This window comes from Streptomyces herbicida, assembly GCF_032656585.1.
Lineage (GTDB): Bacteria > Actinomycetota > Actinomycetes > Streptomycetales > Streptomycetaceae > Streptomyces > Streptomyces herbicida.
The window spans coordinates 56,446-97,426 of sequence record NZ_JAUYWJ010000031.1; the positions used below are offsets into that span (position 1 = coordinate 56,446).

The window sequence follows — 40,981 nt, forward strand, 5'->3', positions numbered from 1 at the left end:
GCCGAGGCGCTGGAGGAATCGACGGCGGGCGCGCTGGCGCCTCGGAACGGGGAGGTGCGTACGGTGGGTCATGACGGTCTCCAATCCGGGGACGAGGTCCGCCGCCCCCGCACCGCTTGTTCCTGGCCGGGATACGGTGCGGGGCACGGCTGTTGATGGCCACCACACTCCCGGCTGAGAGCCGTCGAACGCAGATCGTCATCACCGCGAAGTCCGCCGGGCGCAAGGTCTTCGGCCTTGCCACCGCAGGCGTTCGTCTCGCTTGACCTCTTGCGCGTCAGTCCGGCAGCCAGTGCAGCTCGTGCGCCAGGGTTTTGGCGACGGCACGGATGCGGCGGTGTAGTGGCGACTGCTCGCGTGGGAGGACCAGGTGGATCGTCAGGCTGGGCGCGCCCCGCAGCGGTCGCCAGGTGAGACCGGCCGGTTGTGCCGTGGCCGCGGCTTCTCCGGCCGGGGCGAGGGTGACCCCGTCGCGCAGGTCGCGCTGAGACATGTCGAAAGAGACTGCGGGCGTGTGGAATCGGGGGTGTGGTCGGGTGTCTCGGAACAGTGCGGACAGCTGATCGTGGATCACGGGGTTGGCCGCACGGTCCGGGAGTCGCAGCGGATACGCGGCCGCGTCGGCGATCTCGATCTCCGGGTGTTCGGCCAGCGGATGGTGCTGCGCCAGCTGGACCCCGATGCGCGCACGCCGCAGCAGGAACCGGCGCACGCCACGGCCCGGTTGTTCACCGCGGGTGATCCCGGCATCGATGCGGCCGTCGGCGACCGCGGGGGAGATCTCCGGTGTCGCCATCGGGACCGCGCCGACCTCGAGTCCGCTGTTGCCGCGAATCAGCCTGTCCACCAGGGCCGGTGCCGTCTCGGCCCCGGCGCTGAGGCTGTATCCGATGCGCAGCGTGCCCAGTTCACCGGCCGCCGCGCTCCGGGCGGTGTCCCACGCCCGGTCCAGCGCCGCCAGCGCGGGCGGCGCGGACTCCGCCAAAGCCGCACCGGCCGTGGTCAATACGACCCTACGCGTGTTGCGGACCAGCAGGGCCGTACCGAGTTCCGCCTCCAATCGGCGCATCCGGGCGCTGAGTGCGGGCTGTGCGATACCGATCCGTGCGGCCGCGCGGGTGAAGTTCAACTCCTGCGCCAGCACCAGGAAGTACCGCAGGCTCACCGTATCCGGCGCCACGTGCCCTCCTTGCCGATTGATAACGAGCCGTTCTGAGTCTATCTCGTACCGGTCTTTCCCTCGGCCGCACATCAAGCCCTAACCTGCACATATGACGATTCCACTGACCGCAGTACCCATCGCCGGGATCGATCGATCTGAGTGTCAATTCGGAGTCGGACCTGTCCGGCCGAACACAGGAGGTTTCCATGGCTAAGGGCTACTGGGTCAGTGTCTACCCCGCCATTTCCCACCCTGAGAGGCTGACTGCCTACGGCAAGCTGGCCCGTCCGGCTGTCCAGGCTGGGGGTGGGCGCACCCTGTCCCGTGGCGGTCGAGTCGTCGCCCACGAGGCCGGAATCACGCAACGCGTCGTTCTGATCGAGTTCGACAGCTTTGAACAGGCCGTCGCGGCATACGAGAGCGAGGCGTACCAGAAGGCGCTGGTGGCCCTCCCCGACGGCGTCGAGCGCGACTTCCGCATCATCGAAGGCATCGACTGACCGGCGGGCCCAGCCATCGCTGAGCATCCGTCACCTGAAACGCGCACGGTGCTGAACGACGGCTCACGAGACGAGTTCGAAGCGATGCCCCGCGTCCCAGTTCGTCGTCGACGTCCTCGACGGCCTGATCCCTGTCGGCGGCTCGCCGCGCTACCCAACGTCGAGCAACTTGCCTGACTTGCCTGATACGGCGATCAAGCTCTGACCTACCACAACGGCGATTCACCCTAGATAACGGTCGCGGCCTGGTCGCACACCGGAAGCTGCTGGAGCTGGCCACCGCGCCGACCGAGCGTGCGGGCGTTTGGGGGCATCCAGATTCCGGCAGCCTGGGCGGGATCACTCCTCGCTGTCGTCGTCCTCGGCCTCGGCAGGGTCGCGCAGGGGCCGCAGGCCGCCGCCGGCCGGGACGGAGAGACGGAGGGTTGCCCTAGCCGAAAACTCATCCGTCCTGGTGGTAGCCGGTGTGTGGGATGTCGACCGCGGTTGCTCGCGTCGGCATCCTCACGTGGCTGTCGATCACCGCGGCATGATGATCGACCGTGCTGCTACGACTTGCCTACCTGAGCGTGACGAACGGATTCGGCCTGCTGCGCCTGCTGTCGATGAGCGCCCGTGACAAGGACGCGGAGATCCTCGCCCTGCGTCATCAGATCACGGTGCTGGAACGCCGACTCGGCAAGCAGAGGGTGCGATTCACCCCGACCGGCCGGGCGTTCCTGGCGGCGCTGCTGCACCGGCTGCCACGGCATGTGCTGCGCAGGACGCGGCTGCTCGTGCGCCCGGACACGGTGCTGCGATGGCACCGCGACGTTCTCGCACGCCGCCACGCGGCCCGTTTGCGACCCAAGCGCCCGGGACGACCGCGCACCGTGCACTCGATCAGAGCCCTGGTGCTGCGCCTGGCACGCGAAAATCCCAGTTGGGGCTACAGGAGTGTGCACGGTGAGTTGCTCGTGCTGGGGGTGAAGGTGGCCGCCTCCACGGTCTGGGAGATCCTGAGGGAGACCGGGATCGACCCGGGCGCCCGAGCGGAGTTCCAGTACCTGGGGCGACTTCCTGCGATCCCAAGCCGATGCCCTGTTGGCCTGTGACTTCTTCGAGACCGTCACCCTGACCGGGGTGCGGCTGTACGTGTTTGCCGCCATCGAGCACGCCAACCGCCGGGTCCGCATCCTGGGCGCCACTGCTCACCCCTCCGCATCCTGGGTGGTCCAGGCCGCGAAGAACCTCGTCATGGACTTGGAGGACGCGGGCTGTCGGGCAAGGTTCATGTTTCGGGACAGGGACGGGAAGTTCCCCGCCTTGTTCGACGCAGTCGTCAAGGACGCGGCCATCGAGGTGGTGCTCAGCGGCGTTCGGATGCCGAAGTTGGACTCCATCATGGAGAGGTGGGTGCAGACCTGTCGACGGGAACTGCTGGACCGCACGCTGATCTGGGACCAGCGCCACCTGCTACACGCCCTCCGCGAGTTCGAGTCCTTCTACAACGAGCACAGGCCGCACCAGGGCATAGCGAACGCCCGCCCCCTCCATCCGCTACCCGCTCCGATCGAGGATCCGGGCACGATCGGGCGCCTTGACATACGCAGACGCACGCGACTCGGCGGTGCCCTCCACGAGTACACCCATGCGGCCTGACCAGCCTGGATGAGGTATTCGGCAAGCGCAATGCTCCAGCCGGTCCTCTCGGTCGGAGTGCGTTGCTAGCTCAGCAGCTCCACGGTCGTCAGGAGGAGTAGTCGAAGCGGCGGCCGCACGTTCAAGTGCCCTGCTGGACGCGCCTTCGTCGGGAGATGTCGCTGTTCAGCGCTGTTCAGATGCTCGCGTCCTGTGAGTAGTAGCGTCTCAAGGTCATTCCTCCTCGAAGACCAGGTCTGGCAACTGCCCGCCCGCGTCAGCCAAGGAGTCCTGGTATGCCGTGTCAATCAGGGCGGAGGGTTCGTCCGGGACGCTGTCCGCGTCCAGAACGGGGTGGGGGAGCCCGACATCGAAGGGCTGGAGCAGGTCCTCGGCGGCGCCGGTGAGGGCTGTGAGGATGGATTGCAGCGCGGCGGACGGAGCATTGGCGGGGTTGTCCGCCGGGTCGCCCCAGTTGTCCAGGAATTGCTGCTTCATGTCGTCGAGCGTCAGCGAGGTGTGGTCCGGAGGGGTGTTTGCTGTGATGGTTGCCCATGAATCGTTGATCTGCGCGGCCAGATCTTGGACGGCCTGCTGCGCAGCGATGACGGCGTCGCCGTTCTGCTGCACGGCGTCGGCTTGTGTGTCGGCGGCGTCGTCCTCTCCCGCTTCCACTGCACCGTCGTAGCGCTCCAACGCGCGCAACAACGCGTAGTAGTTGTCCGTGAGGACTGCTGTCTGGGCGCCGACGCGCACGGCGGTGCGCAGGGGTTCTTCTTCTGGAAGGGCGTCTTCGTCGATGGCCGCCGCGCTGACCCAGACCTCGTCGAAGTCGTCGCGAGGAGGGTCGTTGGCCAGTTTCTGCACGACGGTGGAGAACACTGCCAGGATGCCGGCCACGGCCATTACCGCGCCGGCGACGGCCGAGACCTCGGGTGCTCCCACCTGCGCGGCCGTGGCCGCCGTGGCTGCGGCCGTCGCGGCTACCGCCGCTGACGTGTTTCGGACGTCCTCAGCGGTCTTGGCCACCTTTTGCTTGAGCGTCTGCTTCTTCTGCGGTGAGACCTTCTTCCGTGGAGGCATGGCTACTCCTTCCTGGCGGTGGTGTTCGGTCCGGCAGTGGGTCCCACGTCCGGGCAGGCACACCATGGGTGCTCGGTCGTGTGGCGAGTGGCGATGCCGACAAGGGCTGATCGGTGCGAGCTCGTTCGGTCTTCGGCGTGGGGTGTGGTCAGTTCGGCCGCCAGTCGGCAGGAAGAGGGACGGTGTCGACGAACACCGTCCGGTCACGGAGTTCAGTGGGAGACGTCGAGGTCACGGGCGCGTCGAGGTGTTCGATTTCGCGGACTCGGAGCCGGAGAGGGGAGGAGTCGGAAGGCAGCCGCAGTGTGCAGGGGGTTTCAGGCTGCTCGCTGGTCAGGGTGTGTGACGGCAGCGGATGCCACGCGGGGATGTCGGCGGAGGGCGGGGTGGTGAGGTCGACCAGGTCGATGGAACGCGGGTCCACTCCAGAGGCGGGATGCGCTGTCTCCAGGCTGAGTTCCAGGCGGTTGGGAGGATTCGGACCTGCTCCGAGCAGTGACACGTGTATGTCGACGCCGTTGCGTTCGATGATCAGATGACGGTCCGGAAGGAGCCGTACCGGATCGGACACGCTGATGGGAGACAGGGACAGGCCGGCCAGGCTGTCGGGCTGGTAGCGGGCGAGGGCGAGCCTGACGAAAGGCGCGTAGGAGAGCGGCGGCGGGGTGATCTCGACGTCGGCGTACCAGTTGTCGCCTGCGCGGGTGACAGCGTAGGGAACGAGCCAGATGGACGGGCCCAGGTCCGGCTGGGCGGAGGGGGTGGGAGTTGCACTGAATCCGGCGAACCAGTCCTTGGTGGCAAGAGGCGGAAGTGGCGCCGCGGCGAAGATGGGATCCCTGCCGAGCTGGGTCACGGGGACGGCCGGCACAGAGCCGACGGCGGCCACGAGGACGGCGAGTTGTTCGCCTTCGCCGGTCTCGTACCACGGGCCGGCAAGTTCCAGCCGTAGTCGCCGTGAGGAACGGAGACGTTCGATCCGGGTGGAGGTGGCCTGGCTCTGCCACCGGAAGGAAGGCGTCGTCGACAACAGGGCCAGGTCCGGGGGACGGGCGCTGGAACGAATGGTGACGGGTTGCTGAGCACGAGTCAGCCGGAAGGCGTCATCGGGGTCGTCGGCGTCGAAGTAGGTGCGGAAGCGGCTGATCGCCTTCAGCGTGTAAGTGACTCTGCGGTGTTTGGTGTCGCCGAATTCGTGGCGGATTTGCAGGGCCGGCGGATCGCCTCGGGGAATCGTTTCCCCGTGCAGGTAGTCGACGGCCTTCGGGCGGCCGCCGTCGTTTGTCCATTCCTGCCAGGCCGCGGAGACCTCCAGCCGTCCGGTGCTGTCCGTGTTCAATCCGGTGGGCGAGAAGGCGGGCCGCAGAACGGCGTGGGTCTCGTGTGGGGCTCGGTCGATGCCCTCAGGTGGGAGCTGCCACAGGGGTTCCGCCAGTGGGCGTCTGACGGCGTGAACCAGATGAATTCTGCGGACAGGCGAGAGCAACGGGTGCCGTCCGTTTTGGGCGATTGCCTGCCATTGGTCTGCCGGTGGGCTGGGAATGCCCGGTGTGTCGACCGGTCGGCTGAGCCACAGGCCGACAGCGAAGTGATCGAGGAAGTCGTGACGGACGGTGGAGGACAGTTCGAGGACCGCCTCCTCGGCCTTGGCCAGCCGGATGTCCAGCGTGTCGCCCCGCCAGTCGAGGCGGATGGGAGGGTTCGCAGTGAGCTGGTCGGTGAGTTGGATGTGCTTGGGATCGCCCGAGGGCCAGGGCGGCCACTCGGCGCGTTCGTGGAGCGGCTCGTCCAGTCCGCCGGGGGCAGGGGGAACGTAGGCGCTGATACCGCTGGTAGCAGGGTCGGGAAGCGCGTCGGCCGGGGCGTCGGCGGCTTCGGCGCGAAGCGCGCGCTGGGCCAGTTGCCAAGTGTGTTCCATGAACTGCTGGCCGGAGTCACCAGGTCCTCGTGGATCGAACACGCCGTGTTGCTCGGCCAGGGCGAAACTCGTGGCCGGCGGGTGCAGTACGCGTCGATCGACCGGAGAGTACTGGGGGTGGGCGGCGTGGAATTCGTCGATGCTCATGTCGAAGTCGCTGCGGATGACCATACGGTCGATGGCCGCGCCGGTGCTGAAGGCGCCGTCGTGGCTCAGCCGCGGCGGCTGGATGGGGTCACTTCGGGTATAGACGATCGTTTCGGTGGCACCGGTGCTGCCCAGCAGGTCCTCCATGGCCGGTCCGCCGCCGGTGAGGTCGGCGATCCTGATGCGGATTTCGTAGCGGGTCGCGAACCGCAGCCGGGGCAGGCTGCCGTCCGGCACACGAAAGGACCAGCGGAACTCGTACGGTGGTGACTGAGCCGGCTTCGGTCCGGCCTGGTCATCACCGCCGAGCAGGTTGATGAGCGGCACCGCCCGGCTCCATCCGTCCCAGCGGACCACGACCTCGTCCGCGTGCATGCGTCCGTCCGGGGTCTTCACCGCCGTGTGTGGTTTGACGTGGCCTTCTTCCTTGTGAGCACCTTGGCTCAGCGCAATGGTCCGCCCGTCTGAGGCCTTGACGGTGTAGGTGGCCTCGCGCTCGCACAAGGACTGCCAGGGACCGTCCTCGACCCGGATGTCGACCCGATAGCCGAGCACCAGGTCCGCGGTGGTCAATTCGGCGCCCTCCAAGGAGGCCCCGGCTCGCCTCGAGGCGACGTCGACACGGGTGGTGAAGTCTGACTGGCGGTCAGGACGGATCAAGGTCAGGCCGCCCGTGCGCAGGCTGGGGAGTACGGGCGGGCGTTGGGCATCGGCATTCAGTGCCCTGGCTTCCGCCTGCAGGGCGCCGACGGCCGCGTCGACGTCGAGGGTGGTAAGCGCCCATGGCGGGGTCTCGGAGCCGGCCCAATCCAGCAGGCCGACACCGCTCAGATCCAGGAGTCCCCGGCGAATCCCGTTGGAGCCGGCGGCGGGGGCGGCCCAGAAGGTGTCCTCCGAGAGGTCGTACTTGGTCCAGGGGGCGGTGATCAGGTCGCCCAGCGGGAGGTCTGGGCAGCGGATTCGCAGGAACCGCGGGCCCGTTCCGACCCGCAGGTCCGCCACCTTGACACTCAGCTCGAAGACCAGTCCGAGGGCCCGTAGGACAGTGGGATGTTCGCGCAGTGTCGCCACGGCCTGGTGGAAGTCGATGGGCGGCGACAGCGGTGGCAGCGGTTCCTCGACGGGGACGGATGGCGACAGAGCGGAGTGCCAGCGTTCGATGCGCTGTCGCACGGACTCGGAGTCCGGTTGCGGGACAGCCAAGATGCTGGTGCACTCCCGGTAGGACCTCACGACGGCCCTGGCGTCCGAGTAGGTCGGGCGGACTTGTGGTACCGGCTGCTCCTTCGGGCTCCACGCGTCGATCGACCCGGCGTCCCCGTCGAAGAACGCGTGCCAGGCGTCGCTGTCGGCGGCCAGGTCGTAGACGGGAGCGGTGTCCGCGTCGCGGATACCGGCATCGGTTTTCACCTGCAGCTCGAAGGATGTGTCAGCCAGCAGCGACGGCCAGTCCTGCAGGCCGAAGTCGGCGAGGGAGCCTGCGCCGAGTTGGGGGACAACCAAGACGCGGATGCGGGCGGTCGACGGCGAGGACAGGCCGCCGGGAACCGCCACCCACAGCAGTCTGCTCATGCTTCTCGCCTCCCAGGGTAGACGCGGACCAGTGTGTCCTCGCAGGCGGTGGCGAGCAGTTTGCCGTCCGGGCTGTAGGCCAGGTCGTGTATCGCCGCCGGGTGGTTGAGACGGCTCAGCTCGGTGCCGTCCGCGCAATCCATGATCGTCACCTTGGGCGACGGCAGGTCGCTGACGAGCGCCAGCTGCTCCACGGCCGGGTGGAAGGCAAGGCCGGTGATCGTCTGTGGGAAGTTCATCCCCCGGGCCAGTGCGGGAGGGGTGGACCCCACATTGAACAGGTGGACAGCCTGGTCCTTGCCCGCGGTCGCCAGCAAGGTCTCGTCATGGCTGAACGCGACGGCGGTCACCTCCCTGGTGTGAACGGACCGTCCCAGCACATGTCCGGTGAGGGGGTCGATGATCAGCACGGTCCCGTCGTCTCCGCCAGCGGCCAGCATCGAGCCGTGCGGACTGAAGGCGATCGCGCGGATCTTCGCGTCGTGACGGAAGCGAAACAGTTCCGCGCCTGTGCCCGGGTTCACGATCCGGGTCGAGCGGTCTGCACAGGCGGTGGCGATCCAGCGGCCGTCTGGGCTCGCCGCCACCAGGGTCACCCCCTGCGGGTGGGTCAGTCGCCACCGTTCCTGGCCGCTGTCGCCGGTGATGAGACGCGCGGACTTGTCGCCACTGGCGGTGACCACGTTGTGCCCGCCAGGGGGAAGGAACGCGAGCGCGTTCACGGGAGCGTTATGGGCGACCAGCCACTGTCTGTCACCCGTGGAAGAATCGAAAAGGCGGGCGCCGCCTTCGGTACTGCCGGTGGCGAAGTGGCTGCCGTCCGGACTGAATTCGAGCGCCGTGATCAGCCCAGGGTGGATTCTTTCCAGTACCAGCTCGCCGGTGTCGGCGTGAAAGACCGTTGCCTTCGACTCGGCGTCCTGGCTCGCGGCGGCGGCCAGCGGACCTGGGGACGAGGTGAGGGCGACCCGGGTGACCGGGCCATCGAACACCCGGTGAGACACGCCTGTGGGGTTCATGTCGCGTATCTGGAGGAATGCAGTGACCTGCCCATCAGGGCCCGTCTCTCCGCTGAGCGCGACGCGCCGGCCGTCACGGGCGAACGCGAGGTTCTTGAGACGGTCTGTGCTTTCCTGCCAGACCGTGGTGCCGAGCCTGGAGTTCACTATCTTCATTCCGCTGCCGGACGCGATGGCGACTTCGGGAAGAGCGGGGTTGAACCGGGCTTGGGCATCGTTGCCCACCGGTGTTTCGAAGCCTCGGCTGCCGTCGGCCACCTCCCACAGCACCATCGCATCCGGCCCGCACCTGACCAGGAGCCGGCCGTCGGCGCTGAGCACGGTCGGCAGACCGATGAGGGGGTCCTTGAGGTCGGCAGACGCCCTGATCCCACCGTCGTCGGTGGCGAGAAGGTAGGTGTGACGCTCTGTCGCGGCGACGATGCTGCTGTCTGCTTCGACAAAGGTGAACTGCGCGAGGGGTTCGGGCAGGGAGGTGACCCATCGTGTCGTCGAACTCGTGACGTCGATCAGGACCAGGCGCTCTTCGTCGGCCGTCACGAGCCACCGGGAGTCCTTGCTGAAAACAGGGGGCATCAGTGCCGGGGAGAACGAGGCGACCTCATGAGTGAGTTCGCCGTTGGCCGCATCGAGCAGGAGGATGCTCTGACCCGCGGCCGCCAACCGTGTGCCATCGGGACTGTAGCTGAGGTGCTTGGTCGCAGAGGCGGCGTCGTCCCGGACCCAGCGCACCGTGGAGGAGTCGGCGGCCAGCACACCGATCCGATCAGGAGGCACTTCGACTCCCGTGACGTGCCAGCCCGAGTGTTCGCGGTTCCACTTTTCACACGCCGCTCGCTTCGGGAAGGGCAGCTCGCTGCAGTCGATGGGCTCCACCCACTCTCTGATCGTTCGTCTATGCCCCAGCCGGCCCGCGAAAGCCAACGATTGTCCGTCAGCGCTGACCGCAAGGGATCGGACGTCCGTGACGTCTAGGGTCCAAAGTGTTTCACCCGTGGAGGTATTCAGTGTCCTGATCGACTCGTCCGAGGAGCCGAAGCCGACAACAGTCAGGCGCTGCCCGTCGGCACTCCAGAGAATTTCGGACGGCCACGAGCTGAGGTGTGCCGTGGCCAGGACCTCACCGATCTCACTCATCACTGGTCTCCTGTCGGAACGGGAACGAACGCGGCCTGATAGGCCCGCCAGCGTTCCAGTCCCCCCGCGGGGGCGCGTGCCGAGAGGACCGCTTCACGCATCCGCGCCCCGCCGCCGGCCAGCACCCATGTGCCGCTGTCGAGTTCGACGCTGTCCGACCACAGGGTGAGATCGATCTCGATGACCAGCGTCGCCCGGCCGACCAGAGCCTTGGTGGCGGACTGGTAGGCGAGCTCGATGCACAACTCGACCGACACCGACACCAGTCCGAGAACCTCCACACACCCGCCGATCCGCAGATAGCCGGAGAGAGCGACGTTGCTTCCGGCCAGTTCGAACCGGACGCCGCCGAGCGCGTGGACCTCCCCGCGGGCGACTACGAAGTCGACGGCGAGCATCGCGCCGAACTCGAGCGCTCCCTCCAGCCGCCGCAGCCCGGTATGGTCGAGTTCCAGCTCCAGAAAGCCGCCGCCCCCGAACATCAGCACGGTCACAGTGAACGGGTTCCTCCGACTTGCGAAGCCGAAGGCCACCGACACCGGCCGCCCGTCGAATGGGACGGAGACCTGGGTGTTCACCGCGAAGTCACGCAGCACGAACGCGCCTGCGGTGACGGAGGGCAACGGCAAGGAGTAGTGCGCGAGCAGACCGGCCGGTGTCACGTCGATGTACGGTTCAACGTCACTGAGATCGACGGCGTCTCCCAACGCCTCGAGTAGTTGCAGTTCGCCGAGGAACTTCACATCCACTCCGCCGACCTCAGTTTTTGGCATTCCGCCGCTGTGGTGGGTGTAGCTCAAGGACGCGAACTGCAGTTGCAGCAGCGGATTTGCGGGGGACGGCAACACCAGGGCGAAGTCACGTACCGTGCAGACGGTGTCGGATCCGGTGTCCGTAACCGTCACGCTCAGGTCCAACGTGCTTCGACCAGTTGGCTGGAACCCACCGCTCGGCCTGAGCCTGACACCTTCCCATGCCATCTTCACCGCGGGCTGTTCGCCGGGCAGGAGCACAGAGGTGATCTGCGGTGGCGCCTTCAGGTCGGTGACGAGATCCTTCAGCGCGAACCCCAACAACGTGGCATCGTCGGGGAAGAGGCGGCCTGGATCGATAAGCCCTGTCCTCGGGTCGGGCAACGCTCCAAGATCAATCGGTCCTTGGGAGCGTGAGATCCCGTTCGCGACGTAGTGGGGCGCTATGAGACCACCTGATCGGGCGGTCCGGCCGACGAAGCTGATAGGGAGGGGGGAGGCCGTTTCCAGGTGTACGTCCTGGGCCGCGCCCTCGCGCAGGTATGCCTCCGTGAAGTGGACTTCATGGGGCACGTCGTCGTCCAGCAGGGCCCTGAGCGCGGGCAGCTTCACCTCCAGGGCGCACAGCTGCGGACGGTAGCCGGTCTTACTGCCTTCGATGGTGAGACCGTGTACCTCCTGGACGTCACCGGCTCGGTGTTCGTCCGTCCGGACAAGGTCGACAGGAACTCCTGGGAGTGGGACGGCGTGCTGCCCGTAGACGTCTGCCAGTTTCCCTGTGAGGCCAGGATCGTGGAGCGAGCCGAAGTCGGGGGACAGATCGGCGACGAACAACAGCTCCAGGTCGAAGCGGACGTCACCGTGCGAAGTTGCGCACCGGACAGGGAATTTGACGTGATGGCCATCGGGCGTGGTCGGCCAGAAATAGGTGGGCAGAGGCTGACCCGTTCCCGGTTTCGGGTAGTTCTGCCACTGGGCCTCCGTGAGGTCGGGGTAGGAGACGGTGGTGATCTCGACCTCCCCGAACGGGAAGGCGCGCCGGGCCCGGGCCTCGGCGGGCGGCTGGTGCACCGGTTCGGTGACGGTCAGCACGAATATGCTGCGGAGCAGGGCGGCGTTCCCGGCCAACGGGTCGAAGACACGTTCACTGAGTTCCAGGTATTCGGCCCGATGACCCAGCGGATAAAGCACACCGGAAGTCAGCGTGCGGACTCGGATGTCGCGGCCGAGCACCGCCTGATGCTCCCACTGGAAGTTCTCCCACCAGCCCTTGGCCGAGAGGGTGCCCCCCAGGGAGCTCAATTCGAGCCTGCTGGCCTGCGCGGGACTCACGCGGGCGGCGGACGTGAGCCGCACCCGCTCCGCCTGGCCCAGCGGCACCGAGAAACCGGGGTCAGCCGTCCCGGCGGCACCAGGGTCGACGGCGCGCAGTCCGAGGGACCCCTCCTCGACGGGGGCATCCGGCCCCGGCCGGGCGGACATGAGACGGGCCCGCCACAGGCCGGAGACTCCGGCAAGTGTCACGGGCAATAAGGGATGGACGGACACCACTTCGTGACCGGGCTGACCGTTCTCCAAGGAGAAGATCACTCGCCAGGGCAGTTCGAGGGACGTGTCCATGGCACCTGGAGGGATCGGCGCAGGGACCGGACGACCTCGACTCAGCGCCTCCAGAATGCCGTCCACGGTGGGCACGAGTGAAGTGCCACGCGGCACAGCAAAGGCCAGCCTGCTCGGCCCGGAGAGAACCGCTCGCCAAACGGGCACAGAGGACCCCGAGCCTGAAGGCAGCATCAGCGGCGCCGGGTCTCCGAGTCGCGATGTCTCCTCGGCCAGATGCTGAGGCGGAAAGGTGAGCAACACTCGGGCGTCGTCGGTGATCGCTTTGAGTACCGGCATACCGTCGTGGCGCGTCTCAACCACGGCCAGACCGGACCAGCTCACTCCGAGCAGGATGTGATCTGCGGATCTGATCAGTAGAAAGTTCGGCATGGCAACCACCAGCCGCAGCAGCCGTGTCTGTCTTCTGCATTTCTCAGCGGACCGGGGCGTCTCAACCCGATACAGGCCGTCCTGGTCCCAGGCCCGATCCATGAGATCGCTGGCGCCGTCGGGCCCGGTCCGGCGACAATCACTTGATCAGCCTTTGAAGCTCAACTCCATGATTGCCCACATCCAGGAAGAACGCATACGCAACATATCGTTGCCGGGTGGCTTCCGCTTGCTCCTACGTCAAGCAGCTGCTGCGAGGTGGTTTTGTGGCTCCTCGGCAGGGTGAGGGTGGCGGCGCAGGCCATCGTGGCCGCCCTCACGCGATTCCGGACGCTTTTATGCCGAGGACCAGTTGAAGGCGTGGGCGCCCCGGAGTGTGTCCTGATTGCTCAGGACGTCCCGCAGGCCGCCGTCGGGCGCTGTCACGTTGTTGAGTGCGTGGTGGCATGAGGGTGTGTCAGGGTATGGCGGCCCGGCTTCCGGGCCTGTTTTCAGGCCGTGGCGGGTCGGCCGACAGCGCCGGTGACCTGGTCCCAGATGACGAAGAGCACGGTCATCTCGAACCGGTGGTCCGGCGCGGTCATCAGGTGCCGGCGGGGCCGAACGTGGGGTGAGATGCTGCTGAACGCGGACAGGAAGCGTTGCGCTCCGCCGACGCTGCGGAAGCCCTTCATCGCGCGTTCGCGCTGCCGGGTGGGCTGGTGGGAGTTCTCCGCCCGGTTGTTCAGTCCCTTGTGCGAGCGGTGCTCCACCGAGGGCATGACCTCGCGGTGGGCAGCGCCGTAGGAACGGAGCTTGTCGGTGACGACCACCCGCGGCACCGCACGCGTCTTCTTCAGCAGCCTGCGGAAGAACCGCCTGGCCGCGGCCTTGTCCCGGCGGCCCTGCACGAGGATGTCCAGGACGTTGCCCTCCTGGTCGACAGCCGCCACAGGTACTTCAGCTCCCCGTTGATCCTGATGAACACCTCGTCCAGGTGCCACTTGTCACCGGGCCCAGGACGCCTGCGGCGCAGCCCGTCGGCATAGGCCTGCCCGAACTTCCGGCACCACCGCCGGACGGTCTCGTAGGAGACGATGACGCCTCGCTGGAGCATCAGCTCCTCGACCTCGCGGTAGGACAGCGGGAAGCGGGAGTATAGCCACACGCAGTGCGAGATCACTTCGACCGGGTACCGGTGACCCCTGTACGACGGTGACATACCCTCCATGGACAAGATCATCTCACCCTGTCAGCCAACGTGACAGCGCCTGGTCGACGCGGGGCGCGGCCATGACCGGGACAGCGGGAGCAGCCTCCTCGAGGGTGAAGCCGCCGAGCAGGGGACGGGAGAGCCGGTCCCGGGCGGCCCTGCCGCCGATGCGGCCGCCTTGCGGCTGCCAGGCGAGCAACAGCCAGCCCAGCGCAGCCTGCAACGGGCCGCGACCCTTGATCTTCGGCCGGCGTACGGCCCAGACCGTCAGGACCCAGGCCACGATCGGCAGGGGCCCCATCCACGACCACCAGCTGATCGTCTTGATCAGCAGGAAGCCGCCGCCGACTGCGACCGCGCACGGCGGGAGCGCCCTTGGACGGGTTCTTCACCTCGTCGGTGAACATGTCTGCGAGGTCGTTGCGGCTGGCGTACAGCCCCAACGCGATGATCATCAGAAGCAGGGCGCCGATCCCGGCCTTCAGACTGAACTTCTGGATCATGATGACGACGACGAGTACGACCAGACCGGCTTGCAGGCCCTTGGTCGCCCACTCCTTGAACATGTTGATCCAGGAGTCGCCGAGGTCGTTGAGCTGCCCGGCGAGCATCAGGCGGTGCACCGTGTTCACCGGGCACCCCCGTCCTGGACGGTTCCGGACTGAAGCGCTGCGACTTCCCACCGGCCGGAGCGGGCCTTGAGGCCGATGTCGTACGCCAGCGGCCAGCGCCCGGCCTCATCCCGGGCCTCGACCTGGACGCGGACGCGGACCTTCGTGCCATCGGCCGGCACCTGCTCGGCGCCCGCGGCCTCCTCAGCGCCCCACACCTCCTGGACGGTGACCGCCGTGTACGGGGCGGGGGAGACCGGCGACAGCTTCACCCCGGGTGCGAGGTAGCGGTCAACCTCCCCGGCCCCCGTCAGGTACGCGCCGAAGAACTCGCCCACTGCCAAGGAGAGATCGCCGTCGGACGGCACGCTCACGCCGTACGGCGACTTGGCCACCGCGGCGCGCGCCGGGCCGGCCACTACGCCGGGGGCGCCGGTCACGGCGAACGAGGCGCCGCCCGCATCGGCGGCCACGGAAACGACGAAGTAACGCAGCCGTCCGTCGGCGTACTGCGCAGCCACGGTCACCGCCCACTCGCCGTCCTCGCGCTGCGCACTGCGCACGGCGGTCACCGAAGCCAACTTCGGCTGCGCACTGGCGACCGGGTCCGGCAGATCGACGTCCGGCGCGAGGGACTGCGCAAGCCGCGCCTGCGCACTGGTTGCGTCGTCGACGCTGCTGCGCAGCCACGCGTCGACGAACACCTGCGCATAGCCCGCCGGGTCGGCCGCAGTGGCCGTGCTGCGCACAGCGGCCGGCTTGCCCGAGGGGGCGGCCGCGACGGTGGTCGGGCCGGACAGCAGGACGCGCCGCCTCATCTTCTCCAGGCGGGCGCCTGCGGCCATCGGGGGAGCAGCGTCGCTCTCCGAGGCCTGCGTGCCAGGGGACATGGTCAAACTCCCGGGTCAGAACGTGTACTTGCTGACCTTGAGAAAACCCGCATACCCCGACCAGACCACCGACCATGAGTCCCCGACCACGGTCACGATGGGGACACAAAGCCCGTGGTCGGCCCGACCATAGGCCCGACCACGGCCCAAGGGCGGCGACCGGGCACGCCTGAACCGATCACCGCCAGGAGGGTGGTGGGGACGGGGAACTGGCCTAACGAGCCCAGGGATACGGAGGCAGAGGTCGCCGACGGATCGGGGGCGCGCCGCCTCCAGGGCGGAGGCCGTGGATGCCCGGTTGCGCACGACGCTGCCGAGTGCGCAGACCAACATCGACGGCATCTCCCCTCTGTGCGCAGTCGGCTGCACATGCCGAGTGCGCAGGACCGGGAGTCGTTGCGCAGCCGTCTGCGCAATGAGCGCAACCGCGACTGCGCAACTGCGACTGCGCAACTTTCCCGAGCACGGAGAAGACCCGTGGTCGGCCCGACCATGAGCCCGACCACGCCAGCCGTGTGCGCATGTTGCCGGATCGTGACCCGTGGTCGGGGTCTATGGTCGTCAGCCTGGTCGGGGGCGCGCGGTCAGCTGACGGTATGGATCTCACGCACGGCACGTCACTCAACGGGCCCGGCAATCTCGCCCCCGCAGGCCCGCTCCAGGGCATCGGCGGCCGCACGCACAGGGCGCGCGAGGACGCATGATGAGCCGCTTCGGGGCGGGGATCCGCCGTGGGGTGATGGCGGCGGACCAGTTCACCCAGATCGCCAACGGCCTGTTCCGTGACCCCAGGATCTCCTTCAAGGCGAAGGGAATCTTCGGCTTCATCAGCACCCACCGTGCTGGCTGGCACGTGACGGTCGCCGACCTCGTGCGCGCCGGACCCGACGGACGCGACGCCGTGCGCGGCGGCCTGGGCGAACTGCAGCGGCACGGCTACCTCATCCGCGAACAGCTCAGGCACGACGACGGGACGCTCGGCGAGATCGTGTACTCGATCACGGACCGCCCCGCCCCCGCCGACGCCGACCCTGACCTGGCGGCTGGCTCGGCGTTCGCCTCCGCGACAGCTGGCGAGGCGCCGCCCGGCTTCGGGGCGGGGATCCGCCGTGGGGTGATGGCGGCGGACCAGTTCACCCAGATCGCAAACGGCCTGTTTCGCGACTCAAGGCTCTCCTTCAAGGCGAAGGGAATCTTCGGGCTCATCAGCACGCACCGGGACGGCTGGCGGATGAGTGTGACGGACCTGGCGCGCCGCAGCGGCGACGGCGAGGCGGCCGTCAAGAGCGGCCTGAGGGAGCTGGAGAAGCACGGCTTCCTGCTCCGGGAACGCGAGCGCAGCCCCGACGGCACCCTCGGCGCGGCCGTGTACTTCATCACCGACCTGCCCAGCCTGCAAAACACAAGGTCGCAACCGATGTCGGGTTTTCCACCGGTGGATAACCCGACGTCGGTTAATCGCCCCACTAAGAACACCAACAGAAAGAAGACCAACAAGCAGAACACCAGCCCCGTCCCTCCGTGCGACCGCAGCGACGTCGCGCGCACACCTGAAGGGACGGACCAGCCGGACGCACCAGCGTCCCCGCCGGCTGTGCTCCCGGCGGACGAGATGCATCCAGGGATCCGGCTGCTGCTCGAGATCGGAGCAAGCCGCCCGGAACTCCTGCTGACCGGGAAGGTGCTGACCGATCAGGGCCGCGTGGTCACCGTGATGCTGGAGGCCGGCTGGAGCAGCGAGCAGCTGCGTCACGTCATCACCGACCGGCCCCTGCCGCAGCCGGTGCGCACCACGGTCGGTGCGATCATCGCCGCCCGCCTGCGGGCTGCCCAGGCCTACCTGCCCCCCGCCACGCTGGACAGCCGTCACCATCGCGGCGACGTCCTGGAAGACGAGCCACAGGGGTGGCCGTCGGCCGAGCGTTCGTCCACGGCGTCTGCCGCACGCACCGTGACCGCCGCTCTGACCTACCGGGCGCTCGTCGAATGCGCCGGCTGCGGCCTGCCCGGAACCGCCCCCGGCGAAGACCTCTGCCCGGCCTGCCTCGGATGGCCGCTGTGCCGAACCTGCCCCGGTCCGACCCGCAAGCGTGCCCACCCCGACGGCGATGGCCGCTGCACGACGTGCGCCTCTGCCTGACCGACCAACGGAAGGAAGCCTCCCGTGACTGATACCGGCAACACCCCAGCGTCACGTCACCCGGCTTCGCAGCACCGCCGCCCCTTCGCCGCCGACCCGGGCCGGTGGGAGGCGGAACATGCACGCGCCCTGCGAACCGGCCATGTCCGCGACCGTATGTGCACAGCCGCGTGCGAACCTGTGCTCGTCTACGAGCGCACCCGGTGGGGCTGGCTCGCCTGGACCGTCCCAGGCGACGGCTCGAGGCCCGACCTCCCCCACCAGATCGGAGTTCTCACCCCTCGGCCACACGGTGGCAGCGCCTGGTTCTGCGCCGGCTGACCAGGCGCCCCGCCCGGCGCATCGGCCTGGCCCCCGGCATCCCCGGCTCGCTGCGCCTGTTCACCGTCGTGGTCGCGTTCTTCAGCCTGGCTGCAGGCCTGTTCGCCATGGCCGATGGCATCCCCGCCGACGTCGCGCTGCCAGCGATCCTGCTTGCGCCGCTGCTCGCCGAACACCTGCCGGGCACGTGGGACACCAAGGCCCGCGAACACGTCCGCAGCGTCGAAGACGCCAGCGCCTGCCGCTACCTCCAGCGCCTTGCCGCCCTGCATACCTGCCTCGTCCAGGCCGCCGCCGGCAGCGCCCGCTGCGAGCCGCGCCGGTCGGCCGAGATCGGCCAGCAACTGCTCTGGGACGCCGCCGGCCTGCTCCAGACCCACGACACCCGCTCGACCTCAGGTGAACTCATGGCCCAACGGCTCATGCTCCAGCTCGCCGACCAGGTCGTCCAGATCCTCAAGCACGCATCCGCCCAGGCCAGAGCGGCTGACGCGGACTAGGCCCGCAAGCCGGGGCGGCCGCCTGGCACCCGGCGGACCGCAAGGCCAGCACCTCAGCACACGTCCGGCACGCCACCACTAGAGGGATCACTCGTCATGCCCGAGCCCCACACCGCTGCCCCCACCTCTGACGTCTACCTGCTGTTCGCTCACGAGCCCTACTACCCAGGCCCTGGAACCCAGGAGATCAACACCACGCTGGTGGCCGCCGACACCCTGCTGCACCCGCGGGTGCTCCAGCCCGACGGCACCCGGATTCACGACTTCCTCACCCGAGGACGGCAGCAGGGCGAGATCCCCCTGGCCACCCTCACCCACGAACTGAACGGAGGCGCCGACTGGCCCGCGGTCGGAGACTGGGAGCGCGTCACCGTCGACCTGGTGCACCTCGTGCAGACACAAAGGTGCGACGCCCTCAGCCTCGAAGGCCAGACCGAGTAGCCGTGCGGTGCTGCGGGCCAACTGCGGCCGAGTGTTGTGCTTTTGCGTGGCCCCCACGGCTGGGCGCCGTAAGCACTACGGTATCTGTGTGCGGCGCGTCACAGTGCGTCGCGTGTCAGGCAGCCGGGGCGGGGGATGCCTCTGTGCCCGGCCGCGATAGGTGGGGGCATTGTGCAGGAAATGATCAAGGGTTCGAATGTGACGCTCGCGGCCCTGAGCGAGAACGTCGGTTCAGTGATCGTCAGTTTAGGCTGGGGGAGCCCGACCGGCGAGGGGGACGCGGACGTGTCCGTCCTGTTGCTGGACGCCAGCGGCAAGGTCCGCAGCGACTCCGACTTCTACTTCTACAACAACCCGGTCGCCGCCGACGGAAGTGTGCAACTGCTGGGCAAGACGCCGACGGCCGACGGAAACGAGGACCGGATCAGCTTCGACCTGACTGCAGTTGCACCCGATGTCGACCGGATCGTCGTGGCGGCCAGCCGGTATGACGGGGCGCGCTTCGGAGAACTCGAAGAAGTGCGGCTGTCGTTGGCGGACGGTGCCGGTGAGGAGCTTGTGCACTTCGCCGTCGATGACGCCGACGCTGTGAGCGCGATCATCTTCGGCGAGCTGTACCGGCGCGAAGGAGGATGGAAGTTTCGTGCCGTCGGCCAGGGTTATGCCACTGGTCTCGCCGGTCTCGCCACGGACTTCGGGGTCGACATCGAGGACGACGCAGCAGCAGTAGAAGCACAGGACAACGCTGCGAGCGACGGTCCGGCAGATGTGACCCTCCCGGCTGCAGCCGGCGAGCCGTATCCGCAGGAGACCCTGACCGCCGTCCCCACTCCTCGCCGGCCCGACGACGGGCCGAAGAAGCCGAGCGCACGGCCCCGTACGGCCAAGAAGAAGATCACCCTGCCCAAGGCGACCAGGAAGACCCTGGCGGAGAACGAGTCCTGGAAGGAGGCCCGGCTCTTTCCCGTGTCGGCGCTCAAGAGCGACCGGGATCGGGAAATGCGCGCGACTTCGGTGCTCCTGTCGGTGATGGCCCAGGTGCCAGAATTCGGCAGGCGACTCATCGCTGCCTTCGGCGCGCCGGCTGGCCGTATGGAAACCTTCACCGAGGTCACGCTGCCGCACGGCGACACGCCGCGGCGCCCTGACGGGGTGATCCGCGTCGAGCGGGCCGGCAAGCTGTGGACGGCCCTCGTTGAGACGAAGACCAACGGCAACGCCCTCAAGGCCGATCAGGTGCAGGCATACATGGATATCGCCGCCCGCCGCGGCTACGAGGCCGTGGTCACCCTGTCAAATGACGTCGCACTGGAAGGCAGCCCGCTCATCGACGTCAAGATCGACGGGCGGCGCAAACACAAGGTAGCCCTCTGGCACCTCTCATGGGCGGAAGTTGCGCACCAGGCACAAATGCTGATCCGCCACGAGGGCGTCGGGAATCCGGCGCACGCCTGGCTCCTGCAGGAACTCCTGCACTACCTGCAGCACGAGAACTCCGGCTGCCACGGCTTCCAGAACATGGGGCCGGCCTGGGTGCCCGTACGCAACGGAATCGACGACGAAACCCTCTGCCAGGGAGACCCGCGCGCACTGGAAGTCGTCGAGAGCTGGGAACGGCTCATCCGCCAGGTAAGTCTCGGCCTCGGCGGCGAACTGGGACAGAAAGTGCTGCCCGTGCAGCGCACCAGGCGGGGAGCGGATCCGGGAGCACGCCGGAGCCGCCTCGCCGATCAGCTCTGCCTCGAAGGAAGACTGCAGGCGGAGCTGCGCATCGAGGGAACTCCCGGCGTCCTGGCGATCAGCGCGGACCTGCGCACCGGCAGACTGCGCACCTCCATGGAGATTCCTGTACCTGAGCAGGGCTACCCCCTGTCCTGGGCGAAACGGCTCGTGCGGCGCTTGGCCGAGGCACCGGCGGATCTCCATATCGAAACGCTGGTCGAAGGGGAGACCGGCGGCCCGCGAGGCACGCTGGAGCGGCTCCGGCCGGAGCCGGCAGACATGCTCCCGAAGGACAGCAGCACCCGAATCACCGGCTTCCGCCTGTCGTTGCTCAAGGGCATGGGGAGCGGGCGCGGCAACGCCGAGTCCGGATTCATCCGCAGCGTCGACGATGCGGTGCACCGCTTTTACAGCACCGTGGTGGTCCATGTGCACCGTGCCGCACCCCGCCGAGCGGTCTCCAAGGAACCTGCAGTAGCTACGAGGTGAGACTCCACAATCGCCATGACCGATCCACCGCGATGCCGCCGCAACTCTGACGCGGCTGGTGGCGGGCGACTGCGGCACGAGCGACGGCCCCGGGCTTCCTTACGCACGGGCATAGGGCTCGGGGTGGGCGGTGTACTGGTCGTTGAGATAGTCGGCGCCGCGTGGGGAGAGGGCAGCGAGGATCAGGTCACCGTCAACGCCGTTGCTGGCCCGGGCCACGCGCGCGTGGACGGGGCCTTGGAGCAGCGGGGCGTGGTCGGCGTCGGTGGTGACGACGGCCTCGAAGAAGTCGATGCGCTCAAGCGCGCGGGGCGTCCTCTCCAAGTGGCCCGTGCCCGGACGGCGAACGGCTGGGCATGGGCAAGGCGGTTTGGGTGTCTCAGAGCAGGGCGAGGGCCCGCGCGGGGGCCGGGCACACGCCAGCGCGCTGCTCGACGAGCAGGCGGGCGCTGCCGTTGCGCAGCTGCACGGTTCCGTAGGCGCGGCCGTCGCAGAAATGGACTCCCGCGCCAGTCGGACGGGGCCCGGCGCGGGAGTCCGTGCCCCGTCCAGCCGTTACCGAACCTGCGGTCGCGCCCGCGCCCCGAACATGCGATCGAGGCATCACGGTGGGGATCGTCACCCGCATCAGATCCGTTGTCGGCTTCATGTGTTGAGTGCTCCAGGTTGCGCAGAGACGCGCTGTGCCCAGGGTGCCGATTGGAGGCGAGGCTGCCCGGCCCACGGGCATTCCTGGACGATGACAGACCTGCCCGCTCCAGCTCAGGGAGCACGGCTGAAGGCGCCGCAGGGCGGCGGGGTTGCCGCCGCCGTGACCGCCGTGTGGAACCTCATATCCGCTGAGGTGCTCCGAACCGCTCAGGCAGGCAATCCACACCTGCGGGCCCTTCGCGGTCTCGTGTCGTGCCGGTCCGTAGTGACGGGCGCTCGCGGACGCGGTGCGTTTCCACGACGGCTCATCGAAGAGATCCGCGAAAAGGCCAGAGTCCAGTTGGTCTTGCAGTGCTGTTGCTGTCACGCGCGATCGGCTTCGGTTGTGTGAGTGGCCCCCAGTGTCAACGCTTCGACGTCATTTGGGCGGATCAGTGCGATCGTCTTTTTCACCTCGACTTGGTGTGTGGTGGGGGAACGTAGAAACCCCCGCCGTGGCGGGGGCTTCAGACGCGCACGAGTGACGGTCAGGACGTGGGAAGCCGGTGCTCGTGCCAGGCGTGGGCGGCACGCTGCATGGGGCGTGCCCACTCGTCTCCGCTCCCGGCGATCGACGTCCAGATCCGATCCTGGGCCTGGGCGAACACGTTCAGGCCTGTGGCCGGGGCCAGTTCCCATGCGGGGTGAGCGGCGGCAACGCTCTCCGCCTGGTCGGGGGTGTGGCCGTGAGCGATGAGCCACAGCAGCCACAGCGCGGGATCGATCCAGGCGGCGCCGGTGGAGGCCCATCCCCAGTCCACGAACAGGACTCCGCGGCCCGTCATCAGGACGTTGTGCGGGTTCCATTCGGTGTGGAGCAGGCTGTTGCCCGCGAACCAGGACAGGTCTGTGGGGTCGTCCACGTACGTCCTGAGACGGTGCGGCATGCTCTTCAGCTCGACACTCGGGGTGGGTACTTCGGCCAGCCGGAGCATGGTGGTCATGACCGCGGGCAGGTCGGGGGAGTCGGGGGTGTAGTCGGCGTGGCCGCCGTCCACGTGCTCGAAGCCGAGGATGCTCCAGCCATCCTCTTCGATGTGCCACAGCAGCTCCGGCGCGATGCCGCGTACGTAGGGGCTGATCTGGGCCTCACGCTTCTGGGTCCAGACGCGCGGGTGATCGAGCGGCAGGCCTTTGACGAACAGGGAGCGGTCGGCGGTACGCACGTGGGCGGCGATGGCGCTGTTCAGACCGGCATTGATGGTCCCGACGTCGACAACGGGGCCGCTGACCTTCTCGATCAGCCGCATCACGATGTCCGGGAGCTCGGTCAGACGAGGGGTGGGCAAGGGGTGTCTCCTGTGGGGTGGTGCTGGGGCCGCGGGCTACGCGCGGCCCCAGCAGGGGTTCTACCGGTAGGGGTTGTCGTCGTTGCAGCCGGGCACGGTGCCAGCGGTGAGCGCTTCGACGTCGGCGACCAGGACGACGTCCTCCGGCTTCCGGGTGATCTCGACCATCACAGCAGTCATGTCTACCTCTCTCGGTGTTGGCAGTAGTTGACCAGTGGTGCCTTCGCCTCCTGGAAGACCTTCGCCATCGGCCTGCACACCCGACACGTGTCGGACAGCTTGCAGCCGCTGCATCCTCCGGTGCGAAGCATGAGGGACTCGGCGATCTCGCCGAGCCGGGATAGACCTTCCACGCCTTCGGCGATCAGGTCGATGTTCGGTTCGCGGCCGACTTTGCAGATCGACGCCCGGCCGAACGGGTCGGCGTGGAAGAACGTCACGCCGGCGGGGCAGCCCGTGAACGGCTGTCGATGGGTGAGGTACTCGGGCGATTGCTGCGGCAGCGGCCCGGCTCCGCCGTGGATTGTCGGCGAGATGTTCGCGTACTCGCGGAACGGTACTTTGAGGCGCCGCGCCCAGTCGCGCATGGCGTCGGCCTCGTGCGCGTTGGCCTGGACGATGATCAGGCTCAGGTCGATGTTCAGGCCGGCAGCGTGGGCCTTCTCCAGACCGCGTGAGAAGCGGTCGAATCCTCCGCGTCTGCGGGTCACCGCGTCGTACGTTGCGGCCGTCGCGCCGTACATGCTCAGCGTCAGCCTGGTCGGCGGGTAGGTGCGCAGCAGGTTCAGAACGTGGTCCTTGTGCAGCCGGGAACCGTTCGAAAGGATCTCCAGCTGCATGCCCAGCTCGTACGCGAGCCGGTACGCCTCGGGGAAGTCGGGGTCGATCAGCGGTTCACCGCCGGTCATCTGGAGCCAGATCACGCCCGCCTCGCGCATGACGGCGAGCAGTTTCCGCTTGCCCTCCATGTCGATGCCCTCGAACTTCTTCTTGCCGAGATAGCACATGACGCAGTCGAGGTCACAGCCCAGGTTGAGCTCCCACGTCGCGCGGCTGAACGAGTACGGTCCCGCGTTCCGCATCAGGAGCACATCGCCGACACGCTGACCGGTCAGGTCCAGGCGCCAATGGGCCCGGACGGCATCGGTCAGCCACTGCGGCACGGTGTCGGGAACTGACGTACGCAGTTCCTCGAACCGGGCCTTGGGGAGCTGCAAGGCCTTCGGACTGCCCTGCCGCAGGATCAGGCGCCGCTCCCCGAACGGTGTTGCCACGAGTTGGTGCACGTCGTCGTCCCTTCTCCATTGAAAGGAAGCTGTTGGGACCCGGTGCCGGGCTGCTCGGGGGACGGCGGCCCAGCACCGGGCGTTGGGCCCGCTCTTCGCCTGAGCCCGGTATGCGTCGGGCGGAGAGCGGGAGCTATGCGGGGGCGTCGTGCTCGGTGGGAAGGCAGGCCAGGAACACGCCACGCACCTGGAGGTGCTCCAGAACCTGCGCGTAAGAGTCGTTGTCGGTGGTGAGGGCCGGCCGGGCGATGGCGAGGACGCCGTGGGCGTATCCCTGCGCCGCATACCGGCAGGCCGCGTCGAACCCGACCCGTTGTTCGAGGGGCGGCGGTTGCCCCATGTCGGCGAAGGTGTTGCGTGTGACCTGCCAGCCCCTCCCTGCCGCGTACCTCTCGATCCGTTCGAGGTCTGCGTGCCGCTCGGTGCCGGGCTGCGTCAGAGCGTACGGCGCGACGCGCACGGGACGGCCGTGGCGGGCAGCCGCGGCGATGATCTGAGCCATGTACCCGCGGCGCAGGACTTCGAGGCGAGCGGCGCGGGCCTGGGGCCTGAGGGGTGTCACATCATTCCCTTGGTAGGTGACCTGCTGCCCAGGAGGCTTCCCCTCGGCAGAAGGGGTGGTGACCGCGTACGGCGTCAGCTCGGGGAGGTTGGGGGAACGGACGCCGTACGCGGAGTTCAGGCGATGCTGCTCAGCACTGATCCGAGGAGCGTTTCGTGGGGCGCGGGGCTCGGTTGGAACTGGTCGAGCAGTGGCCGCAGTGCTGTGGGCGGTACGAGCCGGTCGCCGCGGCACGGGCGCAGCCAGTACGGTCCGGGCGGCCCGGCTGACGTGATGGCGGGCAGTCCGAGGCGATGGGGCCGGCCCGGGCACGTCGCATACCGGTGCGGCGCCCACTGCTCGCTGGTGCCCGGAGGCACGAGCCAGATGAGCCACGACCGCTGAGGGTCCTCGATCACCGGCCCGCACGCGTCCGCCCGCTCGTCACCGCTGTGCTGGATCCCGTCCATCACCTTGATGGCGGCATACGCCTGCGGGCCGCTCGCCGTGACGATGATGTCGAAGAAGTGTCCGCCCAGCGGCAGCTGGAGAACCCGCTGCTGCTGGAGCGCCATCAGGCTGCGCACACGCGTGGCCAGGTCGCCCATGTCGGGGGCGACGTGGGCGGCGTCTATGCGGCCGGTGGTCGTGACGAAGCCCGCGGGCCCGGCGGGCGGGATTACCCGGTCGGCGTCGACCGGCCGGCGCGGCATCTGCCCAGTGAGGAAACTCATGCCGGGCCCCAGGTGGTGGGGAGGAGCGCCGCCACGGTCTTGCCGACGACGTCACCTGTGGTGGCGTCCGTCTTCGGGTCCCACGACAGGGTTCCCTGGTAGTGGCGGACCCACCAGAGCCCGGGCGGAGGGCCCGAGGGGGTGGCGCTCATCGCTTCGTTGAAGTCGGCGAACTCGGCAGTGGCATCGTCCACCTCGATGAGCAGCTCGTCCGTACCGAGCAGCACGGTCAGCCTGAGCGTGATCCAGCCCTCGCCGGGCCCGAACGGCTTGGCGTGCCGGATGGCGTTGTCCACGAGCTTGTCGGCGACCCGGGCCGCCGCGTCTATGTTCCCGGGCCAGCGGGCCACGGTGAGCCGAGTGCGCACCCGCAGCCGGGCGTTGGGGCCAGCGGCCCCGTTCGCCGTGAGCCTGGTCTGCCACTTGTATCGAGGCTCTTCGTCCGGCTGTGAGGGCAGGACGTGCAAGGCGTCAATTGCCGAGTGTTCCTTGCTCTCAAGGTCGACTTGTAAGGGGAGGAGAAGCACGGTCGCGCTGACCGGATGCTCGCCGCTTTCAAGCTCGGCTGACGTGTCCGTAGCTGCGGAGGGTAGAGCCTTGCGCTGCGTTGAGGGGTTCACGAGGGCTCCTGGTTCACGTTTGTGGTTGATTGTGCGCGTTGAGCGAGGGTCCGGTATGTCCGTGGCTATGGGTCCGCTTCGCCGCGCAGTTCGAACGGACATCTGGAGTTCCTTGGTGGTGGAGGTTGGGGAATTCGCCAAGAGGGGGCGTGGGCCCTGCCGTTGGTCTGGTGGAGCGGACTACGATCAGGCGGATGCCTGTCGCCGCTATCTGCCGCCTTCGAGGGCCGGCAATGTGCTTCGGTCCCATGTGGCTGAGAGCAGGTACGACGACGCCATAGGTGTCGGGCAGTCCCAGCGCGTCCAAGAGGCCTATGAAGGCGGGGGAGCGGACGGCCACCGCTACCTCGCGGTCCGTGAACACTCCGCGCAGGCTCAGCTCATGCCGTCCGCAGTACTCGGCAAGGCAGCCGATGAGAGCAGCGTGGCGGGCCGGTCCACTGGTGACATGGCGCAGGTAGCCGAATACCTGAGGAAATGCGACGGGGCGGCGTTCTGTGATGAGTTCGTCGTCCATGCCCACAGCGTCGACCGCCGTGAACGGCCTCGAAATGACCTGATGTTGCACTTCCGTTGCACTTCCCGCCCCGCACTGTCACCGAGAGTGCTTCCATACGTGGCAGAGGGAGGGCACCCCGTGGTCAGCGTGCAGCAATGGACGGGCAGGGAAGCGCGCGCCTTGCGCGCCGCACTGCGCATGAGTACGCGCGCCTTTGCCGAGCACCTCGGTGTCGCTCTGCGGACGGTCGCCAAGTGGGAAAGCCTCGGCACCGATACCCAGCCCCGGCCGGATACGCAGGCCATCCTCGACACTGCGCTCGCCCGTGCGGACTCGGCAGCCCAGGCCCGGTTCGAGGCGCTGCTGTTCCCCGAGCGGAAGGGCACAAGGCTGGCCGACTACGAGACCTGGACCGAGGACATCGAGCGTACCCTGGTCTGTATCAGCCGTCAGAACTTCCCTTTTGCCGCAGCGCTGCTGAACCGCTGGCTGGGGAGCCACGACCCCCATCGCCTGGACGACAAGGGCCTCTACCTCTACGGCCGTTCCCTCGTGCTCCTCGGAGACCTCCAACGGGACCAGGGTGCGATCCTAGGCCCACTCTCCGCCCGGCACTCCTACTCGACCGCCTGCACCATGTTCACCCAACTTGACATTCCGCGCCGAGTGGCCCAGATCGAACTCTCCCTGGCCGTCGTCCAAGAGATGTCCGGACAGCTGCAAGCTTCAGCGCATCAGTACGAACTCCTCTCCGCGGATGAGCGCTTAAGTCCCCGTGATCGTGCCAGGGCCCACCTCTGGGTGGGCACGGCCCTGAGCAAGGAGGGCAACAACGAGTACGCCACCCAGGTCATGACGGCCGCTACCCGGACCTTCGAGGACCTGGGTGAGCCGGAGGACTGGTCGGTCGCCCACCAGAAGCTGGCCCTGGCCCACCGTGGTGCCGGCGACCTTAAGCAGGCCCTGCACTACATCGACATCGCGCGCACCACCGGTACGGTCGACTCCCCGATGCAGCGGGTCCGGTTGGACACCGCCTACGGGCACATCCTTCTGTCGGACGCGGCGACCCGCAATGATGGGCTCTCCGTCCTCGAGCAGGCGGCACAGGTGGCCCAGCAGTACGGGCTTAGCCACCAGCTGCGCAGCATCGAGGGCATCCGAAAGAGCCAACAGGGATGAGCCAGGGAGTGCCAGTGCCGCAGTACGAGCAGCGCCAGATCACCGACGAGCAGTTCCACGACGCGACACTGATCTGGAACTACCACCAGATGGGCCACGAGCAGCGGCCCTGCTCGGCAGCGATCGGCCTCGGCAGCCACGACCTCGGTGTCGCTACCGCGGCCGCCGATCTGTACCACTCCGGGCTCTTTCCCGTTCTGGTCTTCAGCGGCGGCAACAGCCCCACCACCCGCACGCGCTTCCCGCGCGGCGAGGCCGTCCACTACCGCGAGCACGCACTGAGCCTGGGTGTGCCAGACGAGGCGATCCTGGTCGAGCCCAACGCCGCGAACACCGGCCAAAACATCACCTGCTCCCGCGAGCTGCTGACCGAGGCCGGCGTGGAGGTCCAGTCTCTGCTGCTGATCTCCAAGCCGTACATGGAGCGCCGCTCGTACGCGACCTGCCGCAAGCTGTGGCCCGAGGTCGAGGTCGTTTGCGCCTCCGAGCCGCTGGAACTGGACGATTACATCAAGTCCATCGGCGACGAGCAGCTCGTCGTCGACATGCTCGTCGGCGACCTGCAACGGGTGATCGAGTACCCGAAGCACGGCTTCGCCGTCGAGCAGGACGTACCGGGGGATGTATATGACGCCTACGAGCGCCTCCTGGGCGCCGGCTTCGACAGCCGCCTCATCGACACCTGATCCATCCTGTGTCGGCCCGCCGGGCGGGATGTGCGCGATCCATCAACCGAATCTGTTCCCCCGGCTGTCCACGCTGGCCAAGCTCTATGCCGCCGACCGCTGGATCGTCCTCGACGACGTGCAGTTCGCCCGGCGCGACTACCAGCACCGCACGCGGCTCGCCTCGCTGGACGATCCTGGTCGGCAGCAGTGGCTCACGCTTCCGACGCACCTTCCCCACGGCCGCGCGACACTGATCAGCCAGGCGCGGCTCGTCGATCCCCGCCGTTCGCGCCGGACAGTCGAGCTGCTCGTACGCCAGTACTACCGTCGTAGCCGCCACTGGGGTGCCGTGCGTGAGGTTCTGGACTCGGTCCTGGATGCGCTCGACACCACAGAGCGCGTAGCAGGCATCGCGAGAACATCGACGATCGCCCTGCTCACCGCTCTTGGCTGGTCAGGGGAAGTGCTGGACAGCAGTGACATTCCGACCCGTCGGGGCCGATCCGAGCGTCTTGCCGACCTCGCGGTGGCTTCGGGCAGTGCCCAGTATCTGTGCGGAACCGGTGGTCTGCGCTACCTCGACATTGGTCCATTCGATGCCTCCGGCATCCCTGTGCTGCCCTTTCGCCTGCCTGCGGCTACGGATGACCCCCTCTGGCGCTGGGCCGGGCGATCCAGCAGTCTCTGGGCCCTGAGCAGGATCGGGTACAGGGAGATGACAAACCGACTGACTGAACGACGAGATGCTCCCCGACTCGGAGCCCCTGCGTGATCCCATCGAGGCCTCGGACAAGAATCCCGCCCTGCACGTCTCTGCGTGCGCGTGTGGCATCGCTGGTGATGACTGCCGGCCGATCGTCATGGCCAGACAGGATCCGGATTCGTTGCACAGCCGCGATTGCGTACGACCTGGAGTATCGAGGGGATGTCTGGTTGGGCCCCTGGCCGGGTTCGTGGTCGGCCTGACCACGGGAGGCGGTATGTGCTTGTTGAGGGATTGTGACTGGTGGTCGGGGGTGCCGCGTGAGCTGACGGCTATGGATTTCGTGTACGTTGCCTCATCAAGTTCTTTGCCCTCGTGGGCGAGCGGGCCCTGTGGCATGGCTGAGGGGGTGGCGGTGCCGCAGCGCAACGGGATGTTGGCGAAGGGTACGTGCGGGGCGTACCACTTGCCGATGTGTCCTCAGGGCTTTCCGCCGCAGGCGTTCGGCTTGAGAACCGTGGGCTTGACGGGAGCGGCATGCGAAGCGGGCGAAACCAAGGACAGTGGGACGAGCGTGACGGCAGCCACCGCTAACGTACGAGAGGCTGTACGCGACTTGAAACGCAACGTATCTCCAGTTTGGTCAGGTCTGGATTTCGTTCGACAGAACCACCCTGTTTGCCTACGTAGAGGGAACCAAGCGATATTTGACGTACACCTTGTCGCTTTTGTCGGGCCCGATCGCCGGCCCAGGGCGGGATGCCCGGCCGACGTCGACCCGCTCCGTCGAGCGCGGCGCCCAACCGCGCCTGCTCAGGTCCCCTTCACTGGCTGGCCGTGCCGCAGGTTGCGCGCCCGGGTGCCGGGCCTCTGCAGACTGGCGGCCATCGATCCGTCGACCTAGGTAGACGACTTACCTTCTACCTAGGTAGATTGATGGCATGTCGGACGTGAAGATGACGCCGCACACCCAAACAGTGCTGTGCGCTCTGCTTGGCCAAGGCGACGACAGTGAACGTCGCTCCGTGGTGCTCGCCGAGGGGCTGTACGGGCTGGAGCTGTCGAAGCGGACCCGGCTGCCCAACGGCACCCTCTTCCCTATCCTCGAACGGCTGCGCCAAGCCGGCTGGGTTGAACGGTACTGGGAGCAGGACGAGTTCGCCGAGGCTGAAGGACGCCCCCGCCGCCGTTTTTACCGCATCAGTTCCAAGGGGGCGGTCGTTGGCCCGCAAGCGCTTGCAGAAGCAACGGCCTCTGCATCGCTCAAAACCCGCCAAGGCATCGCGCACCCTGGACTGGCAGGAGGCACCGTTGAGTAAGCGGGGTATCGCCACTCCCAATTGGGGAGCGTTCGGTGCACGAGTGCTACCACAGCTGATGCTCCTGGTGATCGGCGTCGGTTATGTCGTGGGCTGCGCCCTGGACTGGGGCTCGGAGCAAGCTGCTGTCATCATGGGCGACTTCGGCCTGAGTGCCGCCTCTGCGGCCGCCGCGGTTTCCTGTTTCCTTTACGCTCGCTCCCGTCCAGACCGGTTTCGACCCGCCTGGCTGTTATTTTCCCTCTCCTCGGCAATGGCGGCGCTGGGTAATGCGACCTGGGGTTGGTATGAGGTCGTCTTGAAACGGCCTGTGCCCACGCCAAGCTGCGCCGATGCGTTCTTCCTGTGCGTCGCGCCGCTTGCCACCGTGGGGCTGCTGGTGCTGGCCAAGCGGCCGGTGACCAAGACGGGCTGGGTCTGCCTGGCGCTGGACACCTGGTTGATCGGCGGTTCGATGCTGACGCTGGCTTGGGGCCTGGCGCTGGTGCAGGTGGCGAAGTCCGAGGGGCCGGGCGCGGTGCACACGGCGTTGTCGCTGTGTTACCCACTGCTGGACATTGCCATGGTGAGCATGGTGTTCGTGCTGCACTTCCAGCGCTCTGCCGAGAAGCGCTCCGCGGTGAATATGGCGATCGGTTCGCTCGCTCTGACGGTGATGTGTGACGCCCTGTTCACCTCACCGCTGCTGCACGACAGCCACCACTCTGGCCAACTGCTCGAGGCGGGCTGGTTCGCTGCCTCCCTGCTCCTTGCCTACGCCCCCTGGGTCGCACCCCGGCAGGGGCAGCCGGATGCCGGCGGATACAACACGGACGGTCAGACGCTCGTGGTGCCTGGGCACACGCCTCAGCGGCACGGCTTACACCACCAGCATTCTGCGCAGGACGCAGATCACAATCCGCACATGGACGCCCGGCCCATCACCGGCCCCCTGGCCGTGCTCACCCCTTATCTTGCCGCTGCGGTCTGCACCATGGGGATCGTCTGCAACGTTCTCAACGACAACCGTGTCGACCGCGTGGGGCTCCTGGCGGGCGGGACCGTTGTATTTACCCTTTTGGTCCGCCAGGGCATCACGCTGCTCGACAATATCAACCTCACCCAGGAGCTGGCAGCGAAGGAAAACCACTTCCGCTCTCTGGTGCAGGGCTCCAGCGATGTCATCATGATCGCCGCGCCCAGTGGCATCCTTCGCTACGTCTCGCCGGCCGCCACAAGCGTGTACGGTCGGTCCGCGGATGAGCTGGTGGGCACGGAACTGGCGGGCCTCATCCACCCCGAGGACCTGGGACGAGTGGTCCACGATGTGCGCCGCTTCCTCGCCGCCAGCCCCCTCGATGCTCCCTCCACCCGCATCGAATGCCGCTTCCGCTCCGGCGACGGCAACTGGCTCAACGTGGAATCGGCGATCACCCGCCACGGCGGCGGCCTCATCTTCAACAGCCGGGACGTGACCGAACGAGTCCGCCTCCGTGACCAGCTGCGGCGCGTGGCTGATGCAGCGTATGGCTCCCCTGCTTCCTCGGCTGATACCGACGTCGGCTCTCACAGCGACAGCTTGGCCGCTGAAGCCAGGGACGAGGCGGAACAGTCATCCCGTGCGTCAGATGTCGAGCCGGTGCGAGAGGACTCCTCGACGCAGCGCGGCATCGGCAGGGGATTCTCCTCGTGGTGGCGGAGGCGGACTGAAGGCAAGAGGGCCTCCAGCGGCGCGCTCCTTCAGTTCACCGCCCAATTCTTGGCTCTGCTTCTGCCTGAACATGAGCGGCGGGGGTGGACAGAGGAGCAGCGTGGATACTTGGCCGACCTTGCCCAATCCGGGCGCCTTGCTCAGTGGGATTGGATCCTCCGGCAGCTCATCGCCATGCCCCACTACGCGTACACGGTTCGCACCAGTCGGGACAAGGAGTCGGCATGACTACCCCAACGCCGCCCCCACCGGAGCCGAGCCCGTCAAGCGCAGACACCGAACCATTACTGAGCCAACGCGCAGCGCTGGTACTCCTGATGGCCGCTTTCATCGGCACGGTGGTCGGTGTCCTCGCCTTCTTCAGCACAGGCAACGCTGCCAGTGCATTACTCGCCGGAGTGACAGCATTCGGGACGAGCACCCTCGGCTTGCACAAGCTGATCGGCCGTTAGCGGTTCCTGCGCCGCCGCTCTCGGGAAATCCTCTCCGTTGTGGCAGCGAAACCACCGTGCTGGCCGGTCTCGAGGCAGGGAGAACCGCACCATGAGTATGGCCAGAACCGCGCACGACTGCCAGCGGCTCGCCTTCAGGCTGTTGACCCGGTGTATGTGCGCCGCGCGCCGTGGCCGCAGTCGGGCAGCGGGGGCGGAAGGAGACATCACCGGGCCCGTCACCGGGTCCGGGAACCGGGGGCAAGGAATCCCAGGCCGGCAGCTGAGGCGGGACACAGACCGTCGCGCCGCCCCAGACCTCTGGTGGCGCGGCGACTGGCGAACAGCACGGCTGGTCTCAGCGCGCGCTTCGGCGCGGGCAACGGCGTCCAAGACGCTTCCTTCCGTCACGGCGGCGTCAAAATTATTCGGCCTGATGTCGGGCGGCGCGCCTTGGAACGGGAAGAGGGGAGAAGAAGAGCCTGCCTGGGCATGTAATCACTGCGGAACCTGGCAAGGAGCTCGGGGTGGCCTTTGCGGAAGTGTTCAGGAACGGTGATGGCCGGTTCCGCGAAGCCGTGCGGCTGCTGGCGGCGGGGGAGTGGATCACCGACGCCCCGCCGTCCGTCCTGGAGCGCCGTGGCATACGGCCCGATCCGCTGCCCCCGAAGCGGTGCCTGCCGGCGGAGGCGACGGTGCGGCGCCTGCAGGGCCGCACACGCGACACCGGCCACGGCCGCGGCGAGATCCGCCGCATCAAGGTATGCACGGTGGACAACCTGCGCTTCCCCGGCGCCCGTCAGGCCATCCCAGTTCAAGCGCCGCCGAATGGACCGCAAGACCGGCAAGGTCAGCTTCAAGGCCGTCTACGCGGTCCCGCCGACTGGTGGTTGGTGCGGAGCCTGCGCGTACCACCACGCCAGGGGCCGTACGAGTTCTGGCATTCACCGCCCGGTCTCGGCCGCCGCCACGGGCCTCCTCCAGGCGCCAGCTGACTCCCGTACGGCTCTGCCATCACACCTCTACCGAGGCCATAGCCGCCACTGTCGCCGCCGCGGAGCCCACCCACGTTGCCCAGTCTCCTGCTTGCATGGCAGGACCCTAGCTGCGGCGTGGGAGGGAGCATGCGGCGAGCCGGACGGCCGTCGTGGGCGCGTGCGGCTTCGCCGAGCCTGGCGACGGCCTCGTCAACGGCGCTGTCCGCCTGCTGGCGCGCCGCGGATCGGGCCCTCTCGCTGTAGGCTTCGACGAGCCTCCCCAGCGCGTCCGTGACGGCCGTGGACGCCTCGCGCAGTGCCGGATCGTCCAGCATCGCGATCCGGGCTGCTGCAGCCGCCATGCGGGACAGGGGCCCGGTGACGATGGCTTCCTCGGCTGCGTCGGCCGCGCGCCGCCAGGCCATCGCGGAGCTCAGGCCTTCGGCCGCGCCGCGGTACACGCGGTTCTCGGCGTAGCCGGCGAGTATCTGAGTCGCGGACTGGGCCAGCGCGCTCGCGATGTTCCGCTTGTCCCGCCATCGCGTTTCCCAGATGGCGAGGGCCGCTTTCACGTCGAGGGAGGCCGCCATCAGTTCCTGTACCGCGGCACGTGCCGCGTTGGACGCTGCGGTCCGGTCGGCTGCCCTGTCCTTGAAGGTGCTGGCGGCCGCGCCTCCTACGAAGAGCACGATTGAAGCGGCGGCGCCGATCAGAGCGGCTCATATCGTCGAATCCACGGCACGACACTCTGCCACTCGGGGCAGCGGGACTGCGGGACATGGCGTCGTCCCCGTCGTCACGGTCCGGCAACAAGACCCTCCGCTGCGCAGGGCGGACAGACTACGTTGGCTCTGTCCCGCCATGAGGGTGTCCGGGACCGCCGGGGCCTCGGATAGGCCCGGCTCAAACTTGACCGGCGGGGGCAACGTGAGCCAGTGCACGACGACTACGACCAGAGGGCCCCGCTGCCGTAAGCCGCTGATGGTCTGGTACGGCACCGGTCCGCATCCGGGGGTCTGCGTACTGCACGCCACGGCCGAGCAGAAGGCCGCCTCAACAGCAGCGCTGGACATGCCGGTTGACATCGCGACTGCTGATCCCGCCGTCGTGTTCCCCGGGGTGTCCATCAGGCCGCAGCGGCTCGTCTGCGATGCCATAGGCGGCTGGGTGGCCAGGATCCGCGGCACGAACGAGCAGTACGGGTACGCCCGCACCTTCCTCGACCGGAGCCGCAGCGAGCCCTATGGGTGGCCGCTGCCGGGGGCCGGCCTGTATGAGTGCCGGGAGATCGGCCCGTACGGGAAGTTCTCGGGGTTCTTCGTCGTGAAGGGAACGTTCCGGCGCAAGGTGGAGCTGGTGACGGCTGAGGCGGCCGCCCACATGGCGCGCAAGAGGGGCCCTCAGCCCGCCGAGTGACCGACCCCGCCCGCCGTACAGTGCGCCCCACCCCCGTCGTGAGGGCGTCAGAACTGCCGAGCCCGATAGGCGGCCTCGGGCTTCTTGCCAGGGCTGGTCTGACGGCCTGGGTGCGGCACCGTCGGGAAGCTCTTGGGTGAGGATCAGGCATGCTCTTCACCGTGCTGCCGGGACGCGGAGAGCAGGGTGCGGTGCGGACATCCATGGCCCGGGCGAGGACGCCCAGTTGCTCGGGGGGCAGCACCCAGGGTCCTGCTCGTCGGCGTCCAGGACGGCCAGCAGGCCTTCGGGCCTGGACGTCCTCGGCAAGCCGGTACACCGGGTGGGTCCGGTTGAGCCGCAGGGCAAGGACCAGGCTTGCGCCCAGGTGCGGGGCGTGGCAGCGTCGGATTGGGTTGATCACCTGGTGGCCGTCCGGCAAGGTGAGGACCTGGAGTGCGCTCGCGAGAACGACGAGCCGTTCGTCGTTCTTCGGACAACTCCGGGTCGGCGAAGACTTCCTCGGCCAGCGCCGCCTCGCCCACCGGCACGGCCGTCGCCGTGGTGCGGGTGCCGCCCGCAGGATCCGCGCGGACGTTGCGGACAGGCGCGGCCGCGAGCGGCTGGCCAGCGAGCCAGGCGCCGCCAGCCAGCGTCACGCTGGAGGGAAGCTGCGTCTTGACGTTGACGGCGGCCGTCGCGGCGCCGAGGTTCATCCCAGCCGGGCACTGGCGTAACTCGTCCAGGGGTACGGCGAAACGGTCGTTGACCTCGTTCGGCAGGTACGCGTCAGCCCTTGGCCAGGTGTTCTGTAGCGATTACGACTTTCGTATCCCGCAGTACCCGCGTCCGTCGGCCTGGGAGGCCGACCAGGCGCAGCAGTTGCTGGGCGACCTCAGCGAGGCTATGGACGGTGGGTCGGACGAGCCGTACTTCCTGGGGTCGATCGTCCTGGTCAAGCAGCAGTTCGATTCGGTCGCGCAGGTCATCAACGGCCAACAGCGGCTGACCTTCCTGATCAGTCAACCGCCGTGCCCTGACGGGCTCTGCCATCCACGACCTCACCCTCGACGGCGATCACGTCGCCATCAACGATGAGGCTTCCCACCCCGCAAAGCCAGCATCCACCGACCTGAACCCCACTCTGGACGGACCTGTGATCGTGCTGAGCAGTTTCGAATCTCCGGTGCGGGTGCTAGGGACGGGTCAGAGCCGACACGGCAGGGCTGGGCGAGGCAGCTGTAACGCTCTCGCCCAGCCTCCGGATTCTGTGCGGGTTCTGCTGGTGTGATCAGGGCCTTGGCAGCGGCAGGCTGGGCATGTGTGCGTGCCGGAGGTGCTGGCCTCCTTCGTGGACGTGCAGGGTAAAGGTCTCTGCTCCTGGGGTCCCGGCTGCGTCGTAGGCGCTGAGGACGTGTTCAATCCGCTGCCACAGCGGCACCGGGCCGCTCTCGCGGACTTGCCACTGGCCGTCGGCCGGGGTGAGGGTGGCGGCGGAGCCGGTTGTCACGTCGGCCAGGTGCAGTGTCTTGCCGACAGTGATCATTTGTGCGTTGGGTGCCGCGCACTGGGCGAGGAAGCGGAGGTGGAAGGCCTCCTCGGTGGCGGCGGTGATCCGTTCGGGGCTGTGTCGGGCGGGTCGGCCGGTCTGGGGCAGGTCTGCGGTCCAGTGGGCGGGGTTGCCGAATGCCGGCGCTGTGTGGGTGCGTGCGGACATGAACGAGATGGTGCCTGGGAGCAGTTGGCCCTGTGCGGTGCCGTCGTCGGCGACGGTGAGCAGGACGCGGGCGTACCCGTAGAGCCAGCCCGAGAGGGTGAGCAGGATCTTCCCGCCGGGCCGTGCTTGCGCGAGCAGGGCCGGGGGGACGGCGCGGAAGGAGCAGGCGGCCACGATCCGGTCGAACTTGGCTTCGGGCCAGTAGCCGTACAGCCCGTCGGCCACTGCCAGTGTCGGGGTGTACCCGCACGCGTAGAGTGCGCTCGCCGCCTGCTCAAGCCGGTGGGGGTCGACCTCGATCGACGTCAGGTTGGCCGAGCCGAGTCGTTCGCAGGCCAGGGCGGTCGAGTAGCCGGTGCCGGTTCCGATCTCCAGCACGGTGTGGCCCTCGTGTACGTCGGCGGCGGTCCACATCTGCACGACCAGGGACGGCAGTGTGGATGAGGAGGTCGGGGCTCCGCCGTGCCGGGCGGATGGTGCTTTCCAGTCGGGTTCGTCGTTGTCGAACTGGGTGATGAGTGTGGTGTCGGAGTACGCGGCGGCCAGCCACCGGCCGTAGTCGAGTTCGGCGGTGACCGGCTCCCACACGGTCAGCCCCTGCCCGTCGCGCTGGTCGGCGGCGAGATAGAAGCCGGGCACGAACCGGTGCCGGGGCACCGTGGCGACGGCTGCGCGCCAGGCGGGATCGGCCAGGGCACCGTCGTCGGCGAGGGCCATGGTCATCGCCTCGCGCAGCCGGGCGGAGTCGGCGTCCAGGTCGGCGGGCATCGTCATCGCGTCCCGTCTCCTTTCGTGCAGGTGCTCAGGGTGTCAGCGAAGGCCGTCGTGATGTCGTCGGCGTCGGGCAGCCAGCCCCACTGGCCGTTGGGGTTGCACTCGATGAACACCCATTCCTCGGCGCGATCGCCGTCGCCGGTGAGGGCGAAGTCGAAGCAGCCGAACACCAGGCCGAAGGCGCCCAGGTACCCGTGCAGGGCCGCCTCGACGGGCGCCGGGACGTTGATGGGGGCGTGGATGAGGGCGTTCCAGTCACCGCGGCGCCAGTCCAGCGCGCCGTCCGGGGCGGCGATCTGCTGGGCGAACACGCGGCGGCCGACCACCGTGACCCGCACGTCGCCGGTCTTGGGAATCTCCGCCTGGAACAGGTGGGCGGTCACGGCGAGCGTGTCGTCGAAGGTGTCGGGATCGACGCGCTGGGTCCAGATCGCTCCCGTGTGCCCGTCCTGGGTGCGGGGCAGGCCGCGGAAGGTCTTGTAGATGACCGGGCCGTGCTCGGCGGCGAACTTCCGTGCGTGCTCGACGTCGTTGGTGACCAGTGTCGGCGGGATGGGCAGGCCGAGCTGGGCGGCGAGCTGGAGCTGCGCGGGCTTGAAGTCCGCGGCAGTGACAGCGCCGGGGTGGTTGACGTACGTCGCACCGTGCAGGTGGTTCAGGATGCCGCCGAGCCCGTGGCGGGCCTCGGCGGCACAGAAGTCGCCCTGCTGGGCGGGCAGATGCCGGTAGCGGGCGGCGTAGGGGCTGGGGCGGCGGTAGTACACCGCCGCCACCTCCCCCAGCTCCACCTCCCGGCTGCCGGTGACCAGCCGCCCGGCCCAGGACGGCCCGCCCGTGCCGATGCGGGCGTCGAAGGCCAGGCCGGGGCCGATGTCGGCCGGGTCGACCCGGGCGACGGGCACCTCACGCTCGTTCAGTGCGGTGATGACCCGGTCTGCGGTGACGTCTTCCAGCGCGGTGACGACCAGGACGGTGGAGGCCATCGGTTCAGTCCGACTCGTAGTCGGTGGTGTTGTCGTCCTGGGTCTGCGGCTGCGGGTTCTGCCCGTCGCCACCGCCGGACATGGACGCGGTGCCACTGGTCTTGCTGGTGCCGTGCTTGCCCATTTCAACTAAGCGGCCGGCGCTGTCGGTGTAGCGGGCGGTCTGCGTCACCGCATCGAGCGCGACCGCGGCATACGACGGCTCACCGACCGGCAGCCGGTCGGTGACCAGTCGCATCGCCCAGGGAGCAGAGGGTGCAAGCGTTGCCATGGGTTTGTCCTTCCCCTTTTGCCGGAGGCAGGTAGCCGTGCGGCCACCCGCATGAGCAGAATCGACCTTCTGCACCTGCATCGGCCAGTACCGTAGGTGCCGCGAACCGTGGCGAAGATGCCACGCTCCGTGACAGCATGTCAGGGAGGGCGAGACAGCGATGACCGGCAAAACCAGCAACCCGCACCTCGCGCTGTGGATCGCGGCCACCGGCCTGTCACATGGCGAGATCGCCCGCCGGATTGCCGCGGCAGCGCTGCGCCACGGTCACCGGCAGATTGCCCCGGACGCCACCCGCATCCGCCGCTGGATCGACGGCGAGCGTCCTCGCCCGCCCGTCCCGGCCCTGCTCGCCGAGGTGCTCTGCGAGGCGACCGGTCAGCCGCTCACCCCGGGTGATCTCGGGCTGACGGCTCAAGGGCCCACAATGGATGGCATCCAGCTTCCCCTGCTGACCGAGGCAGCCGCTCAGACCCTGGCCGGATGGACGCAGATGGACCTCTTCCTCGACCGCCGCGACACCCTGAAACTCGCCCTCGGCGCCCCGCTGATCCTCGCCGCCGAGCGGATGCTGGGCGCCACCGCCCGCCGGCTCAACCGCGACACCAAGGGATTCGACGCCGACACCGCCACCGCGCTTGAAGAGGTCACCGCCTTCTTCACGACCGCAGACGCGGCCAAAGGCGGCGGCCTGTACCGATCCGCCATCGTTGCCCAGCTCGCCGACGTCGCCCGCCGCATCCAGGACGGCGTGCCGCCCTCCCTTAAGACTCGGGTCTTCGCGGCCACCGCCGACCTCGCGGCGCTGGCGGGGTGGGTCAGTCACGACAGCGGCCGCTACGCCACCGCCCAGCGCTATTGGTCGTACGGCATCTATGCCGCCTCCGAGGCCGGGCAGCCGGACCGCGGCGTGGAGATCGTCACCCGCATGTCCCACCAGATGATCTACCTCGGCCACCCCAGCGACGCCCTCGGACTGCTCGGCGTCGCCGCAGCGAAGGCAACACTGCCCGCCACGAAGGCGCTGGTCGCTTCCCAAACCGGCCGGGTCCACGCAGCCCTCGGCGACGAGCACAAGGCCGCACAGCACCTCGACGCAGCCGACGAGCTGCTGCATGACGATCTCGGCCACATGCCGGAGTGGGTAACGTACTTCGACGCCGCAGAACACGCAGGCGCCCGCGCAGTCTCCGCCCGTGACCTGAGAAGCCTCGGCCGCCCCCACCGCGCCAGCAGCCACTTCACCGACGCGCTCGCCCGGCGCAGGCCCGGCTTCGACCGGGTGAAGGTCATGGACCGGATCGGGCTGTCCGCCGCGCTGTTCGACGAGGGCGAGCCAGAGCAGGCCGCCGCAGCCGCCCAGCACGCCCTCGACGAGGCCGCGCGGATCGACTCCACCCTCGTCGCCTCCCGGCTCAACACCCTGCTGGGTTCCACACGGCCGTACCGCAGCGCCGCGGTGGACGAGGTTCGCACGCGCGCGAGGGACCTCGCGGCGGCCCGCCCGAGCACGATCGCCGCCTGAGACCATCGACCTCATGGGTAAGCATTCCCGACCCGGTCCGCCGAACCGGCCTTCCCGCGCGGTCCCACGCGTCGACTCCAGTGACCCGCTCGCGGCCTACCACAGGCGCCGTCGTCCGCCGCTCGATCAGTACCGCCGGCACCGTCCCCTGCACACCGGTGGCGGGCACCTTTGCCCCGATGAGCCAAGGGTGCTGGAGGAATGGGACGGCTTCCGCTTCGTTCCCGCAGGGACTGCACCCGACCTCGCGGCGGCACAGCACTGGGTGAACGCCCTGGCAATCGGCAACTGCGCCGATGGCGACGAGTCCGCTGTCTGACACTCGCCTGGCCATCGTCCCTCGGCATCAGCTGGGACGTGTCAGTGTCTTTGTGTAAGTCCTTGGGCTTCAGTTGGTGTTGAGCCGGTCCTCGAAGAAGAGTGAGAACTGGTTCAGCGCCTTCTTCCAGTGTGCCGCGACGTGGTTGATGTCGCGGGCC

33 protein-coding genes and 4 pseudogenes (1 of these 37 cut by a window edge) are annotated in these 40,981 nt (G+C 68.2%); 16 read left to right on the top strand and 21 right to left on the bottom strand.

The features are described 5' to 3' along the window. Together Q8A52_RS42685 and Q8A52_RS42690 are read right to left on the bottom strand one after the other, a co-directional pair. On the bottom strand, positions 1-72 hold the start of the coding sequence (locus Q8A52_RS42685; protein ID WP_316762500.1) for a hypothetical protein. Its footprint begins 81 nt before the window's first position; 72 of the gene's 153 nt are visible here — the first part of the coding sequence; it begins with the start codon at positions 70-72; the stop codon falls past the left edge of the window. Positions 73-277: 205 nt separating this feature from the next. Beyond that, complete coding sequence (locus Q8A52_RS42690) at positions 278-1,180, bottom strand: LysR family transcriptional regulator (protein WP_316762501.1); 903 nt, start codon at positions 1,178-1,180, stop codon at positions 278-280. Between the two features lie 188 nt (positions 1,181-1,368). Between Q8A52_RS42690 and Q8A52_RS42695 the strand changes: the two genes are divergently transcribed. Beyond that, on the top strand, positions 1,369-1,662 hold the full coding sequence (locus tag Q8A52_RS42695; RefSeq protein ID WP_316762503.1) for a DUF1330 domain-containing protein: 294 nt from the start codon (positions 1,369-1,371) through the stop codon (positions 1,660-1,662). A gap of 542 nt (positions 1,663-2,204) precedes the next feature. Further along, a pseudogene (locus tag Q8A52_RS42700) lies at positions 2,205-3,303 on the top strand (helix-turn-helix domain-containing protein). Between the two features lie 213 nt (positions 3,304-3,516). Here the strand turns inward: Q8A52_RS42700 and Q8A52_RS42705 are convergent. From Q8A52_RS42705 to Q8A52_RS42740, 8 genes and pseudogenes are all read right to left on the bottom strand, one after another. Continuing rightward, entirely contained in the window at positions 3,517-4,365 is an 849-nt protein-coding gene (locus Q8A52_RS42705; protein ID WP_316762506.1) for a hypothetical protein, read from the bottom strand. 148 nt (positions 4,366-4,513) lie between these two features. Next, complete coding sequence (locus Q8A52_RS42710) at positions 4,514-8,002, bottom strand: hypothetical protein (RefSeq protein ID WP_316762509.1); 3,489 nt, start codon at positions 8,000-8,002, stop codon at positions 4,514-4,516. After that, the gene (locus tag Q8A52_RS42715) at positions 7,999-10,158 is read right to left on the bottom strand and encodes a WD40 repeat domain-containing protein (RefSeq protein WP_316762512.1); all 2,160 of its coding nucleotides are present in this window, start codon (positions 10,156-10,158) and stop codon (positions 7,999-8,001) included. Before Q8A52_RS42715 ends, Q8A52_RS42710 begins: the two co-directional genes overlap by 4 nt. Beyond that, positions 10,158-12,854: a hypothetical protein gene (locus Q8A52_RS42720; protein WP_316762515.1), complete on the bottom strand. Its 2,697-nt coding sequence runs from the start codon at positions 12,852-12,854 to the stop codon at positions 10,158-10,160. The genes Q8A52_RS42715 and Q8A52_RS42720 overlap by 1 nt, the downstream gene beginning before the upstream one ends. Before the next feature lie 539 nt (positions 12,855-13,393). Continuing rightward, a pseudogene (locus Q8A52_RS42725) lies at positions 13,394-14,112 on the bottom strand (IS6 family transposase). Positions 14,113-14,152: 40 nt separating this feature from the next. Next, positions 14,153-14,452: pseudogene (locus Q8A52_RS42730) on the bottom strand (hypothetical protein); the annotation flags it as partial. Further along, positions 14,439-14,726, bottom strand: a pseudogene (locus Q8A52_RS42735) (hypothetical protein); the annotation flags it as partial. The pseudogenes Q8A52_RS42735 and Q8A52_RS42730, both read right to left, overlap by 14 nt. After that, the gene (locus tag Q8A52_RS42740; protein ID WP_316762518.1) at positions 14,723-15,595 is read right to left on the bottom strand and encodes a conjugal transfer protein; all 873 of its coding nucleotides are present in this window, start codon (positions 15,593-15,595) and stop codon (positions 14,723-14,725) included. The gene Q8A52_RS42740 and the pseudogene Q8A52_RS42735, both read right to left, overlap by 4 nt. Positions 15,596-16,298: 703 nt before the next feature. Here Q8A52_RS42740 and Q8A52_RS42745 point away from each other — a divergent pair. The 4 genes from Q8A52_RS42745 to Q8A52_RS42760 all read left to right on the top strand — a co-directional run bounded on the left by Q8A52_RS42745 (position 16,299) and on the right by Q8A52_RS42760 (position 21,208). Further along, complete coding sequence (locus Q8A52_RS42745; protein WP_316762583.1) at positions 16,299-17,735, top strand: helix-turn-helix domain-containing protein; 1,437 nt, start codon at positions 16,299-16,301, stop codon at positions 17,733-17,735. A gap of 203 nt (positions 17,736-17,938) precedes the next feature. Beyond that, positions 17,939-18,556 carry a hypothetical protein gene (locus Q8A52_RS42750; RefSeq protein WP_316762520.1) on the top strand — a complete coding sequence of 206 codons (618 nt, stop codon included), beginning with the start codon at positions 17,939-17,941 and terminating at the stop codon, positions 18,554-18,556. 96 nt (positions 18,557-18,652) lie between these two features. Beyond that, entirely contained in the window at positions 18,653-18,997 is a 345-nt protein-coding gene (locus Q8A52_RS42755; protein WP_316762523.1) for a hypothetical protein, read from the top strand. 180 nt (positions 18,998-19,177) lie between these two features. After that, positions 19,178-21,208 carry a TerD family protein gene (locus tag Q8A52_RS42760; protein WP_316762584.1) on the top strand — a complete coding sequence of 677 codons (2,031 nt, stop codon included), beginning with the start codon at positions 19,178-19,180 and terminating at the stop codon, positions 21,206-21,208. 99 nt (positions 21,209-21,307) lie between these two features. Here the strand turns inward: Q8A52_RS42760 and Q8A52_RS42765 are convergent, their stop codons facing one another. From Q8A52_RS42765 to Q8A52_RS42795, 7 genes are all read right to left on the bottom strand, one after another. Beyond that, positions 21,308-21,532, bottom strand: coding sequence for a hypothetical protein (locus tag Q8A52_RS42765; RefSeq protein WP_316762526.1), 225 nt, complete (start codon positions 21,530-21,532; stop codon positions 21,308-21,310). An 854-nt stretch (positions 21,533-22,386) separates the two neighbouring features. Further along, on the bottom strand, positions 22,387-23,187 hold the full coding sequence (locus tag Q8A52_RS42770; protein WP_316762528.1) for an aminoglycoside phosphotransferase: 801 nt from the start codon (positions 23,185-23,187) through the stop codon (positions 22,387-22,389). A 182-nt stretch (positions 23,188-23,369) separates the two neighbouring features. After that, positions 23,370-24,473, bottom strand: coding sequence for a radical SAM protein (locus tag Q8A52_RS42775; RefSeq protein ID WP_316762529.1), 1,104 nt, complete (start codon positions 24,471-24,473; stop codon positions 23,370-23,372). 133 nt (positions 24,474-24,606) lie between these two features. After that, positions 24,607-25,035, bottom strand: a complete 429-nt coding sequence (locus tag Q8A52_RS42780; RefSeq protein WP_316762533.1) for a hypothetical protein — start codon at positions 25,033-25,035, stop codon at positions 24,607-24,609. Between the two features lie 116 nt (positions 25,036-25,151). Then, the gene (locus tag Q8A52_RS42785) at positions 25,152-25,748 is read right to left on the bottom strand and encodes a hypothetical protein (protein WP_316762535.1); all 597 of its coding nucleotides are present in this window, start codon (positions 25,746-25,748) and stop codon (positions 25,152-25,154) included. Next, positions 25,745-26,215, bottom strand: a complete 471-nt coding sequence (locus tag Q8A52_RS42790; RefSeq protein WP_316762538.1) for an ATP-binding protein — start codon at positions 26,213-26,215, stop codon at positions 25,745-25,747. The genes Q8A52_RS42785 and Q8A52_RS42790 overlap by 4 nt, the downstream gene beginning before the upstream one ends. Before the next feature lie 166 nt (positions 26,216-26,381). Beyond that, entirely contained in the window at positions 26,382-26,885 is a 504-nt protein-coding gene (locus tag Q8A52_RS42795) for a hypothetical protein (protein ID WP_316762542.1), read from the bottom strand. A gap of 120 nt (positions 26,886-27,005) precedes the next feature. Between Q8A52_RS42795 and Q8A52_RS42800 the strand changes: the two genes are divergently transcribed. The 6 genes from Q8A52_RS42800 (at position 27,006) to Q8A52_RS42825 (ending at position 32,881) form a co-directional block, all read left to right on the top strand. Next, complete coding sequence (locus tag Q8A52_RS42800) at positions 27,006-28,049, top strand: helix-turn-helix domain-containing protein (RefSeq protein ID WP_316762545.1); 1,044 nt, start codon at positions 27,006-27,008, stop codon at positions 28,047-28,049. Beyond that, a complete protein-coding gene (locus tag Q8A52_RS42805) occupies positions 28,046-28,735 on the top strand; it encodes a YdcF family protein (RefSeq protein WP_316762547.1) in 690 nt (229 codons plus the stop codon). Before Q8A52_RS42800 ends, Q8A52_RS42805 begins: the two co-directional genes overlap by 4 nt. Before the next feature lie 28 nt (positions 28,736-28,763). Next, positions 28,764-29,489 (top strand): WbqC family protein, encoded by a 726-nt coding sequence (locus tag Q8A52_RS42810; RefSeq protein WP_316762549.1) that lies wholly within the window; start codon positions 28,764-28,766, stop codon positions 29,487-29,489. 872 nt (positions 29,490-30,361) lie between these two features. Next, a complete protein-coding gene (locus tag Q8A52_RS42815; protein ID WP_316762552.1) occupies positions 30,362-30,739 on the top strand; it encodes a PadR family transcriptional regulator in 378 nt (125 codons plus the stop codon). A gap of 58 nt (positions 30,740-30,797) precedes the next feature. Then, positions 30,798-32,657: a PAS domain-containing protein gene (locus tag Q8A52_RS42820; protein ID WP_408649355.1), complete on the top strand. Its 1,860-nt coding sequence runs from the start codon at positions 30,798-30,800 to the stop codon at positions 32,655-32,657. Then, positions 32,654-32,881, top strand: coding sequence for a hypothetical protein (locus tag Q8A52_RS42825; RefSeq protein WP_316762554.1), 228 nt, complete (start codon positions 32,654-32,656; stop codon positions 32,879-32,881). Before Q8A52_RS42820 ends, Q8A52_RS42825 begins: the two co-directional genes overlap by 4 nt. A gap of 835 nt (positions 32,882-33,716) precedes the next feature. Here the strand turns inward: Q8A52_RS42825 and Q8A52_RS42830 are convergent. Continuing rightward, the gene (locus Q8A52_RS42830; protein ID WP_316762557.1) at positions 33,717-34,526 is read right to left on the bottom strand and encodes a hypothetical protein; all 810 of its coding nucleotides are present in this window, start codon (positions 34,524-34,526) and stop codon (positions 33,717-33,719) included. 238 nt (positions 34,527-34,764) lie between these two features. On the opposite strand from Q8A52_RS42830, the gene Q8A52_RS42835 reads away from it, so the two are divergent. Together Q8A52_RS42835 and Q8A52_RS42840 are read left to right on the top strand one after the other, a co-directional pair. Continuing rightward, positions 34,765-35,253, top strand: a complete 489-nt coding sequence (locus Q8A52_RS42835) for a hypothetical protein (protein WP_316762559.1) — start codon at positions 34,765-34,767, stop codon at positions 35,251-35,253. 783 nt (positions 35,254-36,036) lie between these two features. After that, a complete protein-coding gene (locus tag Q8A52_RS42840; protein WP_316762586.1) occupies positions 36,037-36,330 on the top strand; it encodes a DUF262 domain-containing protein in 294 nt (97 codons plus the stop codon). A gap of 193 nt (positions 36,331-36,523) precedes the next feature. On the opposite strand, the gene tgmC is transcribed toward Q8A52_RS42840, so the two are convergent. From tgmC to Q8A52_RS42855, 3 genes are read right to left on the bottom strand one after another with little or no spacing between them, the layout of a single operon-like run. Next, entirely contained in the window at positions 36,524-37,723 is a 1,200-nt protein-coding gene (gene tgmC / locus Q8A52_RS42845; protein ID WP_316762562.1) for an ATP-grasp peptide maturase system methyltransferase, read from the bottom strand. Then, positions 37,720-38,706, bottom strand: coding sequence for an ATP-grasp ribosomal peptide maturase (tgmB, locus tag Q8A52_RS42850; protein WP_316762564.1), 987 nt, complete (start codon positions 38,704-38,706; stop codon positions 37,720-37,722). The genes tgmC and tgmB overlap by 4 nt, the downstream gene beginning before the upstream one ends. A gap of 4 nt (positions 38,707-38,710) precedes the next feature. Further along, positions 38,711-38,944 carry a putative ATP-grasp-modified RiPP gene (locus tag Q8A52_RS42855; RefSeq protein WP_316762587.1) on the bottom strand — a complete coding sequence of 78 codons (234 nt, stop codon included), beginning with the start codon at positions 38,942-38,944 and terminating at the stop codon, positions 38,711-38,713. 193 nt (positions 38,945-39,137) lie between these two features. Here Q8A52_RS42855 and Q8A52_RS42860 point away from each other — a divergent pair, with 193 nt between their 5' ends. Then, the gene (locus Q8A52_RS42860) at positions 39,138-40,502 is read left to right on the top strand and encodes a Tat pathway signal protein (RefSeq protein ID WP_316762567.1); all 1,365 of its coding nucleotides are present in this window, start codon (positions 39,138-39,140) and stop codon (positions 40,500-40,502) included. Positions 40,503-40,515: 13 nt separating this feature from the next. Beyond that, positions 40,516-40,821, top strand: a complete 306-nt coding sequence (locus Q8A52_RS42865) for a DUF6087 family protein (RefSeq protein ID WP_316762569.1) — start codon at positions 40,516-40,518, stop codon at positions 40,819-40,821. Positions 40,822-40,981 lie beyond the last annotated feature (160 nt).

What these genes read in the sequence shown, in the direction of transcription:
- Q8A52_RS42785 (WP_316762535.1), bottom strand. Translation starts at nt 25,748, where the DNA reads ATGAGTTTCCTCACTGGGCAGATGCCGCGCCGGCCGGTCGACGCCGAC.
- Q8A52_RS42745 (WP_316762583.1), top strand. Translation starts at nt 16,299, where the DNA reads ATGAGCCGCTTCGGGGCGGGGATCCGCCGTGGGGTGATGGCGGCGGAC.
- Q8A52_RS42860 (WP_316762567.1), top strand. Translation starts at nt 39,138, where the DNA reads ATGACCGGCAAAACCAGCAACCCGCACCTCGCGCTGTGGATCGCGGCC.
- Q8A52_RS42865 (WP_316762569.1), top strand. Translation starts at nt 40,516, where the DNA reads ATGGGTAAGCATTCCCGACCCGGTCCGCCGAACCGGCCTTCCCGCGCG.
- Q8A52_RS42705 (WP_316762506.1), bottom strand. Translation starts at nt 4,365, where the DNA reads ATGCCTCCACGGAAGAAGGTCTCACCGCAGAAGAAGCAGACGCTCAAG.
- Q8A52_RS42715 (WP_316762512.1), bottom strand. Translation starts at nt 10,158, where the DNA reads ATGAGTGAGATCGGTGAGGTCCTGGCCACGGCACACCTCAGCTCGTGG.
- tgmB (WP_316762564.1), bottom strand. Translation starts at nt 38,706, where the DNA reads ATGGCCTCCACCGTCCTGGTCGTCACCGCGCTGGAAGACGTCACCGCA.
- Q8A52_RS42855 (WP_316762587.1), bottom strand. Translation starts at nt 38,944, where the DNA reads ATGCGACTGGTCACCGACCGGCTGCCGGTCGGTGAGCCGTCGTATGCC.
- Q8A52_RS42695 (WP_316762503.1), top strand. Translation starts at nt 1,369, where the DNA reads ATGGCTAAGGGCTACTGGGTCAGTGTCTACCCCGCCATTTCCCACCCT.
- Q8A52_RS42755 (WP_316762523.1), top strand. Translation starts at nt 18,653, where the DNA reads ATGCCCGAGCCCCACACCGCTGCCCCCACCTCTGACGTCTACCTGCTG.
- Q8A52_RS42710 (WP_316762509.1), bottom strand. Translation starts at nt 8,002, where the DNA reads ATGAGCAGACTGCTGTGGGTGGCGGTTCCCGGCGGCCTGTCCTCGCCG.
- Q8A52_RS42820 (WP_408649355.1), top strand. Translation starts at nt 30,798, where the DNA reads ATGCTCCTGGTGATCGGCGTCGGTTATGTCGTGGGCTGCGCCCTGGAC.
- Q8A52_RS42805 (WP_316762547.1), top strand. Translation starts at nt 28,046, where the DNA reads ATGAGCCAGGGAGTGCCAGTGCCGCAGTACGAGCAGCGCCAGATCACC.
- Q8A52_RS42815 (WP_316762552.1), top strand. Translation starts at nt 30,362, where the DNA reads ATGTCGGACGTGAAGATGACGCCGCACACCCAAACAGTGCTGTGCGCT.
- tgmC (WP_316762562.1), bottom strand. Translation starts at nt 37,723, where the DNA reads ATGACGATGCCCGCCGACCTGGACGCCGACTCCGCCCGGCTGCGCGAG.
- Q8A52_RS42810 (WP_316762549.1), top strand. Translation starts at nt 28,764, where the DNA reads ATGTGCGCGATCCATCAACCGAATCTGTTCCCCCGGCTGTCCACGCTG.
- Q8A52_RS42795 (WP_316762542.1), bottom strand. Translation starts at nt 26,885, where the DNA reads ATGGACGACGAACTCATCACAGAACGCCGCCCCGTCGCATTTCCTCAG.
- Q8A52_RS42760 (WP_316762584.1), top strand. Translation starts at nt 19,178, where the DNA reads ATGATCAAGGGTTCGAATGTGACGCTCGCGGCCCTGAGCGAGAACGTC.
- Q8A52_RS42825 (WP_316762554.1), top strand. Translation starts at nt 32,654, where the DNA reads ATGACTACCCCAACGCCGCCCCCACCGGAGCCGAGCCCGTCAAGCGCA.
- Q8A52_RS42740 (WP_316762518.1), bottom strand. Translation starts at nt 15,595, where the DNA reads ATGTCCCCTGGCACGCAGGCCTCGGAGAGCGACGCTGCTCCCCCGATG.